This is a genomic window from Salinicola sp. LHM (assembly GCF_034479735.1).
GTDB classification, from domain to species: domain Bacteria; phylum Pseudomonadota; class Gammaproteobacteria; order Pseudomonadales; family Halomonadaceae; genus Salinicola; species Salinicola salarius.
This window is the reverse complement of sequence record NZ_CP140261.1, coordinates 3,895,790-3,952,390: the sequence shown is the minus strand read 5'-3', so window position 1 is coordinate 3,952,390 and position 56,601 is coordinate 3,895,790. Positions and strand designations below refer to the sequence as shown.

Sequence of the window (56,601 nt, the reverse complement as noted above, 5' to 3'; positions counted from 1 at the left end):
CGTCCTCTCGACACCGCGCCCTTTCGGTCTGAGCGCCGGGGCGCGGTGCCTCTCAACGCTCGAGTAGAGACAGCTCATGCTGCGTCCATCCACTGCCCTTCCGCGACGGGGTCGGGGCCCTTTGTGGCGAAATCCCGCCGTTCGTGCCTTGATCATCCAGGCCGTGCTGTTTCTGGCCCTGGCGATTTTTATCGGTTATCTGGTTCACAATACGCTGCTCAACCTCGAAGCCCGCGGTATCCACACCGGCTTCGGATTTCTGGACGGGCGCGCCGGCTTCTCGATCCCGCAGACGCTGATCGATTACACCAGCGATAGCACCTACGGCAGAACGTTCGTTATCGGGCTGCTCAATACGCTGCTGGTATCCGCGCTGGGGATCGTGGCGGCGACGATCATCGGCTTTCTGGTCGGTATCGCGCGGCTGTCACCCAACTGGCTGCTGGCGCGCCTGGCGACGATCTACGTCGAGGCTTTCCGCAACATCCCGCTGCTGGTCCAGATCCTGTTCTGGTACTACGCCGTGCTGCGGGCACTGCCATCGCCGCGACAGAGCCTGTCGCTGTTCGATGCCTTCTTCTTCAACGTGCGTGGCATGGTGATGCCCGACCCTCAGCCGCTGGACGGATTTGCTGCCACGCCGTGGGCGTTGCTGGTCGCCATCGTCGTCGCGATCGTGTTCGGGCTGTTCGCCAAGCGGCGTCAGGCGCGCACTGGGCAAGCGTTGCCCGTCTACTGGATCGGTGCGGCCATCATCATCGGCTTGCCGCTGATCGTATTCCTGGCCACCGGATCGCCGCTCAAGTGGATGCTGCCGGAAATGGCCGGCTTCAACTTCCGCGGTGGCATCAATATTCTGCCGGAGCTGCTAGCGCTGTGGCTGGCACTGTCGATCTACACGGCTGCCTTCATCGCCGAGATCGTGCGCTCGGGCATTCTGTCGGTTTCCCACGGCCAGACCGAAGCGGCACGCTCGCTGAGCCTGCCGGAGGCCATCACCCTGCGCAAGATCGTCATTCCGCAGGCGATGCGTGTCATCGTTCCGCAGATGACCAGCCAGTATCTCAACCTGATTAAGAACTCGTCGCTGGCCACGGCTATCGGCTATCCGGATCTGGTAGCCGTCTTCGCCGGCACCACGCTCAACCAGACCGGTCAGGCGATCGAGATCATCGCCATGACCATGGCTGTCTATCTGGTCATCAGTCTGACGGTGTCATTCTTGATGAACCTCTACAATGCGCGCACGCTGCTGAAGGAGCGTTGAGATGGCTGACTCTACCTTCCGCACCGAAATGATCGAGGCGCGCGATGCGCCGGACCAGAGCCGGGGCGTGATCGGCTGGTTTCGGGCCAATCTGTTCAACGGCCCGATCAACAGTATCATCTCGGTGGTGGTGATCGTGCTGTTGGCGCGACTGGCCTGGCCGTTCCTCGAATGGGCAGTGATCGACGCCGACTGGGTCGGTACCACGCGTGATGCCTGTACCGGCGAAGGCGCCTGCTGGGTCTTCATCTCGGCGCGCTTCGAATCCATCATCTATGGCTTCTATCCAGAAGCGGCGCGCTGGCGGGTCGATATCGTCTTTGCGCTGCTGGCGATCCTGGTCGCCTGGCTGGCGATCCCGAAAATGCCACGCAAGAAGTGGGTCGCGTTGTTCACGTTGATCGGCTTTCCCATCATTGCCTTCGTCCTGCTGGTAGGCGGCATGTTCGGCCTTGAGCACGTGCCGACCCGCGCCTGGGGCGGGCTGATGCTGACGCTGACGATCGCGGTCGTAGGCATAGTGGGGTCATTACCGCTGGGTATCATCCTGGCGCTGGGACGACGCTCGAAGATGCCTTTCGTCAAGGGCGTCTGCGTGATCTTCATCGAGTTCTGGCGTGGCGTGCCGTTGATCACGGTGCTGTTCATGGCTTCGGTGATGCTGCCGCTGTTCGTGCCGGGTAACATCGATTTCGACAAGCTGGTGCGAGCCTTGATCGGCATCATGTTCTTCTGGAGCGCCTATATGGCCGAGGTCATCCGCAGTGGCCTGCAGGCGATCGGCAAAGGGCAGAACGAGGCCGGGCAGGCGCTGGGGCTGAGCTATTGGCATCGGATGGGGCTGATCATTCTGCCGCAGGCGCTCAAGCTGGTCATTCCGGGCATCGTCAATACTTTCATTGCGCTGTTCAAGGATACCTCGCTGGTGCTGATCATCGGCCTGTTCGATCTGCTGGCGATCATCCGCGCGGGTCTGACCGATTCGAACTGGCTCGGCTTTTCCACCGAGGGCTACGTGTTCGCGGCGGCGGTCTACTGGGTCTTCTGTTTCAGCATGTCCCGTTACAGCCAGTACATCGAGCGTCGTCTGAATACCGGACATAAACGATGAGAGCGATGAACGTCTCCGAATTCATGCCCTCACACAACAAGATCGTGATCAGGAAATCATTGCCATGAGCGAAGTGACAGCGTCTCCGACAACCGCGCCCGGCAGCGACCGACCGATGATCGAGATCGATCATCTCAACAAGTGGTATGGCAACTTTCATGTGCTGCGCGATATCAACCTGACCGTGACCAAAGGCGAGCGTATCGTCATTTGCGGACCTTCGGGTTCCGGCAAGTCGACAATGATTCGCTGCATCAACCATCTGGAAGAGCATCAGCAGGGCTCGATCGTGGTCAACGGCGTGCCGATGACCCATGACGTCAAGCGGATCGAGCAGATTCGTCGCAATGTCGGCATGGTCTTCCAGCACTTCAATCTGTTCCCGCACCTGACCGTGCTGGAAAACTGCTGTCTGTCCCAGATCTGGGTGCAGAAGAAGCCGCGCGCCGAGGCGGAGAAGACCGCCATGGAGTATCTGGAGCGCGTGCAGATCGCCGATCAGGCGCTGAAGTATCCCGGCCAGCTGTCCGGTGGCCAGCAGCAGCGTGTGGCGATCGCCCGGGCGCTGTGCATGCGTCCCGAGGTGATGCTGTTCGACGAGCCGACATCCGCCCTCGACCCGGAGATGATCAAGGAAGTGCTCGATGTCATGATCGAATTGGCCCATGAAGGCATGACCATGCTTTGCGTGACCCACGAGATGGGCTTCGCCAAGACCGTGGCCGACCGAGTGATCTTCATGGACCAGGGCCAGATCATCGAGGAAGCGCCGCCCACCGAGTTCTTCAACAACCCGCGCTCGGAGCGCACACAGCTGTTTCTCAGCCAGATCCTGGGTCATTGATGAACCCTGGAGCCTAGCTGCCTGTTGGCGTCGAAGAAGGTCTCATCCTGCGCCCTGCCGAACGGCAGGGCGTATTCGTTCAACCTCTAGTTGAGCGCGGCGCGATTCTCTACCACGCTAGAGGAACGATCCACGGAACAGGAGAATCGATCATGGACAAGACTTATGTAGTGGCTGCCGACGCGTCACGCGCCCGTATCTTCGCCCGCGAAGCGAGGGTGTTGCGCGAAGTGCATACGCTGACGCATCCCGAGGGGCGTTTGCATGCCGGCGATCTTCGAACCGGTGGTCAAGGCGAGGCGTTCTCCGGCCCTGGCGCCAGCCAGCGTCATACCGGCAATGACCAGGCGACTTCGGAGAAGGAAGCCGAGTTTTTCGCCAAGGAAGTTGCCACCTATCTGCGTGACGCCCGGACCCAGGGCAAGGCGGACGAAATCGTACTGATCGCCGAGCCCAGGTTTCTCGGCCATCTGCGCGATAAGCTCGACAAGACGACGATGAAATGCGTGACTCAGACGATCGATAAGGATCTCTCGAAAGCCAGCGAAGAGGAGATTGCCCAGAAACTGGGCTGGTGAAGCGTATATTCGTGATGCCGTCGATTTCTCAGGGAATCGACGGTAGATCGATCTGATCGCTGCGCTGAATGCCGGCGGTCATCTCCCGACACAGCCGCAGAAATTCCCGCATGCCGGTCGTCAGGTACTTCTGACGGTGCCAGATGAACGCGAACCGACGCGTCAGGTCCAGCTCGGGCGTCGCGATCGGCACTAGGCTACCTCGGCGAAAGGCGTCCCTGAGCGCCAGGCGCGATACGCAGCCGATCCCCAGACCCGATTCCACGGCGCGTTTTATCCCTTCGGTATGTTCCAGTTCCAGCAGAATATTGAAGCGGCCCCGGCGGTGGCGCATGGCGTGCTCCAGCGTCCGGCGCGTGCCGGAGCCGACCTCGCGCATGATCCAGGCTTCACGCAGCAGCCTCTCGACATCGGCGGTGCCTTCGCTGGCCAGCGGATGGCGGGGCGAGCAGAACACGGTCAGGTCGTCCTCGATCCAGGGCTGGATGACGATATCGTCATGCTGGCAGTCACCCTCGATCAGACCCAGGTCCAGCTCATGCAAGGCGATGCGCTCGACGATGGAGGCGGTATTGCGAACCTGCAGCCTGACCCGGCTTTCCGGGTAGCGCTGCATGAAGTCGCTGATCAGCAGCGTCGCCAGATAGTTGCCGATCGTCAGCGTGGCGCCTACCTCCAGCGAGCCGATGCCGCTCTGACCCTGCAGCAGTTCTTCGATCTCCTCCCCTCGATCCAGTAAGGCGACCGCCTTGGGCAATAGCTGAAACCCGAGCGCGTTCAGCTTGAGGCGCTTGCCGAGGCGATCCAGCAATTGGCAGTCGAACTGACGCTCCAGCTCCGCCAGTGCCGTGCTCGTTGCCGATTGCGACATCGACAACACTCGGGCAGCCCGAGAAACGCTCTGGTGCTGGGCAATCGCCACGAAAACCTCGAGTTGACGCAGGGTATAGCGCATGAAGAGCGTCCGTTATCGATTTTATGGATATAGGTTATCCAAATAACCCGCTTAACAGAATACCCATCTTTTCTTATAGTTAAACTATCTATATTGGATTTGATTTATTCTCTTTAGTTATTAGCGTTCGTATTAGAGATAAGGAGCGGGTCATGAGCAAATTTGCCTTGGAAGAGGTACTGAGCGTCCACCATTGGAACGATACGCTGTTCAGCTTCCGGACGACGCGCGAGCGGAGCCTGCGGTTCAAGAATGGCCAGTTCGTCATGATCGGTCTGGAAGTCGACAGCAAGCCGCTGGTGCGTGCCTACTCCGTAGCCAGCCCCAATTACGAAGACCACCTCGAGTTCTTCAGCATCAAGGTACAGGACGGCCCTCTGACATCGCGCCTGCAGCATCTCAAGGTCGGTGATCAGATCATGGTCAGCCGCAAGCCGACCGGCACGCTGGTGTGTGACGATCTGCTGCCGGGGCGCAATCTCTACATGCTCTCCACCGGCACCGGCCTTGCCCCTTTCATGAGCCTGATCCAGGACCCCGAAGTCTACGAGCGCTTCGAGAAAGTCGTGTTGATCCACGGCGTGCGGACCGTCAGCGAGCTGGCCTATGCCGACTTCATCTCCAAGGAGCTGCCGGCGCACGAATACCTGGGTGACGAGATCCGCGAAAAACTGGTCTACTACCCGACAGTGACGCGCGAAGAGTTCCACACCATGGGGCGCCTGACCGACCATATCCGCAGCGGCAAGCTGGTCGCGGATACCGGGTTGCCGCCGCTGGATCCGAAGCAGGACCGGGCCATGATCTGCGGCAGCCCGGCGATGCTCGAGGAAACCAGCGGGCTGCTGGACGAACTCGGTTTCGCCATCTCGCCGCGCATGGGCGAGCCGGGCGACTACGTCATCGAGCGGGCGTTCGTCGAGAAATAACCCTAGCCACGAGTCGCGAGCTACGGGCTTCGAGCAAAACCAAAAGCCGGTTTCTAGTTCCGAACGGAAAGATGCCAGCGACGATATCGTCGCTGGCATCTGCTCGCTCAAGGGCGATATCCTGATTTTCGCAGCTCGCAGCTCGCAGCTCGCAGCTCGCAGCTCGCAGCTCGCAGCTCGCAGCTCGCAGCTCGCAGCTCGCAGCTCGCAGCTTTAGACGGCGTCCTTGCCGGTCTCGCCCGTCCGAATCCGGATCACCTGCTCCAGCGGAGAGACGAAGATCTTGCCATCGCCGATCTTGCCGGTGTTGGCCACCTTGGTGATGGCGTCGATCACCTGGTCGCTCATGTTGTCGTCGACGGCGACTTCGAGCTTGATCTTGGGGAGAAAATCGACCACGTACTCGGCACCACGGTAGAGCTCGGTGTGACCTTTCTGACGCCCGAAACCCTTGACCTCGGTCACGGTAACGCCCTGTACGCCGATCTCGGATAGAGACTCACGCACGTCGTCCAGCTTGAACGGCTTGATGATGGCGGTAACCAGTTTCATGGAAGTTCTCCTCGCATGCGATAGACGAATGATGTGCGCTCAAGTCTGTAAGTAGCCATTGTAAATGGCCCGGCAACTATTAGTTTAAGCATACACCGCTGATCGCGGGAATTAAAAAAGGCCCCCCGAAGGGGGCCAGGGGAGCACGCCAGCTCACTCGGTGTATCGGCTTACTTCTTGCCGACGTTGAATTCAGGATAGGCCTCCATACCGCATTCCGCGATGTCGACGCCTTCGTATTCTTCCTCTTCGGAGACCCGGATGCCCATGACCGCCTTGATGATGCCCCAGACGATAAGGCTGGCGATGAAGGTCCAGGCGAAGATGGTCACGATACCCAGCAGCTGTGCACCGAAGGTGGCGTCACCGTTGGAGAGGGGAACGGCGATCAGGCCCCAGATGCCAACCACACCGTGGACGGAGATCGCACCGACCGGGTCGTCGACCTTGACCTTGTCGAGGGTCACGATGGCGATGACCACGAGCAGGCCGCCCACTGCGCCGATCAGCGTGGCGCCAAGAGCGGTCGGGGCCAGCGGCTCGGCAGTGATGGCGACCAGGCCAGCCAGGGCGCCGTTCAATGCCATGGTCAGGTCCGCCTTGCGGAACCAGAGCTTGGCCAGGATGATCGCGGCGATGACACCGCCGGCTGCGGCTGCGTTGGTATTGACGAAGACCTGAGCGACGGCGTTGGCTTCATCGATATTGGAAACCATCAGCTCGGAGCCACCGTTGAAGCCGAACCAGCCCAGCCAGAGAATGAAGGTGCCCAGCGTGGCCAGCGGCAGGTTGGAGCCCGGAATGGCGTAGATCGCGCCGTTCTTGCCGTACTTGCCCTTGCGTGCGCCCAGCAGCAGAACCCCTGCCAGAGCGGCAGTCGCGCCACACAGGTGGACGACGCCGGAACCGGCGAAATCCTGGAAGCCTGCTGCGTCGAGGAAACCGCCGCCCCATTTCCAGTAGCCCTGGATCGGGTAGATGAAGCCGGTCATGACGACGGCAAAGAGCATGAACGCCCACAGCTTCATGCGCTCGGCAACGGCACCGGAAACGATCGACATGGCCGTAGCGACGAAGACGACCTGGAAGAAGAAATCGGAACGCGCAGAGTAGTAGACATCGCCACCGCTGGACATCACATCGTCGACGCTGTTTTCTGCACCGATCAGGAAGCCGAGGTTCGGGAAGAAACCGCCGCTCTCGCTGGAGTACATGATGTGGTAGCCGACCAGCAGATACATGGTGCAGGCAATGGCGTAGAGGACAACGTTCTTGGTCAGGATTTCGGTGGTGTTCTTGGCGCGTACCAGGCCCGCCTCGAGCATGGCGAAACCGGCCGCCATCCACATCACCAGCGCACCCGTCACCAGAAAGTAGAAGGTGTCGAGCGCATAGGAAAGTTGAACTACTTGATCATTCATTCTTTTGTCTCCTCGTTCCGCGCCGTCAAACGGCGTCGGCCCCGCGTTCCCCGGTGCGAATCCGGATCACATCTTCGAGTGGCGTGACGAACAACTTGCCGTCGCCGATCTTGCCGCTGTTGGCGGCATTGCGGATCGAATCCAGCACACCATCGACACGATCGTCTTCGACAGCGACTTCGACCTTCACCTTCGGCAGGAAGTCGACGACATACTCCGCGCCGCGGTACAGCTCGGTATGGCCTTTCTGACGACCAAACCCTTTCACTTCTGTGACGGTGATGCCCTGCACGCCGTTGTCGGCCAGTGCTTCACGCACATCGTCGAGCTTGAAGGGTTTAATGATGGCGGTGATGAGTTTCATCCCTTATCTCTCCCGTAGTCGGCTTGCGCCTTCAGGTTACAGGCAGAACACATGCCACTCGCGCAAGATTATTTAAAAATCAATGGTTTAAGGAAGTATTGGGCGGTTCGTCGTGCCAATTCGTCTCTGGCGTCCAAGGCAAATGCACCAAAGAAATGCATTCGGGTTTTGCGTCTGCACCTTTTGTGCGCAAGCGAGATGGCGCGACTTTGCGTATGCTGAATGGCCAGCCATCAAGGCACTATCATCAAGGCCCGGGTTATCAACGCACCAGGCAGCAAGGAGAGAACGTCATGTCGGCACAGGATCGATTCGAACGCTTGACCAGACAACTGGGTGACAGGTTGCATGGCGCGTCTCAGGCGCCGGGGGATATCCAGCGTAACGTGCAGGGCGTGTTGCGCGGAGCGCTGGAGCGCATGGAAATCGTCTCCCGGGAAGATTTCGACATCATGATGGAAGTCCTGCAGCGCACGCGGGAGCGCGTCGAGGCGCTGGAGGAGCAGGTCGCCGCGCTGGAAAACACGCTCCAGAGCGAGCAGGCGTCCCAGCCCAAGATCGAGCCCCATGCGCCGCCCGCCGATGACGTGGATGGCAGCGCGGATGGCACGAAGCCCTGATCGAAACGAGTCCCTATCGGGGCCTATCTTCCGGATGGCTGGCTCCCGTCGAACCCCGTATTGCGACATATCCGCTTCCTGTCGTTACCAACGGTTGCGATAACGCGTAACAGAATGTAGTTGTATAGGCTGAAGGGCATGCCGCTCTGGCATGCTATTGGCCTGCGGCGACAGCCCAGGTGCCGACCTGGGAGACGACATGACCCTTGCCATCGTGCGCGCCCGCGCCAGCCTCGGGCTCGAGGCCCCGGAAGTCCTGATCGAAGTGCATCTCAGTAACGGCCTGCCGGGGCTGACGCTGGTCGGGCTGCCGGAGACGGCGGTCAAGGAGAGTCGCGAGCGGGTTCGCAGTGCGCTCATCAATGCCGGGTTCGAATTCCCCTCCCGCCGTATCACGCTCAACCTGGCGCCTGCGGACTTGCCCAAGGATGGCGGGCGTTTCGACCTGCCCATTGCACTTGGCATCCTGATGGCATCGGGCCAGGTCCCTGTCGAAGCGGCCGAGAAACTCGAGGTCGTCGGCGAACTGGCGCTGGACGGGGCGCTACGTCCCGTTACCGGTGTTCTGCCCACGGCGCTGGCGGCGCGCCGGGCAGGACGCGGCCTTATCGTTCCGCTCGCCAATGCCGACGAAGCCGCGCTGGCCGATGGCGTCGAAGTCTTCGCGGCAGGGCACATTCTCGAGGTGGTGGGTCATTTGTTGGGTCGCGAGAAACTCACCCCGCACCAATTTGGCGCGCCAATTCGCGCTCGCGTGGCGCAGCCCGACATGGCGGACGTCAAAGGTCAGCATCAGGCGCGCCGAGCGCTGGAAGTCGCGGCAGCGGGTGGGCACAACCTGCTGCTGGCGGGGCCGCCCGGCACCGGCAAGACCATGCTGGCGAGCCGCCTGGCCGGGATCCTGCCGCCACTGACCCAGGACGAATCGCTCGAGGTCGCGGCCGTGCGCTCGGTCTGCGGTCTGCCGATCATGGAGCGCTGGGGGCAGCGGCCGTTTCGCAACCCGCACCACACCTCGAGCAGTGTCGCACTGGTGGGCGGGGGTTCACGGCCGCGGCCCGGCGAAATATCGCTGGCGCACCAGGGCGTGTTGTTCCTGGACGAACTGCCGGAGTTCGACCGTCATGTGCTGGAGGTCCTGCGGGAGCCGATGGAATCCGCCCAGATCCTGATCTCGCGGGCCAATCATCAGCGCCGCTTTCCGGCCCGATTCCAGCTCGTTGCCGCGATGAACCCGTGCCCCTGCGGCCATCTCGGGGATCCGCGTCAGCGCTGCCACTGCAGCCCGGCGCAGATCCAGCGCTACCAGTCGCGGCTATCCGGGCCGCTGCTGGATCGCATCGATCTGCAGGTCGAAGTGCCGGCGCTACCCGCGACGCAGCTCACCGACCAGACGCCCGGCGAGTCTTCCGCCAGCGTGATGGAGCGGGTGCTTGCCGCCCGCGAGCGCCAGCAGGCGCGAGGATCACTCAATGCCCATCTGCCGGGCCCCGAGCTGGAAGCGGCATGCGCGCTATCCTCGGATGAACGTCAGTGGTTCGCCAGCGTGCTGGACCGCCTCAACCTCTCGGCTCGGGCCTACCATCGCGTGCTGCGCGTGGCGCTGACGCTGGCGGATCTGGCCGAAGAGTCCCGGGTCGGCAAGGCGCAGCTGATGGAAGCGATTGGTTACCGTCAACTGGATCGAATGCTGGGCGGCGACAGGCCTTGAGCCGACCCGAAATGCGGGGCAGCGAGCATCGATGAACAACGCAGGGGATATCAAATGAAGCGCCAGATCCTCGACACGCTGGGAGAACTCAGCTTCGTCAGCCGTGGTCGGCTGCAGGAAATGGCTCGCCGGGAGGGGATGACGCTGCAGCCGTTTCAGCAACGCGTGCTGTCGTTCGTAGGGCGCTTTCCCGATCAGAAGCAGCAGCAGTTGATGCAGCAGTTCGGGCGCGACAAGGGGCAGGTGGCCCGTGCCTTCAAGGCGTTGGAACAGCAGGGACTCATTCGACGCTGTGGCCGCTCGACGCCCAAACGCATCGTCCAGGCGGAAATGACGCCGGAAGGGGAAGCTTACTTTCAGCGGCTCGAGCAGGTGCGTCTGACGCTGGCCGAGGCGGCGCTGGAAGGGTTCAGCGAGCAGGAGGCCCATCAGCTCGAAGCCTTCCTGAGGCGAATCATCCATAACGTCGGCCGGACCGAAGAAACGCCATCTGGCCAAGAACCCCGCGAATAGCGCGCCGCACCTCGGGCGTCACCGAGATTCCAGGCATTGATACCACGGCTTAAAGTTGACAAGATCAACTTCACGCCGTAGGTTTCCCACCTTCCAAGGCCCGAGCCGCACTGCATGCTCTCGAAGGTCTGATCACCAATATCTACGCGGTCAGAGAGTTTTATGTCCCTGCGATTGATCCTAGGCCTGGTGGGCATGCTGCTGGCCTGCATTGGCGCGGATATCAACCAGGAGGCGACATCGCTTGCCCTTGCGGACATCCGCGGTGCGCTCGGTTTCAGTGTCGATCAGGGCAGCTGGTTCACGACGCTCTATGCGACCGGCGCCGCCATGGGCATGCTCGTGGCGCCATGGCTGGCGATCACCTACTCGATGCGCCGGTTCGCGACGGCAGCAGTGCTTGCGCTGGCATTCCTCGGACTGGCCTGTACGTTGACCGAATCACGCGCGCTGCTGCTCGGCCTGCGTTGGCTCCAGGGACTGACCAATGGCTTTCTGATTCCGCTGCTGATGGCTGTGGCCCTTCGCTTCCTGACCGCGCCGATCAAACTGTTCGGTCTTGCGGCTTACGGGCTGACGGCGACCTTCGCGCCGAATATCGCCACGCCGGTGGTGGTCTGGGCCAACCATGGCCTCGGTATCACGTTCGTGTTCTGGGCAGTGATACCGGTTTGCGCGGTCGCCGCCGCCCTGATTCTCTATGGTCTTCCCCAGGATCCGGTTCGCCAGGAGCGATGGCGGCATTTCGACTGGCTGGGCTGGCTACTGGGATGGGGGCTATGCGCTTCCGTCGTCATCCTGTTCACTCAGGGAGAGCGGCTTGACTGGTTCAATTCATCCCTGATCCGCGCTCTGGGGTTGGCGTCTCTTCTATTGCTGCCCCTGTTTCTGGTGCGCTGCAGCTTCGGCGCGAATCCGCTGATTCGGCCGCAGCTGGTACTACGCGTCAACTTCGGCTTCGGCGTCTTCATGCTGATGGGCGTGATCGCCCTCGGCGCCTCCAGCGCATCGCTGCCCGTGGAGTTTCTGGCCGACGTGCAGGGTTATCGTCCGCTTCAGAGCCTGCCGGTGACGCTTGCGCTCGCCTTGCCTTCGCTGCTGATGCTGCCGCTGACCGCCTATGTGCTGAACTTCGAACGCGTCGATGGTCGCTGGATCATGGCGCTGGGGCTCGTGCTGATGGCCGCGGCGAGCTGGTCGAACAGTTACGTCACCACCGACTGGATACGCGATCAGTTCTATCTCTCCCAGGTGATGGCGGCAGTGGGGCAATCGATGGTCGTGGTCGGCCTGCTGATGACCGCGACTGCCGTCGTCGATCCGATGGAAGGGCCGTTCGCCTCGGCCACGATCAACACCTCACGAGCGCTGGCGGGACCCATGGCCAGTGGCCTCATCGGCCACTACCTGGCGCTGGCGATCGATCGCCACGTGCATGGCCTCATGGAGCGCATCGGCGCCATGCGGTTCGCTCTGGCGAACTCGGCATCATTGACCGGGCATAGCCGCGAAGCCTTGAGCTGGTCTGGTGCCACGCCATCCAGTGATGCCCTGCTGCAACTCTATGAGCAGGTCGAAACCAAGGCGGCGGCGCTCGCCTACGCCGACACCTGGCGTCTGCTGGCGCTGATAGCGCTACTGCTGTTGCCGTTCTGCCTGCTGCCCAAGCGCACCTTTGCGCCGCGATTCAACCGACCCAAGCCGATATGACCGCCATGAACCCCAATCCCGATGAAGTTCAACCCCGCTCCCGTAAACCGAAGGTCGTTGCCGGCGTTCTGCTGTCATGCGCCGTGCTGGCGGTAGCGTATCTGGCGTGGATCAGCTGGGGTGACGATGCCGTGGCCTGGACCAACGACGCCAAGCTGGATGCCGACTACACGGTGATCGCGCCGCGTGTCTCCGGGAATCTGGTTGCCGTGCATGTCGAAGATCATGACTACGTTCAGCGCGGCGACACACTGGTCGATGTCGATCCGCGCGACTATCAGGCGGCCGTCGATGCAGCCGAGGCGCAGGTGGCATCCGCCCAGGCGTCGCTGGCGGAGATCGAGGCCGAGATCGCCAGGCAGCCGGCGCTGGTGCGCAATGCTCAGGCCGTGGTTGCCGGTGACGTCGCCAACGCCAACTATGCCCGGCTCGATGCCGAGCGCTACCGGCAGCTGCGTCGCAACGGCAACGGTTCCGAGCAGAGCGCGCAACAGGCGGCCTCGAAAGCGGAGGCGCTGAACGCTCAGCGTGACGCGGATCAGGCCAATCTCGATAGCGTGCGACAGCAAACAGAGGTGCTGAAGGCGCAAAGAGAGAGCATCGAAGCACAGCTTGCGCAGGCCAAGGCGCAACGGGAGCAAGCTCGATTGGCGCTCTCCTACGCTCAGTTGAAGGCACCGGTCGATGGCGTGGTAGCCGAGCAGTCGGCGCGTGTCGGCGCCTGGGTGGATGCCGGCACCGCGCTGATGGCGATCGTGCCGGTGCAGGCGATCTACGTCACGGCCTATTACCGGGAAGTCGACATCACCCAGGTGCGCGTCGGCCAGCCGGTGACCGTCTCGGTCGATGCCTATCCCGAACTGACGCTGAAGGGGCATGTCAGGAGCTTGTCGCCGGCTACCGGTATGACTTTCTCGCCGGTGTCGAGCAACGACGCCGCCGGTAATTTCACCAAGATCGTTCAGCGCCTGCCGATCAAGATCGCGCTCGACCCCGGTCAGCCCGGACTCGACCGCCTCAAGGTCGGGCTCTCGGTGGAAACCGAAATCCACACCGTGGCCGACTGAGCTCGCGGACTGTCGAAGTCTGGCACCATCGCCGCCAGCCGTCTCAACGCCCCAGCGCCGCGGCGAGCGCATCCAGCCGTCCCGGCACCAGCGCGTCGTCGAGCGCGCTGATACGCAGCACGTGGCCCAGCGCCGGGTGTGCCGGCCGATGAATCAGCGTGCCCTCCGCCAGCAACCGCTGGTGGACCGCCTGGGCCTGTTCGGCGTCGTTCAGTCGCAGCGCGACGAAATTGGTCGTGCTGGGCAGCGCCTCGGCGCCGCGCTCGCGCAGCCACTGGCTTAGCGCCTTGCGCCGGTTCACCACCGCCGCCACGTGTTCGCGAGTTTCGTCAGGATGCAGCAGCACGGTTTCCGCGGCCGCCAGCGCCAGCGAGGATACGGCGTAGTGAATCCTCACCTTCGACAGCATGGCGTGGGTTTCCGGCGTGGCGATGGCATAACCCACGCGCAGACCGGCGAGCCCGTGAGCCTTGGAAAAGGTACGGAGCCGGATCACGCCGGGCCATACCGCGTTGGCGGCCGGCGACCACGCATCGTCGCGGAAGTCATGGTAGGCCTCGTCCAGCACCAGCGTGCAGTCGTCGGGAAGGCTCTCGCGCAGCGTCATCACGTCGGCGTCGCTGTGGAGGTGGCCGCTCGGGTTGTCCGGGTTGGCGAGATAGACGACGCGGGCGTTCTCGCGATTGGCCGCGGCTGCCAGCGCGCCGAGATCCGGCGCCAGATACCCCGGGCCGGTCGCGTACTCGATTTCCACCTGACGACAGTCCTGTCCGTGTACGAAGTAGCTCCAGGTCGGATAGGTGCCCGCGCTGGTGATGACCGTGTCGCCCGGTTCGCACAGGGCGCGCAGCGTCAGCGCCATCAGGCTGTCCGCGCCCGCATCCACCAGCAGAGCGTCTTCCGGCAGCGCCAGGCTTTCGGCCAGCAGCCGGCGAACCTGCCACGCTTCGGCGTCGCCGTAGGTGCGGGCGAGATCGGCGAACTCGCTGCCGAATCGCGCCGTCAGTGCGCGGTGGGGCATATCGAGCCCCTCGTTGGAGCCGATGCGGTGGGGGAGGGAATGACCCAGGCGGCGTTCCAGCGCCTGCAGCCCGGGGAACGGGTTGTGGGGACCGTCCTGGTCGACGAGGTGACGAGCAAAGCGTGACATGGGCATCTCGGTCATGAACGTTGGCGATGTGAAGGGTGGTCGTGGTCGAGCGTAACAGTTGGCGATGGCGGACAAGGATAGCGGGTGATTGCCGGCGAGGCTCACGGCGCCGGCGTGGATTCGGTCGCCGGCAGCGCATCGAGATCCACCGCACCGCTGGCTTGCCACTGCCAGTGGGAGCGCTCTTTCCCCGGCCGGGAGAGGTCGAACCGCAGCCGATAGGGCTGCAGGACGCGATCGCTCAAGCGCAGTGGCGGCGCCTCGGCGCTCAGGCGAGCCTGCAGCAGCCACTGTTCGCTGCTGCTCCGCGACATCGAGGCGGGCATCCAGTCCAGGACATGGGGGGAATTTTCCTGGCTCAGCAGCCCGCGTGCCAACGCTTCGTTGAGCGCATCGGGCGTGATCGGCAAGGTGGCGTCGACCTCCGCCGGCTGCAGCAGAATGGTGACGGCAGCAGGGTCGGCGGGCGCCCAGGGCGGGTCTTCGAGCAGCCCGTGCGCCGCGTTGTCCGCCAGCCCCCGCAGCGCTTCGCGAGCGTCCGGCGGGCCCGGGGCCAGCCCCGCGCAGCCGCCGAGCATGACCAGCAGCGCACCGAGCAGGATCGTGTCGAACAGCGACTTCATGGCACCGACTTGGTCAGGGGAGCGGGCGGGTGCGTCGCGGCGAAGCGCATCAGGAAATCGTCGAGCGCCGCGAACAGGACGTGGCGAATCGGCTCCGCCTCGTTGACCAGGTGGTGCCGTGCCTCGGGGTGGCGCACCACCTGGGCCTGCGGAAACTTCCTGCGCAGTGCCTTCAGGTTCCAGCTCCAGTCGACGGTCAGATCCTGCTCCCCCTGCAGAATCAGCACGGGCAGCTCGCTGGGCGGGCGCTTGAGCAATGTCGGCATCCAGCGGCGCATCGCGGTGACCCAGGTCAAGGCCAGGTGATCGTCCTGCAGCGGGTCGTGAAGACGCAGGAAATCGGCGAAATCGAGGTTGGTGGTATTGGCGCGATACTTGCGGGGGATGGTATCCACGAAGGGGCTGGCGATACGGTGGAGCCAGCGCGACTGGTTCCAGCCCCAGGGGCGGACCAGCGGCGCCAGCAGTACCAGGCCTTGCCAGGGCGCCTGTTCACCGCGAGCCAGCGCATCGGTGGCCACGATCGAGGCGCCGGTACTCTGGCCGATCGCCAGCCACGGCCCCGGGGCGAGAGAGAGATCCGCTATCTGCCGTTCGATATGGTTGAAGCACTTCACGTAATCGGTAAAGTCATCAATGGTCGCGCGGGCGCCGCTGGAGAGCCCGTGTCCGGGCAGATCCCACATCACGACCTGCCAGTCCTGTGCCAGCAGGCGCTCGAGCAGATGGCCATAAAGGCCGAGATGATCGAAGTAACCGTGAACCACGAAGATCGTTCCGCGAGGCGCGGGCGGGGCCCATACCTGAGTCCACAGTTCGAAGGTTCTGCCTCCCTCTCCCTCGGCCTGCAGAAAGCCGGCATGAAGCCGGATGTCTTCGTTGGCCTGCAGTAACGCTGCCAGCTGGTAGTGATCGAGATAGCTCGCCAGCGGCGAATCGGTGGGCGCTTCGATATGGCGGACGGTGCCAACGGTCTTCAGTGGCGAAAAGTCGAGCATGCGTGTGTCTCCTGGTCCGCCTATGCTACTCGCCGTGCGCTGTCGAGGCCATGATGCAGGCCTGAACGGATAGTGGTAACGAAGGTCGAAGGAGACAACGCCCGCCGGGCTGATTATGATGTCGAACGGTTATGGAAATATTTTCCACAAACGGTCTTTCGGGCTCGATGGCGTCGCGGAGCGACGGCCATGGCTCGGGCGACTGCCGATCTGGAGGCTGACATGACATCCGATACGACAAAACGTACCACTCATCACCGGCTACAGGTAGCCGCCGAGCTCGAGCGCTTCATCATCGACGAAGTCCTGCCGGGCACCGGTGTCGAGGCCGAGTCGTTCTGGGCCGGCTTCGATGCGCTGGTTCACGACCTGGCTCCCCGCAATCGGGAACTACTGGCCGAGCGGGATCGTCTTCAGGCCAGGCTCGATGAATGGCACCGGGCCAACCCGGGCGAGATCAAGGACATGTCGGCCTACCGCGCCTTTTTGAAGGAGATCGGTTATCTGGTCGAGGCGCCGGCCAACGTGCAGGCCACCACGACCAACGTCGACGCCGAGATCGCGCGTCAGGCCGGGCCGCAGCTGGTGGTTCCGGTCAACAACGCGCGTTATGCACTCAACGCGGCCAATGCGCGTTGGGGCAGCCTCTACGATGCGCTCTACGGGACCGATGCGATCGACGAGGCCGATGGCGCCGAGAAGGGGAGCGGCTACAACCCCAAGCGGGGCGCCAAGGTGATCGACTATGCGCGCAACGTGCTCGATATGGCGGCACCGCTGGCCACCGGGTCGCATCGGGAAGCGGTTCGCTATGCCGTTCGCGACAACCGGCTGTCGGTCACGCTCGAAGGCGGGCGCGACACCGGCCTGAAGAATCCCGGCCAGTTCGTCGGCTTCCGCGGCGACGCGGCATCGCCCGAGGCGATCCTGCTCTCCAACCATGGCCTGCATCTCGAGATCCAGATCGATACCGAGCATCCGATCGGCAAGACGGATCCGGCGCACGTCAAGGATCTGCTGGTCGAAGCGGCAGTCACCACGATCATGGATTGCGAGGACTCCGTCGCCGCCGTCGATGCCGAAGACAAGACGCTGGTCTATCGCAACTGGCTCGGCCTGATGAAGGGCGATCTCGAGGAGCGCTTCGAGAAGGGCGGCAAGACCGTCACCCGGCGCCTCAATCCGGATCGCGACTACACTCTGCCGGACGGTGGCTCGCTGACGCTGCCGGGCCGCTCGCTGATGTTCGTGCGCAACGTCGGCCACCTGATGACCACGCCGGCCATTCTCGACGGCGAGGGCAACGAGATTCCCGAGGGCATTCTGGATGCGGTGATGACCTCGCTGATCGGCCTGCATGATCTGAAGCAGGAGCGCGGCAACTCGCGTGCCGGATCGCTCTATATCGTCAAGCCCAAGATGCACGGCCCCAAGGAAGTCGCCTTTGCCGACGAGCTGTTCGGGCGTGTCGAGCAACTGCTCGGGCTGCCTGCGGACACGTTGAAGATGGGTATCATGGACGAGGAGCGCCGCACCTCGGTCAACCTCAAGGCCTGCATCGACGCGGCCTCCTCGCGGGTCGCCTTCATCAATACTGGCTTCCTCGATCGCACCGGCGACGAGATGCATACCGCCATGAACGCGGGACCGATGCTGCGCAAGGGCGACATGAAAGGCAGCAAGTGGATCGCCGCCTACGAGCGCAGCAATGTGCAGATCGGGCTGGCCTGCGGCCTGCGCGGAAGGGCGCAGATCGGCAAGGGCATGTGGGCAATGCCGGATCTGATGGCGGCGATGCTCGAGCAGAAAGTGGGGCACCCCAAGGCCGGCGCCAATACCGCCTGGGTGCCGTCACCGACGGCGGCGGTACTGCACGCGCTGCACTATCACCAGATCGATGTGGGGGCGATTCAGCGCGACCTGGAGGCACAGGGTGAAACCGACCTGCTCGATGACCTGCTGACCGTGCCGGTCGATCCCAAGGCCGCCTGGAGCGCCGACGAGATCCAGCAGGAGCTCGACAACAACTGTCAGGGCATTCTCGGCTACGTGGTGCGCTGGGTCGAACATGGCGTCGGCTGTTCCAAGGTGCCGGATATCCACGACGTCGGACTGATGGAAGACCGCGCCACGCTGCGTATCTCCAGCCAGCACATCGCCAACTGGCTGCACCACGGCATCGTCGATGAAGCGCAGGTGCGCGAGACGCTGGAGCGCATGGCCAAGGTGGTGGACGAACAAAACGCCGGCGACCCGGGCTACACGCCGATGACTTCGCATCTGGCCGACTCCACCGCCTTCCAGGCCGCTTCGGACCTGATCTTCAAGGGACGCGAGCAGCCCTCCGGCTACACCGAGCCGTTGCTGCACCACTGGCGCGCCGTGGATAAGGCGAAACACTAGACTTCGAGCTACGAGCTACGAGCTACGAGCTACGAGCTACGAGCTACGAGCTACGAGCTACGAGCTACGGGTTACGAGCTACGGGTTACGACTGCGCCGGCTTCGGGGCGTTAAACAGCAACTGGGCCAGCGACTGATGTCGCTGGTCCTTTCCTTCGCTACAAGCACATGCTGACTTTCGCGGCTCGCGGCTCGCGGCTCGCGGCTCGCGGCTCGCGGCTCGCGGCTCGCGGCTCGCAGTTTTCCCTCTGTGACTCGCTGGTGGCTTGCGCTATCTTGACGGCAGCGCTGTTTCCCCGTCGAATCCTGTGCCGCCTGTCGCGCCGCCGTCCAGGGAGAGTCCGATGACCGTAATGACCGCCGCCGAAATCGAGGATTTCCTCGATGACGTCTTTCCCCAGCGTCAGGGCACTATCGAGGCCGTGGATCACATGCGGGCGACCATGAGCCTGGCGATCGAGGACGAGCATCTGCGCCCCGGCGCCTGTGTTTCCGGTCCGTCGATGGTCAATCTGGCCGATGTCTGTCTCTATGTGGCGATTCTGGCCCAGATCGGGCCGGAGGCGATGGCGGTGACCAGCAATCTCAACTGCCATTTTCTGCGGCGTGCGCGCAGCGACCGGGATCTGATCGCCAACGCACGCATTCTCAAGCTCGGCCAGCGCCTCGCGGTAGGCGAGGTCCAGCTCTTTTCCACCGGCGACGACGAGCCCGTGGCGCTGGTCACCGCGACCTACGTGCTGCCGGATCGGGATGATTGAAGCGCTGGCCCATGGAAGACGCCTCGATCTACGCCGTAGCCGGTCGCTGACGCCAGGCGCTCCACGCCAGCACCAGCCAGCCCGCCATCAATAGCAAACCGCCGAAGGGCGTGACGATTCCCAGCGGTTTCGTGCCGCTGAGCACGAGCGCATAGAGCGAGCCGCTGAACAGCACCATTCCCGCGAACCAGAGTCCGACGGCCAGCATCTGCCCTCGCAGGGCGCGTTGCCCCTGCCAGGCGAGAACGGCCATGACGGCCAGCGTGTGCCAGGCCTGGTAGCGTACGGCGGTATGGAAGACTTCGAGATTGCGCGGAGAGAGCGTATTGCTCAGCGCATGTGCGCCAAAGGCGCCAGCGGCGACGACGATGAAGCCGCTCAAGGCAGCGAAACTCCATGCCCACTTTTGATGCATGTTGCGACTCCTTGGTGGCGACTATGCTTTAGGGATGTTGGCGTCCGGCGCGGCCGTGCGTGAAGCGTCAGCCATCCCTAGGGGCCTCAGCCGCAGAATTGACGCCCGCTAGTCTAGCGCGTAAAAAGCCGCCTCGGCAGCCGCCCTGCAGCGCTTGCGACATCATCGTTATCCATAAGGATCTCCGAAATGGAATTCATCAACACGCTTCACGACGCGGTCTACGCGATCATGACTCCGATCAGCGAATTCGTCTGGACCTATATTCTGCTTTATCTGCTGCTGGGTGCCGGGCTTCTGTTCACTGTGCTCACGCGCTTCATGCAGTTCCGGCTGTTCGGTCACATGGCTCGCGTCACCTTCAACAGCCGCGGTTCCGGCAGTGGCGTCAGCGGCTTTCAGGCCTTCGCGACCTCGCTGGCGGCCCGGGTCGGCACCGGTAATCTGGCAGGCGTGGCGATCGCACTGTGGGTTGGCGGTCCCGGGGCGATCTTCTGGATGTGGATGACGGCACTGGTCGGCTTCGCGACCTCGTTCATCGAGTCGACGCTGGCCCAGACCTACAAGAAGCGCAACGAGGACGGCGTCTTCCGCGGCGGCCCCGCTTACTACATCGAACGGGCGCTGGGGCAGCGCTGGATGAGCGTGCTGTTCGCGATCTTCCTGCTGATCGCCTATGGCCTGGCCTTCAACGGCGCGCAGTCCAACACCATCGCGCAGGGCCTGTCCCAGGCATTCTCGATCCCCAACTGGGTGACCGGCGTCGCGCTGGTGATCATCACTGCGCTGGTGATCTACGGCGGGCTCAAGTCCGTGGCGCGCACCGCCGAGAAGATCGTGCCGATCATGGCCATCGGGTACTTCCTGGTGGCGCTGTACGTGCTGGTGGTGAACATCGGCGAAGTGCCCGCCATGCTGGAACTGATCGTCAAGAGCGCCTTCGGCTATGGCCCGGCAGTGGGCGGCGCTGTCGGCTACACCATCAAGATCGCGATGGAAAACGGCATCAAGCGTGGCCTGTTCTCCAACGAGGCGGGCATGGGCTCGGCGCCCAACGCCGCCGCCCAGGCCGACGTCAAGCATCCGGCGGCGCAGGGGCTGGTGCAGTCCTTCGGCGTATTCATCGATACCCTGGTGATCTGCAGCTGCACGGCGGTGGTGATTCTGCTCTCCGGCGTCTACGAGCGCCTGATGAGCACCTCGCCGGGCCAGGACATCGTCGGCATCCAGTTGACCCAGGACGCGATGGTCGATCACCTTGGCAGCTTCGGCGAGATCTTCATCGCGATCGCCATCTTCCTGTTCGCGTTCACCTCGATCATCGCCAACTTTTCCTACTCGCAGATCAATATCGAATATCTGTTCCGGGGCCGTGCCAAGGCCGCCGTCTCGGTCCTGCGAATTGCGGTGCTGGCGATGGTGATGATCGGTTCCGTGGCGCAGCTGCAGTTCGTGTGGGATTTCGCCGATCTCGCCATGGGGCTGATGGCCACGACCAACCTCATCGCGATTCTGCTGCTGTGCCCGATCGCGCTGCGCGTGCTCAAGGATTACGAGCGTCAGCGCAAGGCGGGCGTGCATGAGCCGACGTTCGATCCCAAGCAGGTGCTGAAGCGCCCCGAACAGGTCGACGCCGACGTCTGGCCTGCACGCGAAAGCACCGACCGAGTCGCGCGCGACGCCTGACCGGGATGCCTGCTTCTCCTCGAGGCGCTACAATGCGCCTCCTCGAGATCTGCTTCAGGGAGGCCGCCATGCAGATTCAGCTCAACGGTGAACCCCGCCAGCTCGATGGCGAGCAGACGCTGGCCCAGCTGGTCGATACGCTCGGCCTGACGGGGCGGCGCATCGCCATCGAAGTCAACGAAGAGATCGTGCCACGCAGCCTGCACGCGCAGACACGCCTGAACGACGGCGACAGCGTGGAGATCGTGCATGCCATCGGCGGGGGTTGATCCCTGCCAGATCCATGACCAGGAGTCATTCATGTCTCAGCTGATCCAGGACACCCCGCTGATCGTGGCCGGACGCCGCTTTGCGTCTCGATTGCTGGTCGGTACCGGTAAATACCGCGACTTCGACGAAACCGCCGCGGCCATCGAGGCCAGCGCTGCCGATGTGGTGACGTTCGCGGTCCGCCGGACCAACCTGGGCCAGAACCCGGACGAGCCCAACCTGCTCGATGCGATATCGCCTTCGCGCTACACGCTGCTGCCCAACACCGCCGGCTGCTACACCGCCAAGGACGCCGTGCGGACCTGCAAGCTCGCCCGCGAACTGCTCGACGGCCACAACCTGGTCAAGCTCGAAGTGCTGGGCGACGAGAAGACGCTCTATCCCAACGTGGTCGAGACGCTGGCTGCCGCCGAGACCCTGGTCAACGACGGCTTCGACGTGATGGTCTACACCAGCGACGATCCGATCGTGGCCAAGGAACTGGAGAAGCGCGGCTGCTGCGCGGTGATGCCGCTGGGGTCGCTGATCGGCTCCGGCAACGGCCTGCTCAATCCGGCGACGCTGGCACTCATCATCGAGCACGCTGAGGTGCCGGTGCTGGTCGATGCCGGCATCGGCACGGCTTCCGACGCGGCGCTGGCGATGGAGATGGGCTGCGATGGCGTGCTGATGAACTCCGCCATCGCCCACGCCAAACATCCGGTGATGATGGCTCACGCCATGCGCAAGGCGATCGAAGCCGGGCGCGAAGCGTTTCTCGCCGAACGCATGCCGCGCCGCCAGAGCGCCAGCCCTTCTTCGCCGTTCGCCGGGCGGATCAACGCCTGAGCCTTCCGGTCGACTCCCGTAGGGCCGCTGCCAGCCAGCGGCCATTCCCTTTACTTGCCCTGTTGACTCCTCCGCATGACTGACAAGACGACGCCCGATACCCAATCCCCCGCCGAAGAGGCGCCCGTGCGCCGTGGCATCAAGAGTTACGTGCTGCGCGCCGGACGCATGACGGCGGCGCAGGAGCGTGGCCTGAAGGAGATCTGGCCCAAGTGGGGGCTGACGCTGGCCGACGGCCGCCAGAATCTCGAGCAGCTGTTCGGCCGCAAGGCGCCCTGCGTGGTGGAGATCGGCTTCGGCATGGGCAAGTCGCTGGTCGAGCAGGCCGAGACGCATCCCGAGACGGACTTCATCGGCATCGAGGTCCACGCGCCCGGCGTGGGCAAGCTGCTCGACGAGGCCGACAAGCGCGGGCTCACCAACCTCCGCGTCTATCGCGAGGACGCGCTCGCTGTGCTGGCGGACTGCCTGCCGGAAGCGAGCATCGACACGCTGCAGCTCTTCTTCCCCGACCCGTGGCCCAAGAAGAAACATCACAAGCGGCGTATCGTGCAGTTGCCGTTCGTCGAGCTGGTGCGTTCCCGCCTCGAGCCGGGCGGCAAGCTGCACATGGCGACCGACTGGCAGGCCTACGCCGAGTTCATGGCGGAGGTGATAGCCGAGGCGCCGGGATTCGTCAACACCGCGCCGGCCGAGACGGCGCCGTTCGTCGAACGCCCCGATTTCCGCCCGCTGACCAAGTTCGAACAGCGCGGCGAGCGCCTGGGTCACGGCGTCTGGGATCTCATCTACCGGCGCGTTTGAGAGGCGGCAGTTGCTCGCGAACGGACTCCGTTTCGGTCATGTCGATGCAACGTTTCTTCATACCGAGGCGTCAAGGCTTGATACCGAGGCGTCAAGGCTTGCCTGCGTGCGGACCTGATCGAGTTGACACCCCTGCGTTTCGGCAAGGGTGTTGAGTGCTTCGAGATCGAGAATATGTATCTCGCGGCCCTGGATCGCCATCAGTTGCTGCTGCTGGAAGCGACCCAGGATGCGGCTGACGGTTTCCACGGCAAGACCGAGGTAGTTGCCGATATCGGTACGCGTCATCGGCAGGCGGAAGCTGTACGGTGAATAGCCGCAGCGTTGAAAGCGCATGGCGAGATTGATGAAGAAGCTTGCCAGGCGTTCATCGGCGATTTTGCGCGATAAAAGACGCATCATGCGGCGATCATCGCTCATCTCCTTGCTCATGCTGCGTAACAGCTGCAGGCGAAGCTGCGGGATGTGTTCGGCAAGGCTATCGAGATGATCGAAGGGGATCTCGCACACCGATGTTCTCTCGAGCGCGATAACATAGCCCGGATGCCGCTGTTCATTGATGCTGTCGAGGCCGACCAACTCACTGGGCAGGTAGAAATGGGTGACCTGCTCTTCGCCATTCTGATCGAGCGTCACCTGCTTGAGGCTACCGGAGCGAACGGCAAACACGCTGGAAAAGGAACTGCCTTGGCAGAATAGCGCTTCGCCCTTCTTGAGCGGCGCGCGGCGGCGAATGATGGCGTTGAACTGGTCCATGTCCTGGACATCCAGCGCCAGCGGTAAACACAGTGCGCTCAAGCTGCAGGTCTGGCAGCAGGTACGATGGAAGCGGGTGTATTTCGATCCGATGCTGGGAATGGGCATGACATGACTCCCGGAGACGATTCGCGGATCAGCATGGCGTGGCGGCAGTAAGGAAACGCAGCATAACATGCCTGCTTCTGCGGCCGATATGACGAGGCCTGCCAGCGTAGCGTGTCAACCGCTTTACTGACCGTCGCTGTTCGTCGGTATCTTCTAGATCTTATGGCTAGCCCTGGCCCTACGTTTACCAACGTAAAGTATTTTTACAAAAATTGACCTGAGTCAAAAAGGCCGCCGTCCTCAGACGAGAAAGTAGTCCCTGTCAGCCTCGCTTGGCATAAGGGGAACTATCGTGATGACTTCCGTGGCATTGCCCCACCGTGACCGACAGCGCGCGCTGGGGCTCTCGACCCTGGCCTTCACGCTGTGCTTCGCGGTGTGGACAATCTTCTCGATCATTGGCCTGCGTATCAAGCAGGAGCTGGGGTTGTCCGACACGCAACTGGGCCTGTTGATGGCAACGCCGGTGCTGACCGGTTCGATCAGCCGGTTGCTGCTCGGTATCTGGACCGACCGCTTCGGCGGGCGCTGGGTGTTTGGACTGGTGATGCTGACCTCCGCCGCCTGCGTCTACCTGCTTACCTTTACTTCCAGCTACGCCATGCTGTTGCTGGCAGCGCTGGGGGTGGGGCTGGCCGGCGGTTCGTTCATCGTCGGCGTGGCCTATGTATCGGCGTGGTTTCCCGCCGCGCAGCAAGGCACGGCACTGGGTATCTTCGGCGCCGGCAACGTCGGTGCGGCGGTGACCAACTTCGTCGCACCGTTTTTGCTCGTCGCGCTGGGCTGGCAGACGACGGCACTGATCTACGCCACGGTGCTGGCCGCCATGGGCGTGGCCTTCATCATGCTGGCCAAGAACGATCCGCTGCGCGACGAACGGGCACGGCAGCGGGTGCCGCTGTGCGATCAGCTTGCGCCCCTGGCCGAGCTGCGCGTATGGCGCTTCTCGCTGTACTACTTCTGCACCTTCGGCGGCTTTGTCGCGCTGGCATTGTGGCTGCCGCTGTATCTGATGAACGTCTACGGCCTGAGCCTGACCACGGCGGGGGTCGTTGCCGCGCTGTTCTCGGTGCCGGCCTCGCTGTTTCGCATCCTCGGCGGCTGGCTGGCCGATCGGATCGGTGCGCGGCGGGTGATGTACTGGACGTTCGGCGTGGCCGTGGCCTGCCTGTTTCTGCTCAGCTATCCGTCCGCCCACTATGCGATCGAAGGCGTGCGCGGCGAGGTCGATTTCTCGCTGTCGGTAGGGTTGCCGGCCTTCATTGCGCTGATCTTCGTGCTGGGCTTTTTCATGTCGCTGGGCATGGCGGCGGTCTTCAAGCACATCCCCGTCTACTATCCGCAGCATGTCGGCGCGGTGGGCGGTGTGGTTGGCATGGTTGGCGGGCTGGGCGGTTTCTTCCTGCCGCTGACCTTCGGCATGCTCAACGACGTGGTCGGCATCTGGCAGAGCTGCTTCATGCTGATGTTCATCATCGTGGCCGGTGCGCTGGGCTGGATGCACTACGCCATCCGCCGGGCCGAGCGCGACGAATGGGCTGCGCACCGGCCGAGCACCGACCTGCCCGAACTGGCGGCACCGAAAGGCTTCGTGCTCAACGAGTGGCACCCGGAGGATGCTGGCTTCTGGGCGCGCACCGGGCGCCGCATTGCCCGGCGCAACCTGTGGATCTCGATTCCCAACCTGCTGCTGGCCTTTGCCGTGTGGTCGGTCTGGTCGATCCTGGTGGTCAAGCTGCCGACATTTGGCTTTCCCTACACGCCCAATCAGCTGTTCTGGCTAGCGGCATTGCCGTCGCTGTCCGGCGCGACGCTGCGCATTTTCTATAGCTTCATGGTGCCGATCTTCGGCGGCCGGCGCTGGACGGCGATTTCCACCGCATCACTACTGCTGCCGTGCCTGTGGATCGGCGTGGCGCTGCAGCACGTTGAAACGCCCTACAGCGTGATGCTGATTCTCGCCCTGCTGTGCGGCTTCGGCGGCGGTAACTTCGCGTCGAGCATGGCCAATATCAGCTTTTTCTTCCCCCAGACCCAGAAGGGCACTGCCATGGGATTGAACGCGGGGCTGGGCAATCTGGGCGTTTCGGTACTGCAACTGGTTGGCCCGCTGGTGATCGCCGGCAGCGTGCTGGGGCCGATGGCCGGCGCGCCGCAGACGGCGATGACAGGCGCTGCCGAGGGCCAGGAGATCTGGCTGCAGAATGCCGCCTTCATCTGGGTGCCGTTCATCGTCATCGCGGCGCTGGCGGCCTGGTTCGGCATGAACGATATCGCTGCCGCCAAGTCCTCGTTCCGCGATCAGGCGGTGATCTTCAAGCGCAAGCACAACTGGCTGATGTGCTGGCTCTATCTGGGCACCTTCGGCAGCTTCATGGGCTTTGCCGCCGGTTTTCCGTTGCTGTCCGGCATGCAGTTTCCCGCGGTCGACCCAACCCGCTACGCCTTTCTCGGCCCGCTGGTCGGTGCGCTGGCCCGGCCGCTGGGCGGCTGGCTTTCCGATCGCCTGGGCGGTGCGCGGGTCACGCTCTGGAACTTCGCCCTGATGATCGTCGGCGTCCTCGGGGTGCTGACCTTCTTGCCCGGCGAGCACGGCGGGGGCAGCTTCTTCGGCTTCTTCGTCATGTTCCTGGTGCTGTTCATTGCCACCGGCATCGGCAACGGTTCCACCTATCGCATGGTACCGGTGATCTTTCTCAACCAGCGCCGACAGGCGCTCGGCGAAGCGCATGCCGAACAGGCACAGGTCGAAGCCAGCCGCGAGACCGCCGCCGTGCTCGGCTTCATTTCGGCCATCGCCGCCTACGGCGGATTCTTCATCCCCAAGGCCTACGGTACCTCCATCGGCCTGACCGGTGGTGTGGGCGCGGCGCTGATCGGCTTCATCGTCTTTTACCTGAGCTGCATGGCGCTGACCTGGTGGTACTACGCCCGCCGCAATGCACCGGCACCGTGCTGATACGCTCATTCAGGAGGAACCTTTCATGAGCCATTTTCTCGACCGTCTGAATTATCTGCGCAAGCCCCGCACGCCGTTTGCCGGCGGCCATGGCGAAACCCGTGACGAAACCCGCGACTGGGAAGACGGCTACCGCGCCCGCTGGCAGCACGACAAGGTCGTGCGCTCGACCCATGGCGTCAACTGCACCGGCTCGTGCAGCTGGCAGATCTACGTCAAGAACGGGCTGGTGACCTGGGAAACCCAGCAGACCGACTACCCGCGTACCCGCCCGGACCTGCCCAACCATGAGCCGCGCGGCTGCCCGCGCGGGGCGAGCTATTCGTGGTATCTGTATAGCGCCAACCGCCTCAAGTATCCGACGGTGCGCAAGGCGTTGATCCAGCTATGGCGTGAGGCACTGGCCGTACATGACGACCCGGTCGATGCCTGGGCCTCCATCGTCGAGGACCCGGCCAAGACCGCGCAGTACAAGAAGGTGCGCGGCATGGGCGGCTTCGTGCGCGCCAGTTGGGAAGAGCTCGAAACCCTGGTCGCTGCCGCCAACGTCTATACCGCCAAGCAGTACGGCCCGGACCGTATCATCGGCTTCTCGCCGATTCCGGCGATGTCGATGATTTCCTATGCCTCGGGGGCGCGCTATCTGTCGCTGATCGGCGGGGTGTGCCTGTCGTTCTACGACTGGTACTGCGACCTGCCGCCGGCCTCGCCGATGACCTGGGGCGAGCAGACCGACGTGCCCGAATCGGCGGACTGGTACAACTCGAACTACATCATCGCCTGGGGCTCCAACGTGCCGCAGACACGGACCCCCGACGCGCACTTCTTCACCGAAGTGCGCTACAAGGGCACCAAGACGGTCGCGATCACTCCCGATTACGCCGAGGTCGCCAAGCTGTGCGACGAATGGCTGAGCCCCAAGCAGGGCACCGACGCGGCGCTGAGCATGGCGATGGGTCATGTCATCCTCAAGGAGTTTCACCTCGACAAGCCCAGCGCCTACTTCACCGACTACGTGCGCCGCTACACCGACATGCCGATGCTGGTCGAGCTGGAAGCACGCGAGGATGGCAGTTTCGTGCCCGGCAAGCAGCTGCGTGCCAGCGATTTCGACGCCAGCCTGGGCCAGGACAACAATCCCGAGTGGAAGACCGTTGCCTGGGATGAAACCAGCAACCGTCTGGTGGTGCCGCGCGGCTCCATCGGCTTCCGCTGGGGTGAAAAGAGTGGCGAGCAGGACGGCAGCGAAGGCCGCTGGAACCTTGAGCCGCTCGATGCCGACGGCAACGAGGTCTCGCTGCAACTGTCGCTGGCCGGCAGCCACGACTGCGTCGCCAAGGTTGCCTTCCCCTATTTCGGCGGGGTTCCCCATGAGTATTTCAGCCATGTGGCCGGCAACGACGTGCTCTACCACAGCCTGCCGGCCAGGTGCCTGACCCTGGCGGACGGCCGCGAGGTACTGGCGGTGACCGTGTTCGACCTGATGGTCGCCAACTACGGCATCGACCGCGGCCTGGGCGGAGAAGGGGAGGATGACGGCGCCACCGCCTTCGATCAGTTGCGCCCCTATACGCCGGCGTGGCAGGAGGCGATCACCGGCGTGCCGGCGGCGCAGGTGATCCGGTTGGCGCGGGAGTTTGCCGACAATGCCGACAAGACCCATGGCCGTTCGATGATCATCGTCGGGGCGGGCCTGAACCACTGGTATCACATGGACATGCAGTACCGCGGCCTGATCAACATGCTGATCCTGTGCGGCTGCATCGGCCAGAGCGGCGGCGGCTGGGCCCACTATGTCGGCCAGGAGAAGCTGCGCCCGCAGACCGGCTGGCTGCCGCTCGCCTTCGGCCTCGACTGGAACCGTCCGCCGCGGCAGATGAACGGCACCTCGTTCTTCTACAACCACTCCAGCCAATGGCGTTTCGAGAAGGTCGAGGTCAAGGAACTGCTGTCGCCGCTGGCGCGGCGCGAGGACTACAGCGGCAGCCTGATCGACTTCAATGTCCGTGCCGAACGCATGGGCTGGCTGCCGTCGGCGCCGCAGCTCGACCGCAATCCGCTGCGCCTGGCCGCTGCCGCCGCAGAAGCGGGCCAGCCGCTCAACGATTACGTCGTCGACCAGCTCAAGGCCGGTACGTTGCGCTTTGCGGCCGAGGACCCGGACAGCCCGCAGAACTTCCCGCGCAACATGTTCGTATGGCGCTCCAATCTGCTGGGCAGCTCCGGCAAGGGCCATGAATACATGCTCAAGTACCTGCTCGGCACCCGCAACGGCGTGCAGGGCAAGGATCTCGGCGAAATGGACGGCGTGCTGCCCGAGGAAGTGGTGTGGCGCGATGAGGCACCGGAAGGCAAGCTCGACCTGCTGGTCACCCTCGACTTCCGCATGTCGACCACCTGCCTGTATTCCGACATCGTGCTGCCGACGGCGACCTGGTACGAAAAGGACGACCTCAACACCTCGGACATGCATCCCTTCATTCACCCGCTGACCGCGGCCACCGACCCGGCCTGGGAGTCGCGCAGCGACTGGGAGATCTACAAGGGCATCGCCAAGGCGTTTTCACGGGTGTGCGTGGGGCATCTCGGCGAAGAGACCGATCTGGTCACGCTGCCGCTGCAGCACGATTCGCCCGGGGAGCTGGCCCAGCCCGAGGTGCGCGACTGGAAGAAAGGCGAATGTGCGCCGATCCCCGGCAAGACCATGCCGAGCCTGGTGGCGGTCAAGCGCGACTACCCGGCGACCTATGAACGCTTCACCTCGGTCGGGCCGCTGCTCGATACGCTTGGCAATGGCGGCAAGGGCATCAACTGGCAGACCGAGTCCGAGATCGAGCTGCTCGGTAAGCTCAACCAGCGCAAGCATGACGGCGCGGCCCGCGGGCGGCCGCGCATCGAGACGGCGATCGATGCCGCCGAGATGATCCTGACGCTGGCGCCGGAGACCAACGGCAAGGTGGCGGTCAAGGCATGGGAGGCGCTGTCGAAGATCACCGGCCGCGAGCATGCCCACCTGGCGCTGCCCAAGCATGAGGAGAAGATCCGTTTCCGCGACGTGGTCGCCCAGCCGCGCAAGATCATCTCCAGCCCGACCTGGTCGGGGCTGGAAGACGAGCATGTGTCCTACAACGCCGGCTACACCAACGTCCACGAGTTGATCCCGTGGCGCACCGTGAGCGGCCGCCAGCAGTTCTATCAGGATCACGCCTGGATGCGCGCCTTCGGCGAGAGCCTGCTGGTCTACCGCCCGCCCATCGATACCAAGGCGATCAGCAGCCTCAAGGCGCCGCGCGGCAATGGCAATCCGGAAATCGCGCTGAACTGGATCACCCCGCACCAGAAGTGGGGCATCCATTCCACCTACTCGGACAACCTGCTGATGCTGACGCTGTCACGCGGCGGCCCGATCGTGTGGCTATCCGAGGACGATGCGCGCGCCATCGGCGTCGAGGACAACGACTGGATCGAGCTTTATAACGCCAACGGTGCGGTGGCGGCCCGGGCGGTGGTCAGTCAGCGGGTCAAGAACGGCATGGCGATGATGTACCACGCCCAGGAGCGCATCGTGAACATTCCCGGCTCCGAAGTGACCGGCACCCGCGGCGGCATTCACAACTCGGTGACCCGCGTCTGTCCCAAGCCGACCCACATGATCGGCGGCTACGCCCAGCTCTCCTACAGCTTCAATTACTACGGCACCGTCGGCTCCAACCGCGACGAGTTCGTCATCGTGCGCAAGATGCACCACGTCGACTGGCTGGATGGCGAAGGCAACGATTATGAGCAGGAGACTGTGAAATGAAAATCCGTTCGCAAGTGGGCATGGTGCTCAATCTCGATAAGTGCATCGGCTGTCATACCTGCTCGGTGACCTGTAAGAACGTGTGGACCAGCCGTGAAGGCGTGGAATACGCCTGGTTCAACAACGTCGAAACCAAGCCGGGTGTCGGTTATCCCAAGCAGTGGGAGAACCAGAGCAAGTGGAAGGGCGGCTGGCTGCGGCGCGCCGATGGTTCCATCGAGCCGCGCATCGGCGGCAAGTGGCGGGTGCTGGCAAACATCTTCGCCAACCCCGACCTGCCCGAGATCGACGACTACTACGAGCCGTTCGACTTCGATTACCAGCATCTGCACAAGGCCGGCGAGAGCAAGCATCAGCCGGTGGCGCGGCCACGTTCACTGATCAGCGGCCAGCGCATGAACAAGATCGAATGGGGCCCGAACTGGGAAGAAATCCTCGGCACCGAGTTTGCCAAGCGGCGCCGCGACAAGAATTTCGACCAGGTCCAGGCTGACATCTACGGCCAGTTCGAAAACACCTTCATGATGTACCTGCCCAGGCTGTGCGAGCACTGCCTCAACCCGGCCTGCGTGGCGTCCTGTCCGAGTGGGGCGATCTACAAGCGCGAGGAAGACGGCATCGTGCTGATCGACCAGGACAAGTGCCGTGGCTGGCGGATGTGTGTTTCCGGCTGCCCGTACAAGAAGATCTATTACAACTGGAAGAGCGGCAAGTCCGAGAAGTGCATCTTCTGCTATCCGCGCATCGAATCGGGCATGCCGACAGTATGCTCGGAGACCTGTGTCGGCCGTATCCGCTACCTCGGCGTGCTGCTATATGACGCCGACCGCATCGAGGAAGTCGCCGCTTCCGCCGATGAGCGCGACCTCTACCATCGCCAGTGCGAGATATTCCTCGACCCCCATGACCCGGAGGTGATCGCCCAGGCACGGCGCGACGGCATTCCCGACAACGTGATCAAGGCCGCCCAGGCGTCGCCGGTCTACAAGCTGGCGATCGATTGGCAACTGGCACTGCCGCTGCACCCCGAATACCGCACCCTGCCGATGGTGTGGTACGTGCCGCCGCTGTCACCGATCCAGTCGGCGGCCGAAGCGGGCCACGTCGAAAGCGACGGTGTGCTGCCGCAGATCGAGTCGCTGCGCATTCCCGTCAAGTATCTCGCCAACCTGCTCACCGCCGGCGAAGAGGCACCGGTGGTCATGGCACTCAAGCGGCTGATGGCGATGCGGGTCTACAAGCGTGCCCAGCAGGTCGAGGGTCGCGAGGCCAGCGAGGTACTCGATGCGGTAGGGCTGAGCGTGGCGCAGGTCGAGGAGATGTACCGCTATCTGGCGATTGCCAACTACGAAGACCGTTTCGTGATCCCTGCCAGCCACCGCGAGCTGGCCCGCGAGGCGTTCCCCGAGCGCGGCGGTTGCGGTTTCTCGTTCGGCAGCGGCTGCAACGGTGGCGACAATACCGTCAGCCTGTTCGGCGGTCGCAAGCAGACCGCGACGCTGGTCAAGCCGCTGACCGATCATGACGAGGCGGTGGGCTATTACTCGCCTGACGAGACCAGACAGTCGCGGGAGGCCAACGATGCGTAGTCTGATCGTACTGGCGCGCCTGCTCGATTATCCGACCGCTGAGTTGCAGCAGGCCGCAGCGGAAATGCTTGAGGTCATCGATGGCGAGGCACACCTGAGCCGTCAGCGCCGTTTCGAGATTAAGACATGGATCACCGCCATCGCCAATGCTGACCTGCTCGACCTGCAGGCCGATTACGTGGCGTTGTTCGACCGCGGTCGCGCCACGTCGCTTCTGCTGTTCGAACATGTCCACGGCGAATCGCGTGACCGTGGCCAGGCGATGGTCGATCTGCTCGCCCACTACCATGCCGCGGGTTTCGAGCTGTTGGCCCGCGAACTGCCGGACTATCTGCCGCTGTTCCTGGAGTTTCTGTCCACCCGCGATGACGAGGAGATCGCCCGCCAGCTCGGCGAGGTGGCGCATATCCTGGCACGGCTGGCGGCACGGTTGATCGAGCGTGACAGCGATCATGCCCTGGTGCCGGCGTCGCTGCTGGCGATGATCGGCATGGAGGACACCATCGACGACCATCTCGAACACGCGCGTGAGGAACCCCGCGACGATACGCCCGCCGCGCTGGATGCGGTCTGGGAGGAGGAGGCGGTGCGCTTTTCCGCCGCCTCCGATCAGGACTGTGCGCTGCAATCGGCCACCGGGCGGCGCCAGGCACAGCTCAAGCGCGATTTCCGGAGCGATGTGCCGCTGCGCATCGTCGAATCCCCGGCGTCTGACGCTAATCCCGATCGTCCGGTTTCCTGATGCAAGGAGTCCCGCCATGAGTTATCTCAATACACTGCTGTTCGGCTTCTACCCCTATCTGGCTGGCACGGTCTTTCTGGTCGGCAGCCTGCTGCGCTTCGATCACGGCCAGTACACTTGGAAAACCGGCTCCAGCCAGTTGCTGAGCCACCGCCGCCTGCGGCTGGGCAGCAACCTGTTCCATATCGGCATTATCGTCATCTTCTTCGGCCATCTGGTCGGGCTGCTGACGCCGCACTGGGTCTATGCGCCCTTCATCGCCGCGGGAAACAAGCAGCTTCTCGCCATCGTTGTCGGCGGCATCGCCGGCATCATGTGTCTGGTCGGCGGGCTGATCCTGCTCCATCGCCGCCTGACCGATCCGCGGGTGCGCGCCACGTCGAGCACCGCCGATATCCTGATTCTTGCCCTGCTGGTCGCGCAGGTGTCGCTGGGGCTGTTGACGATCTTCTCTGCCGTCCATCACCTCGACGGCAGCGTGATGCTGCAGCTGGCGGACTGGGCCCAGGGCATCATCTTCTTCCGCGGCGGTGCGGCGGATCACCTCGTCGCAGTGGGACTGATCTATAAGCTGCATATCCTGATCGGCCTGACGATCATCCTGCTCTTTCCCTTCACGCGGCTGGTGCATATATGGAGCGCGCCGCTGGGCTATATCGGACGGCGTTACCAACTGGTGCGTCGCCGGGCATAAGAGCGGCTGCCCGCACTCTGCGCGCTCCATTTCATCAGGTTCACCAAGGGGATCGAGATGCAAGAAATCGCCATCGAACAACTGCCGGCCGACAGTGACCATCCGGTCATTCGGGTCGGCGCCACGGTCATCGCGGAGGAGACCGTCGCCCGCGAGATGCAGTATTACAGCGCGGCCACCCCTGAGGAGGCGTTCAGGCAGGCCGCCCGAGCGCTGGCGATCCGCGAGTTGCTCACCCTGCGCGCTGATGAGCTGGGGCTGGCGCACGATCCTGACAATGAGCAAGCGCGCCTGACCCAACTGCTGGAGCATGAACTGGATACTCCCGAGCCGGACGAGGCGGCCTGCCGCCGCTTCTTTGCCGCTCATCCCGAGCGTTTCAGGACTCCGACGCGGCTCGATGTACGTCATATCCTGCTCGCTGCCGCGCCTGACGACAGTGCGGCACGCGATGCCCAGCGGCGGCTGGGCGAGACGCTGCTGGTCGAGCTGGCTGACCATCCCGAGCGCTTCGATGAGCTGGCGATGCGCCATTCGGCCTGCCCATCGCGGGAGGACGGCGGCCGGCTGGGCTGGTTGGCACCGGGGCAGACCGTCGAGGAGCTGGACAATGCGCTGCGCCATCTGCCGGAGGGGCTGCACAATCGTCCGCTGGCTTCACGCTACGGCTGGCATATCGTGGCGATCGACCGGCGCATCGACGGGCAGCCGCTGCCCTTCGAGCGGGTCGCCGGCCGGGTGCATCATACGCTGCGCGAGCAGGCGTCGCGCCGCGCGCTGCGCCATTATCTGCTCGCCCTGGCCAATCAGTATGGCGTCGAAGGCGTGGCGCTCGAAACGGACGGTGCGCTGATGCAGTAGGCTGCAACGATGCTTCGGTTGCATCACGCTTTCGAGCAGACTCCAGGAGAGCCGATATCGCAGCGTTCGAAATTGTCCTCGAAGAGGGGCCTGATGCCTCGCAGCAGAGGCTGAGAAGAGATGAGAACAAAAAAGCCGCCCTGGGCAGGGCGGCACTAAGGACCGTGACTAGCATGATGAGGAGATAACCATGGCAGGAACCTGACATTCGCTGCTGTGGTCAGTGGCGTTTGGCGACGCCACGATGTAAAGGTTAATCATTCTCATTCATCGTTGCAAGCGTAACGAGAATCTTTTTTATTTGGGGCAGTCGGCGCATTCCGAATCCGTGTGCTCAGTTCACGCCAAAAGCGTTCAAGAGCAGCGGCAATGTCGCCATCGCCAGCAGCGTCTGACCGGTAATCACGGCGGCCATCAGTTCTGCGTCACCGCCCAGCTGGCGGGCCAGGATATACGCCGATGTGGCGGTCGGCAGCGCGGCGAACAGCAGCGCGATGTCACGGTCCGCGCCGTGAAGGCCGACCATCCAGGCCAGCGTCAATACGATCAACGGGGTGACGAGCAGCTTGAGTGCGCTCGACAGCCAGAACGCCTTGCCGCTGTGCCACAGTGCCTGCGGGCGCAATGCCACGCCGACGGCGACCAGCCCCAGCGGCAGGGCCGCATCGCCGAGCAGTTCGATGGCCTCGAAGCTCCAGCCGGGCAGGCCGATACCGCCGAGATTCAGCGCGATACCCAATAGACAGGCGAGAATCAGCGGGTTGCGCAGCAACGCCACGGCGCTGCGACGCAGGCTGGCGCTACCCAGCGTGCCGGAGGCGATGAAGGCCAGCACACAGAGGATATTGGCGGTCGGCACCATTAGCGCGACTGCCACGGCCGCCACCGTGGTGCCGGCCGCGCCATGCAGCGCCGTGGCGCCGGCGACGCCGACATAGGTGTTGAAGCGCACCACGCCCTGAAAGGTCGAGGTGAAGGCGGGTGGCGCCAGCGCCAGGCGATGTCGCGCCAGCCAGAGACCCAGGCCCAGCAGTGTCATGGTGCCGAGCAGCGTCACGCCGAGCCGAAGCACCGGGACCTGGCGGACGTCGGCGGTCGCCAGCGTCGCCACCAGCATGGCCGGGAACAGCAGGTAATAGATGAAGCGCTCGAGTCGGGGCCAGAAATCGCCGCCCGGGAAACGTGCCCAACCCAATGCGGCACCGAGTAGAATCAATAGAAATAGCGGGCCAAGGGCGTTAGCGATGTCGCTCATGTGTCATCCTTGTCGAGCGCTTCGATGAGGTTCGGGGCGCCGGTGCCGGCCAGTTTATCGATTAATACCCAACGCTTGGAGTCTTCGAAAGTCCATGGCTGCCTACGAAGAGGAAACCACCAGACCGCGGATGCTCAACCTGCTGATCGGTGTCACCTTGATGACGATCGTCATCGCGCTCTGGTATTTGCTCGATTACTACTATCTGCGCGAGTCGACCCGTGACGTGACCTGGTATCCGCCGGCACAAGGCTGCGTGCTGCTGGAGGGAGGGTGCCACGCCAACCTGGGGATCGATTCCTCATTGGCGTTTGCGCTGCAGGAGACACGCGATGGCGAAGACACGTTGACGTTCGAGGTTCGTGTTCACGGTCGCGCGCCGCAATCGGTGACGGTGCAGTTCATCGGCCGCGACATGAACGTGCAATCGCGACGGCTGTCGCTTCAGTCGCAAGGGGGTGGCTTGTTCGTCGGGGAGGGGACGCTGGGGCTGTGCAGCGCTCACGTGGATGCCTGGCGCGCGCAGGTGGTAGTGCTGAGCGATCATGGCCTGAAGGGAAGCTGGTTCGACTTCGACAGCCAGGAGCTGGGCGGTCCATCGGCGGGGCGAGGCGACAAGCGCTGCCTCTGAACGCCGACGCCGGCCTCGATGGGCCGGCGTCGGTTGAAACGGTAAGTGAACGTGGCGAGCGAGACGAAAGCCACGCCGTCGGCGTTTAGCTGTCGCCGTCGTCACCCGCGTCGCTGCTGCTGTCGTCAGCGCTGTCGTCGGGGTTGACGGCAAGCAGCTCGACCTTGAACTTCAGCGCCTGATTGGGGCCGATGGGGCCGCCGGTGCCGGCCGGGCCGTAAGCGAGGTCGGAGGGAACGGCGATTTCCCAGGTATCGCCGACGTGCATCATCTTCAGCGCTTCCTGCCAGCCGGGAATGACCTGATCGACCTTGAACGAGATCGGCTCGCCACGCTTGTAGGAGCTGTCGAAGACGGTGCCGTCCGGCAGAGTGCCTTCGTAGTTGACGCGAACGGTATCGTCGGCGCTCGGGGATTCGCCGTCACCGGATTCCAGGACCTTGTACTGCAAGCCGGAATCGGTGGTCTCGACGCCGTCTTTCTTGGCGTTTTCGGCCAGGAAGGCTTCGCTCTTCTTGCGATTCTCGTCGGCGACCTTCTTCTGCTCGGCCTTCTGCTCGGCGATCTTCTGCTGCTGATACTGGGTCAGCGTGCTGCTGATCTCGTCCTGGCTCATCTGCAGGTCGGCGTCGCCGTAGACGTCCTTGATGGCCGCCGCGAAGGCGTCGACGTCGAGATCCTTGATGTCCTTGGACAGACCCTGACCCAGCGTGGCGCCGATGCTGTAGCTGAGCTTCGCCTGGTCGCTGTCGAGGTCGATCTTGTCCTGGGCGAAGGCTGTCAGCGGCAGCGTCATGATGCTGCCGAGCGCGACGGCGGTTACCAAACGTTTCATGCAAACTCCTTGGGTCACGAATGAAACCGATGTTGGCCAGAGTGTGAAGAAGCCTCGAACATCGGCCGGATAGTCGTGTTGTGACTCTAACAGGTGGGTTTTGGTTCCGCATCCGGGGCATCGATTGTCCAGCACGCCAGCAATCGGCGTAACGGCGGGTAATCGTCGGCCGTCATGTCGCGCAATGTTTGGCAGGAAACCAGTGCCTGCTCGAGCGGGGAATTCACCTCGGCGACAAACGTGGGGAGCGCTTCCAGGCGCGCCAGCATCTCGCGCTCGGCCTGCAGCTCGGCCTGCTTGAGCAGCTGTCGTAACGGCTCCAACTGCGGTCGCCGGTGCGCCTCGGCCTTTAGCGCGCGGCGGCGCTCGCGCAGCGGCACGGTCATCTCGCGTTGCCAGCGTCTCGCCTCGGCCAGGGCATCGGCTGCCGCGGGATCGGGGCGTTGGTGGCGTTCGCTCAGCCAGGCGACCCACAGCAGTTCGCAGATGTCCCAGCCGTGTTCATCCTGCAGCGCCAGGCATTCGGCCTCCACATTGGGGCGAGCGTAGCGGTCCAGGGCATAGGACCAGAGTGAATCGGACCAGAGTGAATCGGTCGCGGCGGAGGCGGACATGGCATTCCATACCGATGGCGGATGGCTGGTAGAATGAGCGCCCATTCGATGCGCCCTGGAGCCCGGCATGATCGCATTCCGCCAACTCGCCCTGCAACGCGGCACCCGGCGACTGTTCGAGGGCGCCGACCTGATGCTGCACGAGGGGCAGAAGGTCGGCATCGTCGGCGCCAACGGTGCCGGCAAGTCGAGCCTGTTCGCCCTGATTCGCGGTGAGCTCGGCGCCGATGCCGGCAGCGTGGAGATCGCCGGTGGCAAGCGGATCGCCCACATGGCGCAGGAGGTTTCCGCCATCGAGCGCCCGCTAGTGGAGTATGTGCTCGACGGTGACGCCGCCTTGCGCGAGACGGAGACCGCGCTGGCCGAGGCACAGGCCAACGGCGACATGCAGCGCGAGGCCGTGCTGCACGGCCAGATCGAGGCGCTCGATGGCTATACCGCCCGGGCCCGCGCCGAACAGCTGCTCGCCGGGCTGGGATTCGCCCAGGACGATCTCTACCGCCCGCTGGCGGCCTTCTCCGGCGGCTGGCGGATGCGCGTGGGCCTGGCCCGGACGCTGTTCACGCCGTCGGAGATCCTGTTGCTCGACGAGCCGACCAACCACCTGGATCTGGATGCGCTGCTGTGGCTCGAGCAGTGGCTGACGCGCTATCCCGGCACGCTGATGCTGATCTCCCACGATCGCGATTTCCTCGACGCGGTCTGCGATCACATCCTGCACATCGACCAGGGCCAGTTGATGCTCTATCGCGGCCACTACAGTGCCTTCGAACGTGCCCGTGCCGAGCGTCAGCTCCAGCAGCAGGCAGCGTTCGAGAAACAGCAGGCGCGGCGGGCCGAGATCGAAAGCTTCGTCGAGCGCTTCCGCGCCAAGGCGACCAAGGCGCGCCAGGCCCAGAGCCGGTTGAAGATGCTCGAGCGCATGGAGACCATCGCCGCGGCGCGGGTCGATTCGCCATTCCGCTTTCAACTGCCGTGTGCCGACAAGACCTCGACGCCGCTGCTATCGCTGGATCGGGCCTCGCTGGGGTATTCCGAGCGCACGATCCTCGAAGGCGTGAAAGCGTCGATCCTGCCCGGTGAGCGTATCGGCTTGCTGGGGCCCAACGGCGCGGGTAAATCGACGCTGATCAAGACCCTGATCGGCGATCTGCCGCCGCTCGCCGGCGCTCGCGTACCGGGCGAGAACCTGGTGGTGGGCTACTACGCCCAGCATCAGTTGGAACATCTGGATCTCGGCGCGACGCCATTCACCCACGTGCAGCGGCTTTCGCCCACGGCCAGCGATCTGGCGATTCGCAACTTCCTCGGGGGCTTCGGCTTCCGTGGCGATGACGTGTTCGGCGACGTGTCGCGGTTCTCCGGCGGCGAGAAGGCGCGTCTGGCGCTGTCGCTGGTAGCTTGGGAAAAGCCCAACCTGCTGCTGCTGGACGAGCCGACCAACCACCTCGATCTGGACATGCGCGAGGCGCTGGCCGAAGCGCTGGCGGAATACGAAGGCGCGGTGATCATCGTTTCCCACGACCGTCACCTGTTACGGGCCAGCGTCGATACGTTCTGGCGCGTTGCCGACGGGCGGGTCGAACCCTTCGATGGCGATCTCGACGATTACCATCAGTGGCTGAAGTCCCGGGAAACGGAGCGGCGGCGCGATCTGAAGCAGGAGGCGCGCCAGGAGAAAGGGCCGGCGGATGGCGGCGATCGCAAGGCGGCGCGGCGGGCGGCCGCCGAACGTCGCGAGCAGATGAAACCGCTGCGCAAGCAGCGCGACGCGGCAGAAAAGAAGCTCGACAAGGCGCAGGCTGCCCTTTCGGCCCTGGAGGCGCGGCTGGCGGATCCGGACATCTACGACGTCGCCCGCAAGGACGAGTTAGCGCGCCTGGTTCGCGAACAGGGCGAGCTTCAGGCCGAGGTGGAGCAGCTCGAGAGTGACTGGATGGCGGCGGAAGAGGCCTTGGAGGCGTTGGAGGCGGAGCTAACGCAGGCGGAATCCTGACGCCATCGACGCTGGCCGCTAGCGTCTGTGCTGGCTACGAGCTACGAGCTACGAGCTACGAGCTACGAGCTTCGAGCTTCGAGCTTCGAGCTTCGAGCTTCGAGCTTCGAGCTTCGAGCTTCGAGCTTCGAGAAAGGGATTGCGAACTGTCAGCGTGATCGAATCCTGAATTCCGCGGCTCGCGGCTCGCGGCTCGCGGCTCGCGGCTCGCGGCTCGCGGCTCGCGGCTAATCGGCGTAGATCATCTTCCTGGTCATCCCTCCATCCACGCTGATGTGCTGGCCGGTAATGAACCCCGCCTTGTCGCTGGCGAGAAAGGCTATCGTCGCGGCGACATCGGCGGGCTGGCCGACGCGTCCTGCCGGATGCTGGTTGCGATCGATATCGCGATGTTCAGGCTCGCTACGCTGGCTAGTCTTTTGCCACGGTCCGGTTTCGATCCAGCCCGGGCAGATGGCATTGACGCGAATCTCCGGTCCCAGGCTGACGGCGAGCGCGTGGGTCATAGAGAGCAGCCCGCCCTTGGCCGCCGCATAGGACTCGCAGTGGGGCTCCGATTGCAGGGCGCGCGTGGAGGCAATGTTGACGATGGCGCCACCACGGTGGCGCAGGCCGGGCACGGCGGCGCGGGTGCACAGGAAGGCTCCGGTCAGGTGGCTCTCCTGCCATCGTCTCCAGTCTGCCAGCGCCAGGTCCTCGATCGGGCCACACATCGGGTCGGCGAGGCCGGCGTTATTGACCAGCAGATCCACGCCCGTGGACTGATCGTTTTCCTGCTGCCAATCCGTCAGATGCTGAAAGGCTTCCTTGACCTGCAGTTCGTCGCTGACGTCGACCACCACGGCCAGCAGCGTTGCCTCGGGGTAGTCGGCATCGAGTTCGGCCACCGCTTCCGGATCGCGATCCAGCGCCGCGACACGCCAGCCTTCGTCCAGCAGGAGCTCCACCGTGGCGCGCCCGATGCCCTGGGCGCCGCCGGTAATGATGGCGAGGGGGTGAGTCATGATCGAGAATCCTTTCATCGCGGCTCGAATGGCCGCTGTTCCCTGTTTATGCACCGCCGAATCCGGCGGGCATCGTTATTACCCGAGCCGTCGGTCAGCTCAAGTTTCCAGCATGAAAGTCACCGGCCCGTCGTTGATCAGCTCGACCTGCATATCCGCGCCGAACCGGCCGGTTGCCACTTTGGGCCACGCCGTTTGGGCCTGCTCCACCAGATAGTCGAACATGGCCTGGCCGTGGGCCGGCGGCGCGGCGCTGGAAAAACTCGGGCGCAGGCCCTTGTCGGTCGACGCCACCAGCGTGAACTGGGAGACCAGCAGCAACCCGCCCTCGATCTGTTGCAGGTTGCAATTCATGCGTCCCTCGCCATCCGCGAACACCCGGTAGTGCAGCAGCTTGTGCAGCAAGCGGTCGGCGTTGGTCCGGTCGTCTTCCGCGGCGATGCCGATGAGCGCCAGCAATCCTTGATCGATACGGCCGACGGTCTCGCCGTCGATGTCGACCGAGGCCCGGCTGACTCGCTGGATCAGAGCTCGCATGGCGGTTTGGCATCTCTCTCGGTTGGAATGGGCGGTGAGCGAAAGGTTAGCACGCTGAGGCGCCGATGAAATGATCGAGATTAGTAGCAAGCAAAGCGTTATTGAAAACAGGCGGTACTAGAACGTATGTTTATGTTACCCATGCCTCAAGGGTTGGGTGACTGCTGGAAACGGCGCCACACGCTGCCTGCTCACGTCGCGATGGCCGAACCGCCTTGCGAATAGCGGGTTTCGACGGCGCCAGGGCGCAATTGTCATGGGTCAATAAAGGCTTTGACGCCCGCCGCTTGGGTGGTGCTACTATCCAGACGGATCGAGCTGCCACGAATTGTCCTGGTTTGTACAGGATGAATCATGACAATTTGGCAAGGCCACGCCAAGCTGGGCGAGATGAAAATGATAAATGCGCCCGTCACCGAAAACTTGAGTTAATCGTGATCCGCCGCTGCGGATCCGAACCTTGCAGACGGAGATTTGAACGATGCGACACAACATTAATAAAGGCGTTATCAATAAAGGCGTCACGACACTGATTGCCGGTTCCGTCCTTTCCTGCCTGGCCGTGGGCGTCGCGCAGGCCGCGTCTCTCCAGGAGATCAAGGACTCCGGCTCGGTCCGGATCGCGGTAGCCAACGAAATTCCCTATGGCTACATGGACATGAGCGGCGAGGCCAAAGGTGCCGGCCCCGATGTCATCCGCCACATCATGAACGAGATGGGCGTCGACGATATCGAATGGGTCACCACCAACTTCAGTTCGCTGATTCCCGGCTTGCAGGCGGACCGTTTCGATATCGCCGCGGCCGAGATGGCGGTGCTGCCGGATCGTTGTCAGCAAGTGATCTACTCCGAGCCCAACTCCTCCTACGGCGAGGGGCTGCTGGTCAAGGAAGGCAATCCCAAGGATCTGCACGCGTTCAGCGACTTCGTCGAGGGTGATGCCAAGATCGCCATCATGGCGGGCGCGGATCAGCTCGACATGCTGCAGGCGCTCGGCGTACCGCAGGAAAACATGGTCACCATCGCCAGCAATGCCGATGCGATCTCCACGGTGTCGACCGGCCGCGCCGACGCCTATGCCGCGACCAGCCTGACGGTCAGCGAGCTGGCGGGAAAGAGCGATGACGTCGAGCCGGCAGCGGAATTCGTCGACCCGGTCATCGATGGTGAAGAAGTACGTAGCTGGGGCGCGTTCGCGTTCAATAGCGACAACACCGAACTGCGTGACGCGGTCAACGAAGCGCTTAAAGAGTACAAGCAGACCGATGACTGGAGCGAGACGCTGATGAGCTACGGCTTCAGTCAGGCCGATGTCGACGGCTCCAGTCACCGCACCACGGAAGAGCTCTGCACCGCGGATTCTTGAGTTTGGCAATCGAACTTCTGAACCCGATGTGACAGCGAACGCTCGCTCGAGACCACGGTTCTCGGGCGAGCATTCGGTTCGTCCTTGAACGGTGCCGGTACTGCCGGGGCCGTTCGTTAGCGAATGCGGAGTCTCCCCGATGGAATGGACGAGCTATCTCGCCCCCTTGTCCCAGGGTGCGTGGGTGACCGTGCAGCTCACGGTCTACTCGACGATTCTGGGTGGTATCTGTGCCTTCCTCTTCGGTCTCGGCAAGCTGTCTCACAATCCCCTCCTCAAGGGGATCAGCGTTGCCTACATCGAAATCTTCCGCGGCACCTCGCTGCTGGTGCAACTGTTCTGGATCTACTTTGCGCTGCCCATCATGGGGCAGGCGATCGGTCTCGACCTGCGTTTTCCGCCGGTGGTGGCAGGGGTCGTCGCGCTGGCGCTGAACATTGGTGCCTACGGTGCCGAGGTCGTGCGTGGCGCCGTGCAGGCCGTGCCCAAGGAGCAGTACGAGGCGGCGACGGCGCTCAATTTCACCTCGCGCAAGCGGCTGTGGCGCATCACGTTGCCCCAGGCGATTCCGGAGATGATGCCGACCTTCGGCAATCTCGCGGTCCAGAATCTGAAGGATACCGCGCTGGTGTCGCTGATCTCGCTCGGCGACATGGCTTTCCGCGCCGAACAGATCCGCAATTTCACTCAGGACAGCGTGACCGTCTACACCCTGGTCCTGTTCATGTATTTCGGCATGGCACTGGTTCTGACCGCGTGCATGAAGCTGCTGGAACGCTACGTTGGCCGCTGGCGCGCGGCGGGGAGATAACGCATGTTTTTCGGCATCGAATGGGATACCAGCAGCCAGTGGGCCTTCGCGGTCTCGATCTTTCCGATTCTGCTGCATGGCCTGGTAGTGACCCTGCAGGCCACCGTGGTCGGCTTCTTCATCGCCCTGATCCTGGGGCTGGTGCTGGCGGCGCTGAAGAGCGCGCCGACCCGCTTCATCCGCTGGCCGGCCAAGCTGATCACGGAATTCATCCGCGATACGCCGCTGCTGATCCAGCTGTTCTTTCTGTTCTACGTCCTGCCCGAGTTCGGACTGACGCTGCCGGCGTTCCTGACCGGTGCGCTGGCGCTGGGTGTGCAGTACAGCGCCTACACTTCGGAAGTCTATCGCGCGGGCCTGGAAGCCGTGGCCAAGGGGCAGCGCGAAGCGGCGCGGGCGCTCAATCTGGCGTCTTCGCGAACCTTTACCCATATCATTCTGCCACAGGCGATTCCACGCATCATTCCCGCACTGGGCAACTACCTGGTCTCGATCATGAAGGACGTGCCCGTGCTGTCGGTCGTGACCGTGCTGGAAATGCTCGGTGTGGCAAAGATCATCGGCGACCGCACCGGCGGCTACCTGATCCCGCTTTCCATGGTGGGTGGCCTCTATCTGGTCATGACGATCATCGCGTCCTTCGGTGTGCGCTACCTGGATACCCATTTGCCCAAGCGAGGCCTTTCTCTCAAATGAACGACGCCACGAAAACTCGCGATCCGATCATCAAGTTCGACAAGGTCGTCAAACGCTTCGGCGATCACGTGGTTCTCGACGAGCTCAACTTCGAAGTCCAGCGCGGCGAGAAGGTCACCATCATCGGTCCGTCCGGCTCCGGCAAATCGACAGTGCTGCGCATTCTGATGACGCTGGAAGAGATCAACGATGGTGTCGTCTACGTCGGCGATCAGCCGCTGTGGCACCAGTGGCGGGGAGATCGGTTGATTCCGGCCAGCGAGCAGCATCTACGCCAGATGCGCAGCCAACTGGGCATGGTCTTCCAGCAGTTCAACCTGTTCCCGCACATGACGGTGCTGCGCAATCTCACCGAAGCGCCGGTGCAGGTGCTGGGTGTCAAGAAGGCCGAAGCCCGACAGCGGGGTCTGGAACTGCTGGAGATGGTGGGGCTCGCCGATCAGACCGACAAGTATCCCCATCAGCTCTCCGGCGGCCAGCAGCAGCGGGTGGGCATTGCCCGTGCGCTGGCGATGCGGCCCAAGGTCATGCTCTTCGATGAGCCGACGTCGGCGCTGGATCCCGAACTGGTGGGAGAAGTATTGAACGTCATTCGGACTCTGGCGGACGAGCACGATCTGACCATGCTGCTGGTGACCCACGAGATGCACTTCGCGCGCCAGGTCTCCGACCGTATCTGCTTCTTCGACCAGGGTCGGATCAAGGAGCAGGGCAAGCCGGAGGATATCTTCACGGCGCCGAAGGAGGAACGGACCAAGGCGTTTCTCAAGGCAGTCCTCGATCCGGACGATTGAACACGAGCCACGAGCCACGAGCCACGAGCCACGAGCCACGAGCCACGAGCCACGAGCCACGAGCCACGAGCCACGAGCCACGAGCCACGAGCTACGAGCTACGAGCTACGAGCTACGAGCTACGAGCTACGAGCTACGAGCGTTGCCGTGCTGCCTCCCGGCGCCGGTCCAGCCAGAGCATGATCGACCCGGCGGTCATGCCGTGGAAGAGGATGGAGGCCAGTACCAGGAAGCTGACCAGCGTCCATGCGCTGTCGAGCTCGCCGAATTCCGCCTTGCTGCTGGCGTAGGCGAGATAGTAGAACGAGCCGACGCCACGGATCCCGAACAGGCTGACCACCGCCTTTTCCCTCGGTTTCATCTTGGAACCGATCAGCCCGATCATGCCGGCCAATGGCCGGATGACGAACAGGATCACCAGCCCTGCCACCGCCATTGGCCAGGTCAGGCCATCGAGCAGCGGCCCGGCCAGGCTGCCGCCGAACAGCACCAGCAGGAACATCATCAGCAGCCGTTCGATCTCTTCGGTGAAATCGTGCAGGCGCACGTGATAGTCGTGGGCTTCCTCCTGGGTACTGCGCAGGGCCAGCGCGCCGACGAACACGGCGATGAAGCCGTAGCCGTGGATCGCTTCTGCGCCGGCATAGGTGACGAAAGTGCCGCCCAGGGCGACGAAGCCCTGTCCGGTGCTGGCGAGAGACATTCGACCCGATCGAAACATCAGCAGCCCCAGCAGCCAGCCAAAGAACCAGCCTGCCGCGACGCCTGCCGTGATCCGCCACAATACATCCATGGTGAACCAGTCCCACGTCCACGCGCCGGGCGAGGTGCCGTTGATGGCCACGGCAATCGCCAGATAGGTGAACGGAAACGCCAGGCCGTCGTTGAGGCCGGCTTCCGAGGTCAGGCTGGCGCGCACCTTGTCGCCGGGCCCGGAGCTCGGCGGGCCGACCTGAACATCGGCGGCCAGCACCGGGTCGGTCGGTGCGATCACGGCGCCGATCAGCAGCGCGGTCTCCCACGGCAGGCCCAGGTAGTAGGCGCCCAGCGCGGCAATGCCGCCAATGGTCAGCGGCATGGTGATGCCCAGAAGACGCTGCGTGTCCGTCCAATGGCGCCATTTCAGCGGGTCGTCGATCTTCAGCCCGGCGCCGGCCAGCGAAATGATCACTGTCAGTTCCGTGAGTATCTCGAGCGTCCTGACGTGTGCCGTGGGCTGCAATTCCTCCGCGCCGAGCTGCGAAAACAGGGCGAACCCGATACCGATGCAGATGATCGGCAGCGACAGCGGCAGTTTCGGTGTCAACGTCGGCACCCAGGCGACCAGCAGTATCAATGTACCCAGGCCACCCAGAACAATGATATGGGGGTCCATCCAGACTCGATCTCCCTATCTCTCCATCTCACTATGCGAGAGCCGGGATCCTTCCCGGCAGATGGTGAAGCAGTCACATACTATGGACCACAAACGACAAGTTCACGACTGCCGCAGGAGATGGCGAAAGCTCGCGTTTAATGCAGATCACCACCAGGCATGGAAATGGTGCGGTGGCCCTTTGCCCTGTCCGACATCGAGGCGCTCGCTGGCTATCAAGGCCTGATGCAGCCATTGCTTGGCCGCTTCGATGGCGCCGGCGACATCGGCCTTCTCGGGTGGCAGGTGGGCAAGGCTGGCGGCAATCGCCGATGAGAGGGCACAACCGGCCCCATGGAGGTTGCGTGTCGGCAGGCGTGGCGCATCCAGCCAGCGTTTGTCATTCGGCATCCACAACAGGTCAGGGCAGCTTTCCAGCGGCAGATGACCGCCTTTCAGCAGGCCATAGGGTGCTCCCAGCGCGGCGAGATCGCCGACCATCGACTCCATGCCGGCGAGGGTGCGGGGTGTCTCGGTGCCGAGCAGCGCGGCGGCTTCCGGCAGGTTGGGGGTGATCACGTCGGCCAGGGGGACCAGAATATCCCGCACGGCGCGTAGCCCTTCGTCGTCTACCAGGCGGTCGCCGCTCTTGGCGATCATTACCGGATCGAGCACGATCCAGCGCGGCCGGCGTCGCGTCAGCGCTTCGGCAATCGTTCCCGCTACCTCGCGGCTGGCGACCATGCCGATCTTGACCGCGTCGATCTCGACGTCGTCGAGCAGGTTGTCCAACTGGGTGCGAATCAGCGTCACCGATACCGGCTCGACGGCTGCCACGCCACGCGTGTTCTGCGCGATCACTGCCGTGATTACGTTGGTGGCGTACACGCCGAGCGCCGAAAACGTCTTGATGTCGGCCTGCAGGCCAGCGCCGCCGGAAGGGTCGGAGCCGGCGATCGTCAGGGCGTTGGGAATCGAGCGAGAAACCATGGGCGGATATTGCAAGCGACGGGAAAGCGTCTAGCCTAAGACAAGTTACCGCCATTGCCTAATGGCTAATGGCAAAGTCATTTCACGGGGCAGTAATTTTCGCAGGGTAGGGTGATCCTCGATAAGCCCGCCAGATTTGGCTACAAGCTGCAATAGGACTAATTAGCAGACTTGTTACTACGTTGCCATCGTGTAAAATCGTAAACTTACGAACCTGTCAGTTTCGGTTCTCAGTTTACTACCTCAGGTTTCATAACGTCTGCGAGGGAAGGCATGTCCGATCCGGTGTCAGCATGGATTGCCAACTACTGGGCTACCGGGTTGTTCGTGGTGGCCGTCGTTGGGCTCTGTGGATTGATGATCGGCGCTGCCAGCCTGCTGGGTGGCCGCAGCCAAGGACGCAGTAAATCCCTCCCTTTCGAATCCGGCATCGTTGGCACCGGCTCGGCGCGCCAACGGTTCTCGGTCAAGTTCTACCTCGTTGCGATGCTGTTCGTCATCTTCGACATCGAAGCCGTCTACCTGTTCGGTTGGGCCGTCTCCGTGCGTGAAGTGGGCTGGACAGGGTTTCTGGCAGCAGCAGTATTCATCCTCATTCTACTGGCCGGTCTGGTATATGACGCCCGCGTCGGCGCTCTCGACTGGGCGCCACGCAAGCGAGGACGCGAAGACGCGTCGAGAGCGCGTGAGCTGGCCGCCGTGCCGGGCGTCGACCGCCATGCACGCTGAAGGAAAAGGGCGCTTCGCCTCCGGCATATGGGATCGCGATGGCGATCGCCAAAAAGATAATGATGGAAGTCTGGCCTCCGTGACTGACCAGTGCTTCCTCGACCGTTTTTCTATCTGGTTTGTTGAGGCTCACTATGCAGTACACCCTGACCCGTGCGGAGGGAGGCGATTCCGCGGCTGATCGTTATCCTCTCGGCCAACGCGAGCTTGTCGACGATCCGATGAAGCAGCAGGTTCATCGCAACGTGTTCATGGGCAAGCTCGAGGACGTGCTTCATTCGGCAGTGAACTGGGGGCGCAAGAATTCATTGTGGCCCTACAACTTCGGCCTTTCCTGCTGCTACGTGGAAATGACCACGGCGTTTACCGCGCCTCATGACGTTGCCCGTTTCGGGGCGGAAGTGATTCGTGCCTCCCCGCGCCAGGCCGACTTCATGGTCATCGCCGGTACCTGCTTCATCAAGATGGCGCCCGTCATCCAGCAGCTCTACGACCAGATGCTCGAGCCCAAATGGGTGATCTCGATGGGTTCGTGTGCCAATTCCGGCGGCATGTACGATATCTATTCCGTCGTTCAGGGCGTCGACAAGTTCCTGCCGGTGGACGTCTACGTGCCCGGTTGTCCACCGCGTCCGGAAGCGTTCCTGCAAGGCCTTCAGCTGCTGCAGGATTCCATCCAGGAAGAGCGGCGTCCGCTTTCATGGGTGGTCGGGGATCAGGGTGTCTATCGCGCCGAAATGCCGTCTCAGCGTGAAAAGCACCGCGATCGTCGTATTGCGGTCAAGGAGCTGCGCACCCCGGATGGCATCTAGGGCGGTCGACCGTATCGATCGTCCTTGCCATTGATTCTTGTGGTCGTTCTCGACCATTGATTTTCGCACCGGGGGCCGCCAGCCATGACTGCAGCCGATGATTCTCAAAACGGCGCTTTTCAAAACGAGAGCACGATGACTTCCAGCGCTTCCCATGCCGCCGGCTCGGCCGACGTCGTGGCCGAACTGGCGCAACATTTCGGGGAAGCCGCCTTTACCCCGCAGGATACCCTGACCGGCATGCCGGTGATCTGGGTGGCGCGAGAGCATCTACGCGATGTCCTCGCGTATCTGCGCCGCGTGACCGGGCCCTTCTCGATGCTGTTTGACCTGAGCGCGGTCGACGAACGCTTGCGGACCCATCGTCGTGGCCTGCCGCCCGCGGACTTCACCGTCTTCTACCAGTTGCTGTCGGTCGAACGGAACGCTGACCTGATGATCAAGGTCGCGCTGCACGAACGGGATCTGACGCTGCCCTCGATCAGTGACATTTTCGTCAATGCCAACTGGTACGAGCGCGAGGTGTTCGACCTGTTCGGCATCGACTTTGCCGGCCACCCGCACCTGACCCGGATCATGATGCCGCCGACCTGGACCGGCCATCCGCTGCGCAAGGACTACTCCGCCCGCGCCACCGAGTTCGACCCCTATACGCTGACGGTGAAAGGGCAGGAGGTCGAGCAGGAGGCGCTGCGCTTCGACCCGGCCCAGTGGGGCATGAAGCGCGAAGGCGAAGAGACCGAGTTCATGTTCCTCAACCTCGGTCCCAACCACCCCTCGGCGCATGGCGCTTTCCGCATCGTGCTCCAGCTCGACGGCGAAGAGGTCGTCGATTGCGTGCCGGACATCGGCTATCACCACCGTGGCGCCGAGAAGATGGCCGAGCGCCAGTCCTGGCACAGCTTCATTCCTTACACGGATCGCATCGACTACACCGGCGGGGTGATGAACAACCTGCCCTACGTACTGGCGGTGGAGAAGCTGGCCGGCATCACCGTAACGGACCGGGCCAGGACGATCCGGGTCATGATGGCCGAGATGTTCCGTATCAACAGCCACCTGCTGTTCCTGGGTACCTACCTGCAGGATCTGGGGGCGATGACGCCGGTGTTCTTCACCTTCACCGACCGCCAGAAAGCCTATGAGGTGATCGAGGCGATTACCGGCTTCCGCATGCACCCGGCGTGGTATCGCATCGGCGGCACCGCCCATGACCTGCCCAATGGCTGGGACAAGCTGGTCCAGGGTTTCGTCAACTGGATGCCCAAGCGTCTGGCCGAATACGAGAAGGCGATGATGGAAAACGCCATCGTGCGGGACCGCACCAAGCACGTCGCCGCCTTCGATACTCAGCAGGCGCTCGACTGGGGCGTTACCGGCCCCAACCTGCGCGCCACCGGGCTCGATTTCGACCTGCGCAAGAAGCGCCCTTACTCCGGCTACGAGAACTTCGACTTCGAGGTGCCGACGGCCGTCAATGGCGATGCCTTCGATCGCGGCATGCTGCGTATCGAGGAGATGCGTCAGAGCGTGCGCATCCTTCAGCAGTGCATCGACCATATGCCGGCGGGCGACTACAAGGCCGATCATCCGCTGACCACGCCGCCGCCGCGGGAAAAGATGCTCCAGCACATCGAGACGCTGATCACGCACTTCCTGCAGGTTTCCTGGGGGCCGGTGCTGCCGGCCGCCGAGTCGATGCAGATGATCGAGGCGACCAAGGGCATCAACAGTTATTACCTGACCAGCGACGGCAGCACCATGAGCTATCGCACGCGTATTCGTACGCCCAGCTTCCCGCATCTCCAGCAGATTCCTGCCGTGATGCGCGGCGGCTTCGTGCCGGACCTGATCGCTCATCTGGGCAGTATCGATTTCGTCATGGCTGACGTGGATCGTTGAATGAGGCCGTTGGAGACGAACATGAACCAGACAACCGCCAGTTCCATCGCCGCGACGATCGCCAGCGATGCGTTTGCGCTCGATCCTGCCGATCGCGAGGCCATTCTGGAGGAGCGGGCACATTATCCCTATCCGCAGGCGGCGAGTATCGAAGCACTCAAGATCGTGCAGAAGCGTCATGGCTACGTGCCGGACGGTGCAATTCCGGCCATTGCCGAGACGCTGGGAATCCGTATCGCCGACGTCGAGGGCGTGGCGACCTTCTACAGCCTGATCTTCCGCCAGCCGGTCGGCCGTCACGTCATCCTGATCTGCGACAGCAGCTCCTGCTTCCTGACCGATTACGAGGAGCTGCGTGACGCCTTTGTCGCGCATCTGGGCATCCAGATGGGCCAGACCACGGCGGACGGACGCTTCACGCTGCTGCCGGTGTGCTGTCTCGGCGCCTGCGATCGTGGTCCCACGATTCTGATCGGCGAGGATCTGCATGGCCCGGTGACGCCGGACCAGATCCCCCGACTGCTGGAGGCCTACTCATGACCTTGATGCGCACGACGCAGGAGACAGAGACATGAGCCGCATTCTGCAATCCGCCAGCGAGCGTCGCGCCGAGACCCACCCGCTGACTTGGCGCCTGCACGACGACCAGTCACCCGTGCTGCTCGACGAGTACCGCAGCACCCAGGGCTACGAGGCGGTCACCAAGGCGCTCGAACAGCACACCTACGAGTCGCTGACCGAAGAGGTCAAGACCGCCAACCTGCGCGGTCGCGGCGGCGCCGGCTTCTCGGCGGGCTTCAAGTGGAGCCTGACGATGAAAGGCGAGGACGTTCCGCGCGGCTACATCGTCTGCAACGCCGACGAGATGGAGCCGGGCACGTTCAAGGATCGCCTGCTGATGGAGCAGCAGCCCCACCTGCTGATCGAGGGCATGATCCTGGCCGGCTTCGCCAACCGTTCGAAGCAGGGCTACATCTTCCTGCGCGGCGAATACCACCGCGCCGCCGCCTCGATTCAGCGCGCCCTGCGTGAGGCCCGCGCCGACGGCTGGCTGGGTGCGGACGTGCGCGGCAGTGGCTGGGATTTCGACATCGCCCTTCATACCGGGGCCGGCCGCTATATCTGCGGTGAAGAGACTGCCCTGATCAACTCGCTCGAAGGCAAGCGCGCCAATCCGCGGGCCAAGCCACCGTTTCCTGGTCAGTCCGGTGCCTGGGGGCTGCCGACGGTGGTCAACAACGTCGAGACGCTGTGCAACGTGCCGGGCATCGTCAATCACGGCGCCGACTGGTTCCAGGCGCTCTCCGACGATCTCAGCAGCGATGGCGGCACCAAGCTCTACGGGGTTTCCGGCAAGGTCAAGACCCCTGGCCTGTGGGAGTTGCCGATGGGCACCACTGGCAACCGGATCCTCGAGCTCGCCGGGGGCATGCGCGATGGGCTGACGCTCAAGAGCTGGCTGCCCGGCGGGGGCAGTACCGGCTTCCTGCTGCCGGAACACCTCGAGCTGGCGCTCGATTTCGATACCATCGGCAAGACCGGCAGCCGCATGGGCACCGGGCTTTTGACCGTCGTCGCCGACAACCAGAGCATGGTGTCGTTGACCCGCAATCTCGAAGAGTTCTTCGCCCGCGAGTCCTGCGGCTGGTGTACGCCATGCCGCGATGGCCTGCCGTGGAGCGTCAAGCTGCTGCGGGCGCTGGAGGCGGGCGAGGGCGAGCCCGGCGACATCGAGCTGCTGGAGCAGATGGCCCGCGACCTTGGGCCCGGCAAGACCTTCTGCGCCCACGCGCCGGGGGCGGCGATGCCGCTGGCATCCGCGATTCATTATTTCCGTGACGAGTTCGAGCGTGGCATCACCCGACCCAAGGGTGAAGCGCACGCGGACCCGATCCCGGTCGGCAGCGTGTAGGAGGAGTTCGACGCCATGGCCACCATTCACGTCGACGGCAACGACTACGAAGTCGAAGACAGCGACAACCTGCTCCACGCCTGCCTTTCGCTGGGGCTGGATATCCCCTATTTCTGCTGGCATCCGGCGATGGGCAGCGTCGGTGCCTGCCGCCAGTGCGCGGTGAAGCAGTACAAGGACGCCGACGACGACCGCGGCATGCTGGTGATGTCCTGCATGGCACCGGTCAAGGACGATGCCTACATCTCCATCGCCGACGAGGAGGCCAAAGCCTTCCGCCAGACAGTGATCGAGTGGCTGATGGTCAATCATCCGCACGACTGCCCGGTGTGCGAAGAGGGCGGCCACTGCCATCTGCAGGACATGACGGTGATGACGGGCCACGATCGCCGTCGTTATCGCTTCCGCAAGCGGACCCATCGCAACCAGAACCTGGGGCCGTTCATCGCCCACGAGATGAATCGCTGCATCACCTGCTATCGCTGCACGCGCTTCTACCAGGATTATGCCGGTGGCGAGGATCTGGGCGCTTTCGGCGCGCACGACAACGTCTACTTCGGCCGCGTCACCGACGGCACGCTGGAGAGCGAGTTCTCCGGCAACCTGACCGAAGTCTGCCCCACCGGCGTGTTCACCGATCAGACGCACTCCGACCACTACACCCGCAAATGGGACCTGCAGTTCGCGCCGAGCGTCTGCCACCAGTGCGCCAGCGGCTGCAACATCAGCCCCGGCGAGCGCTACGGCGACATTCGCCGGATCGAGAATCGCTACAACGGCGACGTCAACGGCTACTTCCTCTGTGATCGCGGCCGCTTCGGCTATGGCTACGTCAACCGCAAGGATCGGCCGACACGCCCCGAATACCGGGAGACCGATGGTGAAGCTCGCTCCATGGAAGTCGACGAGGCGCTGGACCGTGCCGCCGACGCGCTGCGCGGCGCCAGGCGGATCATCGGCATCGGTTCGCCCCGGGCCAGCCTCGAGAGCAACCATCGCCTGCGCCAGCTGGTTGGCGCGGACAACTTCTCCACCGGTATCGAAGCCGGCGAGCTGGCTCGAATCCGCCGGATGGAAGCGCTCAATCGCGAGACGGGGCTGGCGACGCCCAGCCTGCGCGAGATCGAACAGTGCGATGCGATTCTGGTACTCGGCGAGGATCTGATCCAGAGCGCCGCCCGCGTCGCGCTCTCGGTCCGTCAGGCGGTACGTGGCAAGGGCGCCGAGCTGGGTGCGGCCCGGGGCATTCCCGAATGGAACGCCGAAGCGGTGAAGACCATTGCTCAGGACGCCGGTCACCCGCTGTTTCTGGCGACGCCCGATGTCACCAAGCTCGACGGCATCGCGACCCGCGCCGAGCGCGCCGGACCCGACGACATCGCCCGTCTCGGGTTCGCCGTGGCGCATGCGCTCGACCCCACCGCGCCGGTCGTCGACGGGCTCGACGACGCGACATCGAAACTGGCCGAAGGTATCGCCGATGCGCTGATGGCGGCGAAGAAGCCGTTGGTCATCGCCGGCGAATCGCTGGGCTCGATGGCGATTCTCGAAGCGGCCGGCAATGTCGCCCGCGCCCTGGCACGGCGTCAGAAGGCAGACGCCGGCCTGACCCTCGTTCGTCGCGAAGCCAATAGCGTCGGGCTCGGGCTGCTCGGCGGCGAGTCTCTCGATTGGGCGCTGGAGCAGCTCGACACGGGCAGCGCCGACGGTGTGGTGATCCTCGAGAACGATCTCTATACCCGGCTGCCGGCGACGCGCGTGGACAGCGCACTCGCGCGGGCGGCAGCGGTCATTACGATCGATCATCAGCGTACGCCGATCTGGGAGCGCGCCGATATCGGCCTGCCGGCCGGGACCTTCGCCGAAAGCGACGGTACGCTGGTCAGCCTGGAAGGACGCGCGCAGCGCTTCTATCAGGTCTTCGATCCCAGCTACATGCGCCCCGATACCCGCATCCGCGAAAGCTGGCGCTGGTTGCATGCCCTGCATGCGACGCTGGATTGTCAGCCGGTGGAGACGGTTCTGCTCGACGACCTGACCCAGGCCGTCGCCGAGGACGCGCCGGCGTTGGCGCCGTTGCACCAGAACACGCCGGAAGCGATGTTCCGTATCCACGGCCTGAAGCTCGCCCGTGAGCCGCACCGCTACAGCGGCCGTACCGCGATGCGCGCCAACCTCAACGTCAACGAACCGCGCGCGCCGGTGGATCTCGACACACCCTTCGCCTTCTCGATGGAGGGCTATGCCGGCTATCAGGAACCGCGCCGCGATGTCGCCTTTGCCTGGGCGCCTGGCTGGAACTCGCCTCAGGCCTGGAACAAGTTCCAGGACGAGGTCGGTGGCCACCTGCGCGCCGGCGATCCGGGCAAGCGGCTGTTCACGGCGCCAGTGGCCGATGGCGACTACTGCACCGAGATTCCCGCCGCCTTCACGCCGCGCGCGGATGAATGGCAGGTGATCGATCTGCCGCAGCTGTTCGGCGGCGACGAGATGTCGCGTCGTGCCGAACCGATCCGCGAGCGGATGGCGGCTCCGCAGGTGGCGTTGAGCGAAGCCGATGCGGCGCGACTCGGCGTTGCCGCGGGCGACGTGGTCTCGATTTCGCTGGACGGTGCCGCCTTCGAGCTGCCGGCGCGGCTCAGTGCGGGAATGCCGAAAGGCATGATCGGGTTGCCAGGCGGCACGATTCAGGAGATCACCGGCGCGCTGACGCCGGGTGTCACGCGGTGGGGGCGCATCATGCGAGCCGGTGGGGAGCGTCAGGCTTCGGCCGAGGAGGTGCGTCCATGAGCTGGTGGACACCGCAAGTCGAAGCGACATTGATCGCGATGCTGCAGGCCGTGGTGATTCTGCTGGTCGTGGTCGTTTCCGGTGCGCTGCTGAGCATGATCGAGCGCCGCCTGCTGGCCCTGTGGCAGGACCGCTACGGCCCCAACCGGGTAGGGCCGTTCGGGCTTTTGCAGATCGCGGCGGACATGCTCAAGATCTTCTTCAAGGAAGACTGGATCCCGCCTTTCGCCGACCGCACCTTCTTCGTGCTGGCGCCGGCGATCGCCATGGCTTCGCTGCTGCTGTCGTTCATGGTCATTCCGATCACCCCCGGCTGGGGCGTGGCGGATCTCAACATCGGTATCCTGTTCTTCTTCGCGATGGCGGGCATCAACGTCTACGCCGTGCTGTTTGCCGGCTGGGCCAGCGGCAACAAGTACGCGCTGCTCGGTGCGCTGCGCGCCTCTGCCCAGACCCTTTCCTACGAAGTGTTCATGGGCCTG

Annotated in this window: 51 protein-coding genes (1 of these 51 running past the window's edge); 35 read left to right on the top strand and 16 right to left on the bottom strand. The window is 63.6% G+C overall.

All coding sequences use genetic code 11. The features are described 5' to 3' along the window. The first annotated feature begins 76 nt into the window (after window positions 1-76). The 4 genes from R5R73_RS18000 to R5R73_RS17985 all read left to right on the top strand — a co-directional run bounded on the left by R5R73_RS18000 (window position 77) and on the right by R5R73_RS17985 (window position 3,800). Complete coding sequence (locus R5R73_RS18000; RefSeq protein ID WP_071231043.1) at window positions 77-1,267, top strand: amino acid ABC transporter permease; 1,191 nt, start codon at window positions 77-79, stop codon at window positions 1,265-1,267. 1 nt (window position 1,268) lies between these two features. Further along, window positions 1,269-2,378 carry an amino acid ABC transporter permease gene (locus R5R73_RS17995; RefSeq protein ID WP_071231042.1) on the top strand — a complete coding sequence of 370 codons (1,110 nt, stop codon included), beginning with the start codon at window positions 1,269-1,271 and terminating at the stop codon, window positions 2,376-2,378. A 115-nt stretch (window positions 2,379-2,493) separates the two neighbouring features. After that, on the top strand, window positions 2,494-3,222 hold the full coding sequence (locus R5R73_RS17990) for an amino acid ABC transporter ATP-binding protein (RefSeq protein ID WP_071231170.1): 729 nt from the start codon (window positions 2,494-2,496) through the stop codon (window positions 3,220-3,222). Between the two features lie 152 nt (window positions 3,223-3,374). Beyond that, window positions 3,375-3,800, top strand: a complete 426-nt coding sequence (locus R5R73_RS17985; RefSeq protein WP_071231041.1) for a host attachment protein — start codon at window positions 3,375-3,377, stop codon at window positions 3,798-3,800. Window positions 3,801-3,828: 28 nt separating this feature from the next. Here the strand turns inward: R5R73_RS17985 and R5R73_RS17980 are convergent, their stop codons facing one another. Next, window positions 3,829-4,755 (bottom strand): LysR family transcriptional regulator, encoded by a 927-nt coding sequence (locus tag R5R73_RS17980; protein ID WP_071231040.1) that lies wholly within the window; start codon window positions 4,753-4,755, stop codon window positions 3,829-3,831. 152 nt (window positions 4,756-4,907) lie between these two features. Here R5R73_RS17980 and R5R73_RS17975 point away from each other — a divergent pair, with 152 nt between their 5' ends. Beyond that, entirely contained in the window at window positions 4,908-5,684 is a 777-nt protein-coding gene (locus tag R5R73_RS17975; RefSeq protein WP_071231039.1) for a ferredoxin--NADP reductase, read from the top strand. A 213-nt stretch (window positions 5,685-5,897) separates the two neighbouring features. Here R5R73_RS17975 and glnK read toward each other — a convergent pair whose 3' ends face one another. The 3 genes from glnK to R5R73_RS17960 all read right to left on the bottom strand — a co-directional run bounded on the left by glnK (window position 5,898) and on the right by R5R73_RS17960 (window position 8,021). Beyond that, the gene (gene glnK / locus R5R73_RS17970; protein ID WP_087719656.1) at window positions 5,898-6,236 is read right to left on the bottom strand and encodes a P-II family nitrogen regulator; all 339 of its coding nucleotides are present in this window, start codon (window positions 6,234-6,236) and stop codon (window positions 5,898-5,900) included. A 170-nt stretch (window positions 6,237-6,406) separates the two neighbouring features. Further along, entirely contained in the window at window positions 6,407-7,657 is a 1,251-nt protein-coding gene (locus R5R73_RS17965) for an ammonium transporter (protein ID WP_322528234.1), read from the bottom strand. A 25-nt stretch (window positions 7,658-7,682) separates the two neighbouring features. Continuing rightward, a complete protein-coding gene (locus R5R73_RS17960; protein WP_071231037.1) occupies window positions 7,683-8,021 on the bottom strand; it encodes a P-II family nitrogen regulator in 339 nt (112 codons plus the stop codon). Between the two features lie 293 nt (window positions 8,022-8,314). Here R5R73_RS17960 and R5R73_RS17955 point away from each other — a divergent pair, with 293 nt between their 5' ends. The 5 genes from R5R73_RS17955 (at window position 8,315) to R5R73_RS17935 (ending at window position 13,642) form a co-directional block, all read left to right on the top strand. Continuing rightward, entirely contained in the window at window positions 8,315-8,641 is a 327-nt protein-coding gene (locus R5R73_RS17955; RefSeq protein WP_087719658.1) for an accessory factor UbiK family protein, read from the top strand. A 199-nt stretch (window positions 8,642-8,840) separates the two neighbouring features. After that, complete coding sequence (locus R5R73_RS17950) at window positions 8,841-10,352, top strand: YifB family Mg chelatase-like AAA ATPase (protein WP_322528233.1); 1,512 nt, start codon at window positions 8,841-8,843, stop codon at window positions 10,350-10,352. Window positions 10,353-10,406: 54 nt separating this feature from the next. Further along, entirely contained in the window at window positions 10,407-10,865 is a 459-nt protein-coding gene (locus tag R5R73_RS17945; RefSeq protein WP_071231034.1) for a MarR family winged helix-turn-helix transcriptional regulator, read from the top strand. A gap of 162 nt (window positions 10,866-11,027) precedes the next feature. Next, window positions 11,028-12,575: an MFS transporter gene (locus R5R73_RS17940; protein WP_322528232.1), complete on the top strand. Its 1,548-nt coding sequence runs from the start codon at window positions 11,028-11,030 to the stop codon at window positions 12,573-12,575. Between the two features lie 5 nt (window positions 12,576-12,580). Next, window positions 12,581-13,642, top strand: coding sequence for an HlyD family secretion protein (locus R5R73_RS17935; protein WP_322528231.1), 1,062 nt, complete (start codon window positions 12,581-12,583; stop codon window positions 13,640-13,642). A 43-nt stretch (window positions 13,643-13,685) separates the two neighbouring features. Here the strand turns inward: R5R73_RS17935 and R5R73_RS17930 are convergent, their stop codons facing one another. The 3 genes from R5R73_RS17930 to R5R73_RS17920 form a co-directional block, all read right to left on the bottom strand. Further along, window positions 13,686-14,792 (bottom strand): aminotransferase class I/II-fold pyridoxal phosphate-dependent enzyme, encoded by a 1,107-nt coding sequence (locus tag R5R73_RS17930; protein ID WP_322528230.1) that lies wholly within the window; start codon window positions 14,790-14,792, stop codon window positions 13,686-13,688. A gap of 101 nt (window positions 14,793-14,893) precedes the next feature. Next, window positions 14,894-15,415, bottom strand: a complete 522-nt coding sequence (locus R5R73_RS17925) for a hypothetical protein (protein ID WP_071231031.1) — start codon at window positions 15,413-15,415, stop codon at window positions 14,894-14,896. Beyond that, a complete protein-coding gene (locus R5R73_RS17920) occupies window positions 15,412-16,413 on the bottom strand; it encodes an alpha/beta hydrolase (protein WP_071231030.1) in 1,002 nt (333 codons plus the stop codon). Before R5R73_RS17920 ends, R5R73_RS17925 begins: the two co-directional genes overlap by 4 nt. A 222-nt stretch (window positions 16,414-16,635) precedes the next feature. Between R5R73_RS17920 and R5R73_RS17915 the strand changes: the two genes are divergently transcribed. Both R5R73_RS17915 and R5R73_RS17910 read left to right on the top strand, forming a co-directional pair. Then, a complete protein-coding gene (locus tag R5R73_RS17915) occupies window positions 16,636-18,816 on the top strand; it encodes a malate synthase G (protein WP_322528229.1) in 2,181 nt (726 codons plus the stop codon). A 344-nt stretch (window positions 18,817-19,160) separates the two neighbouring features. Beyond that, window positions 19,161-19,577, top strand: a complete 417-nt coding sequence (locus R5R73_RS17910) for a PaaI family thioesterase (protein WP_071231028.1) — start codon at window positions 19,161-19,163, stop codon at window positions 19,575-19,577. 28 nt (window positions 19,578-19,605) lie between these two features. Here R5R73_RS17910 and R5R73_RS17905 read toward each other — a convergent pair whose 3' ends face one another. Beyond that, window positions 19,606-19,992 carry a DUF423 domain-containing protein gene (locus R5R73_RS17905; RefSeq protein WP_322528228.1) on the bottom strand — a complete coding sequence of 129 codons (387 nt, stop codon included), beginning with the start codon at window positions 19,990-19,992 and terminating at the stop codon, window positions 19,606-19,608. 189 nt (window positions 19,993-20,181) lie between these two features. On the opposite strand from R5R73_RS17905, the gene R5R73_RS17900 reads away from it, so the two are divergent. The 4 genes from R5R73_RS17900 (at window position 20,182) to trmB (ending at window position 23,580) form a co-directional block, all read left to right on the top strand. Further along, window positions 20,182-21,678, top strand: a complete 1,497-nt coding sequence (locus tag R5R73_RS17900) for an alanine/glycine:cation symporter family protein (protein WP_071231026.1) — start codon at window positions 20,182-20,184, stop codon at window positions 21,676-21,678. Window positions 21,679-21,746: 68 nt separating this feature from the next. After that, window positions 21,747-21,947 carry a sulfur carrier protein ThiS gene (gene thiS / locus R5R73_RS17895; protein WP_083387268.1) on the top strand — a complete coding sequence of 67 codons (201 nt, stop codon included), beginning with the start codon at window positions 21,747-21,749 and terminating at the stop codon, window positions 21,945-21,947. 31 nt (window positions 21,948-21,978) lie between these two features. Continuing rightward, window positions 21,979-22,776: a thiazole synthase gene (locus tag R5R73_RS17890; RefSeq protein WP_322528227.1), complete on the top strand. Its 798-nt coding sequence runs from the start codon at window positions 21,979-21,981 to the stop codon at window positions 22,774-22,776. A gap of 75 nt (window positions 22,777-22,851) precedes the next feature. Continuing rightward, window positions 22,852-23,580, top strand: coding sequence for a tRNA (guanosine(46)-N7)-methyltransferase TrmB (gene trmB, locus R5R73_RS17885; protein WP_322528226.1), 729 nt, complete (start codon window positions 22,852-22,854; stop codon window positions 23,578-23,580). A 57-nt stretch (window positions 23,581-23,637) separates the two neighbouring features. Here the strand turns inward: trmB and fnr are convergent, their stop codons facing one another. Beyond that, window positions 23,638-24,444, bottom strand: a complete 807-nt coding sequence (gene fnr, locus R5R73_RS17880) for a fumarate/nitrate reduction transcriptional regulator Fnr (protein ID WP_303856811.1) — start codon at window positions 24,442-24,444, stop codon at window positions 23,638-23,640. 295 nt (window positions 24,445-24,739) lie between these two features. On the opposite strand from fnr, the gene R5R73_RS17875 reads away from it, so the two are divergent. From R5R73_RS17875 to R5R73_RS17850, 6 genes are read left to right on the top strand one after another with little or no spacing between them, the layout of a single operon-like run. Next, complete coding sequence (locus tag R5R73_RS17875) at window positions 24,740-27,403, top strand: MFS transporter (protein ID WP_322529619.1); 2,664 nt, start codon at window positions 24,740-24,742, stop codon at window positions 27,401-27,403. A gap of 25 nt (window positions 27,404-27,428) precedes the next feature. After that, the gene (locus R5R73_RS17870) at window positions 27,429-31,205 is read left to right on the top strand and encodes a nitrate reductase subunit alpha (protein WP_322528225.1); all 3,777 of its coding nucleotides are present in this window, start codon (window positions 27,429-27,431) and stop codon (window positions 31,203-31,205) included. Continuing rightward, window positions 31,202-32,794: a nitrate reductase subunit beta gene (gene narH, locus R5R73_RS17865; protein ID WP_322528224.1), complete on the top strand. Its 1,593-nt coding sequence runs from the start codon at window positions 31,202-31,204 to the stop codon at window positions 32,792-32,794. Before R5R73_RS17870 ends, narH begins: the two co-directional genes overlap by 4 nt. Continuing rightward, window positions 32,787-33,536, top strand: a complete 750-nt coding sequence (gene narJ, locus R5R73_RS17860) for a nitrate reductase molybdenum cofactor assembly chaperone (RefSeq protein WP_322528223.1) — start codon at window positions 32,787-32,789, stop codon at window positions 33,534-33,536. The genes narH and narJ overlap by 8 nt, the downstream gene beginning before the upstream one ends. A gap of 16 nt (window positions 33,537-33,552) precedes the next feature. After that, a complete protein-coding gene (gene narI / locus R5R73_RS17855) occupies window positions 33,553-34,230 on the top strand; it encodes a respiratory nitrate reductase subunit gamma (RefSeq protein ID WP_071231018.1) in 678 nt (225 codons plus the stop codon). A 57-nt stretch (window positions 34,231-34,287) separates the two neighbouring features. Further along, entirely contained in the window at window positions 34,288-35,091 is an 804-nt protein-coding gene (locus R5R73_RS17850; RefSeq protein WP_071231017.1) for a peptidylprolyl isomerase, read from the top strand. 334 nt (window positions 35,092-35,425) lie between these two features. Here R5R73_RS17850 and R5R73_RS17845 read toward each other — a convergent pair whose 3' ends face one another. Then, the gene (locus tag R5R73_RS17845; RefSeq protein WP_322528222.1) at window positions 35,426-36,346 is read right to left on the bottom strand and encodes an AEC family transporter; all 921 of its coding nucleotides are present in this window, start codon (window positions 36,344-36,346) and stop codon (window positions 35,426-35,428) included. Window positions 36,347-36,440: 94 nt separating this feature from the next. On the opposite strand from R5R73_RS17845, the gene R5R73_RS17840 reads away from it, so the two are divergent. Continuing rightward, the gene (locus R5R73_RS17840) at window positions 36,441-36,977 is read left to right on the top strand and encodes a hypothetical protein (protein WP_322528221.1); all 537 of its coding nucleotides are present in this window, start codon (window positions 36,441-36,443) and stop codon (window positions 36,975-36,977) included. An 85-nt stretch (window positions 36,978-37,062) separates the two neighbouring features. On the opposite strand, the gene R5R73_RS17835 is transcribed toward R5R73_RS17840, so the two are convergent. Together R5R73_RS17835 and R5R73_RS17830 are read right to left on the bottom strand one after the other, a co-directional pair. Continuing rightward, entirely contained in the window at window positions 37,063-37,812 is a 750-nt protein-coding gene (locus tag R5R73_RS17835) for an FKBP-type peptidyl-prolyl cis-trans isomerase (protein ID WP_071231014.1), read from the bottom strand. A gap of 86 nt (window positions 37,813-37,898) precedes the next feature. Beyond that, window positions 37,899-38,426 (bottom strand): TIGR02444 family protein, encoded by a 528-nt coding sequence (locus R5R73_RS17830; protein ID WP_322528220.1) that lies wholly within the window; start codon window positions 38,424-38,426, stop codon window positions 37,899-37,901. 67 nt (window positions 38,427-38,493) lie between these two features. Between R5R73_RS17830 and R5R73_RS17825 the strand changes: the two genes are divergently transcribed. Beyond that, on the top strand, window positions 38,494-40,422 hold the full coding sequence (locus tag R5R73_RS17825) for an ABC-F family ATP-binding cassette domain-containing protein (protein WP_322528219.1): 1,929 nt from the start codon (window positions 38,494-38,496) through the stop codon (window positions 40,420-40,422). Window positions 40,423-40,649: 227 nt separating this feature from the next. Here the strand turns inward: R5R73_RS17825 and R5R73_RS17820 are convergent, their stop codons facing one another. After that, on the bottom strand, window positions 40,650-41,426 hold the full coding sequence (locus R5R73_RS17820; RefSeq protein WP_322528218.1) for an SDR family NAD(P)-dependent oxidoreductase: 777 nt from the start codon (window positions 41,424-41,426) through the stop codon (window positions 40,650-40,652). 99 nt (window positions 41,427-41,525) lie between these two features. After that, the gene (gene dtd, locus R5R73_RS17815; RefSeq protein WP_071231010.1) at window positions 41,526-41,963 is read right to left on the bottom strand and encodes a D-aminoacyl-tRNA deacylase; all 438 of its coding nucleotides are present in this window, start codon (window positions 41,961-41,963) and stop codon (window positions 41,526-41,528) included. A 481-nt stretch (window positions 41,964-42,444) separates the two neighbouring features. Between dtd and ehuB the strand changes: the two genes are divergently transcribed. The 4 genes from ehuB (at window position 42,445) to ehuA (ending at window position 45,630) form a co-directional block, all read left to right on the top strand. Beyond that, window positions 42,445-43,329, top strand: a complete 885-nt coding sequence (gene ehuB / locus R5R73_RS17810) for an ectoine/hydroxyectoine ABC transporter substrate-binding protein EhuB (RefSeq protein ID WP_071231009.1) — start codon at window positions 42,445-42,447, stop codon at window positions 43,327-43,329. A gap of 139 nt (window positions 43,330-43,468) precedes the next feature. Continuing rightward, window positions 43,469-44,140: an ectoine/hydroxyectoine ABC transporter permease subunit EhuC gene (gene ehuC / locus R5R73_RS17805; RefSeq protein WP_071231008.1), complete on the top strand. Its 672-nt coding sequence runs from the start codon at window positions 43,469-43,471 to the stop codon at window positions 44,138-44,140. A gap of 3 nt (window positions 44,141-44,143) precedes the next feature. Continuing rightward, entirely contained in the window at window positions 44,144-44,836 is a 693-nt protein-coding gene (gene ehuD, locus R5R73_RS17800) for an ectoine/hydroxyectoine ABC transporter permease subunit EhuD (protein ID WP_110633835.1), read from the top strand. Continuing rightward, a complete protein-coding gene (ehuA, locus tag R5R73_RS17795) occupies window positions 44,833-45,630 on the top strand; it encodes an ectoine/hydroxyectoine ABC transporter ATP-binding protein EhuA (RefSeq protein WP_322528217.1) in 798 nt (265 codons plus the stop codon). Before ehuD ends, ehuA begins: the two co-directional genes overlap by 4 nt. A gap of 133 nt (window positions 45,631-45,763) precedes the next feature. Here the strand turns inward: ehuA and R5R73_RS17790 are convergent, their stop codons facing one another. Both R5R73_RS17790 and thiD read right to left on the bottom strand, forming a co-directional pair. Further along, entirely contained in the window at window positions 45,764-47,005 is a 1,242-nt protein-coding gene (locus R5R73_RS17790) for a sodium:proton antiporter (protein WP_322528216.1), read from the bottom strand. Between the two features lie 147 nt (window positions 47,006-47,152). Next, window positions 47,153-47,974, bottom strand: coding sequence for a bifunctional hydroxymethylpyrimidine kinase/phosphomethylpyrimidine kinase (gene thiD, locus R5R73_RS17785; RefSeq protein ID WP_110633841.1), 822 nt, complete (start codon window positions 47,972-47,974; stop codon window positions 47,153-47,155). 273 nt (window positions 47,975-48,247) lie between these two features. Here thiD and R5R73_RS17780 point away from each other — a divergent pair, with 273 nt between their 5' ends. The 7 genes from R5R73_RS17780 to nuoH form a co-directional block, all read left to right on the top strand. Continuing rightward, window positions 48,248-48,703 carry an NADH-quinone oxidoreductase subunit A gene (locus tag R5R73_RS17780; RefSeq protein WP_071231003.1) on the top strand — a complete coding sequence of 152 codons (456 nt, stop codon included), beginning with the start codon at window positions 48,248-48,250 and terminating at the stop codon, window positions 48,701-48,703. A 134-nt stretch (window positions 48,704-48,837) separates the two neighbouring features. After that, the gene (locus R5R73_RS17775) at window positions 48,838-49,515 is read left to right on the top strand and encodes a NuoB/complex I 20 kDa subunit family protein (protein ID WP_071231002.1); all 678 of its coding nucleotides are present in this window, start codon (window positions 48,838-48,840) and stop codon (window positions 49,513-49,515) included. A gap of 135 nt (window positions 49,516-49,650) precedes the next feature. Continuing rightward, window positions 49,651-51,417: an NADH-quinone oxidoreductase subunit C/D gene (gene nuoC, locus R5R73_RS17770; protein ID WP_322528215.1), complete on the top strand. Its 1,767-nt coding sequence runs from the start codon at window positions 49,651-49,653 to the stop codon at window positions 51,415-51,417. Between the two features lie 21 nt (window positions 51,418-51,438). Further along, window positions 51,439-51,957 (top strand): NADH-quinone oxidoreductase subunit NuoE, encoded by a 519-nt coding sequence (gene nuoE / locus R5R73_RS17765; protein WP_276231762.1) that lies wholly within the window; start codon window positions 51,439-51,441, stop codon window positions 51,955-51,957. A gap of 31 nt (window positions 51,958-51,988) precedes the next feature. Then, a complete protein-coding gene (gene nuoF, locus R5R73_RS17760) occupies window positions 51,989-53,329 on the top strand; it encodes an NADH-quinone oxidoreductase subunit NuoF (protein ID WP_322528214.1) in 1,341 nt (446 codons plus the stop codon). Window positions 53,330-53,344: 15 nt separating this feature from the next. Then, the gene (gene nuoG, locus R5R73_RS17755) at window positions 53,345-56,119 is read left to right on the top strand and encodes an NADH-quinone oxidoreductase subunit NuoG (protein WP_322528213.1); all 2,775 of its coding nucleotides are present in this window, start codon (window positions 53,345-53,347) and stop codon (window positions 56,117-56,119) included. Further along, a protein-coding gene (gene nuoH / locus R5R73_RS17750; protein ID WP_071230997.1) for an NADH-quinone oxidoreductase subunit NuoH crosses the window boundary here: on the top strand, window positions 56,116-56,601 show its start. 498 nt of this gene lie beyond the right edge of the window; 486 of the gene's 984 nt are visible here — the first part of the coding sequence; its start codon is at window positions 56,116-56,118; the stop codon falls past the right edge of the window. Before nuoG ends, nuoH begins: the two co-directional genes overlap by 4 nt.

Coding starts and splice junctions, on each gene's coding strand:
- R5R73_RS17845 (WP_322528222.1), bottom strand. CDS start 36,346: ATGAGCGACATCGCTAACGCCCTTGGCCCGCTATTTCTATTGATTCTA.
- trmB (WP_322528226.1), top strand. CDS start 22,852: ATGACTGACAAGACGACGCCCGATACCCAATCCCCCGCCGAAGAGGCG.
- thiS (WP_083387268.1), top strand. CDS start 21,747: ATGCAGATTCAGCTCAACGGTGAACCCCGCCAGCTCGATGGCGAGCAG.
- R5R73_RS17825 (WP_322528219.1), top strand. CDS start 38,494: ATGATCGCATTCCGCCAACTCGCCCTGCAACGCGGCACCCGGCGACTG.
- R5R73_RS18000 (WP_071231043.1), top strand. CDS start 77: ATGCTGCGTCCATCCACTGCCCTTCCGCGACGGGGTCGGGGCCCTTTG.
- R5R73_RS17990 (WP_071231170.1), top strand. CDS start 2,494: ATGATCGAGATCGATCATCTCAACAAGTGGTATGGCAACTTTCATGTG.
- ehuA (WP_322528217.1), top strand. CDS start 44,833: ATGAACGACGCCACGAAAACTCGCGATCCGATCATCAAGTTCGACAAG.
- nuoE (WP_276231762.1), top strand. CDS start 51,439: ATGAACCAGACAACCGCCAGTTCCATCGCCGCGACGATCGCCAGCGAT.
- R5R73_RS17850 (WP_071231017.1), top strand. CDS start 34,288: ATGCAAGAAATCGCCATCGAACAACTGCCGGCCGACAGTGACCATCCG.
- R5R73_RS17995 (WP_071231042.1), top strand. CDS start 1,269: ATGGCTGACTCTACCTTCCGCACCGAAATGATCGAGGCGCGCGATGCG.
- R5R73_RS17870 (WP_322528225.1), top strand. CDS start 27,429: ATGAGCCATTTTCTCGACCGTCTGAATTATCTGCGCAAGCCCCGCACG.
- R5R73_RS17890 (WP_322528227.1), top strand. CDS start 21,979: ATGTCTCAGCTGATCCAGGACACCCCGCTGATCGTGGCCGGACGCCGC.
- ehuB (WP_071231009.1), top strand. CDS start 42,445: ATGCGACACAACATTAATAAAGGCGTTATCAATAAAGGCGTCACGACA.
- R5R73_RS17955 (WP_087719658.1), top strand. CDS start 8,315: ATGTCGGCACAGGATCGATTCGAACGCTTGACCAGACAACTGGGTGAC.
- fnr (WP_303856811.1), bottom strand. CDS start 24,444: ATGCCCATTCCCAGCATCGGATCGAAATACACCCGCTTCCATCGTACC.
- nuoG (WP_322528213.1), top strand. CDS start 53,345: ATGGCCACCATTCACGTCGACGGCAACGACTACGAAGTCGAAGACAGC.
- R5R73_RS17925 (WP_071231031.1), bottom strand. CDS start 15,415: ATGAAGTCGCTGTTCGACACGATCCTGCTCGGTGCGCTGCTGGTCATG.
- nuoC (WP_322528215.1), top strand. CDS start 49,651: ATGACTTCCAGCGCTTCCCATGCCGCCGGCTCGGCCGACGTCGTGGCC.
- R5R73_RS17875 (WP_322529619.1), top strand. CDS start 24,740: ATGACTTCCGTGGCATTGCCCCACCGTGACCGACAGCGCGCGCTGGGG.
- R5R73_RS17945 (WP_071231034.1), top strand. CDS start 10,407: ATGAAGCGCCAGATCCTCGACACGCTGGGAGAACTCAGCTTCGTCAGC.
- R5R73_RS17900 (WP_071231026.1), top strand. CDS start 20,182: ATGGAATTCATCAACACGCTTCACGACGCGGTCTACGCGATCATGACT.
- dtd (WP_071231010.1), bottom strand. CDS start 41,963: ATGCGAGCTCTGATCCAGCGAGTCAGCCGGGCCTCGGTCGACATCGAC.
- R5R73_RS17775 (WP_071231002.1), top strand. CDS start 48,838: ATGCAGTACACCCTGACCCGTGCGGAGGGAGGCGATTCCGCGGCTGAT.
- thiD (WP_110633841.1), bottom strand. CDS start 47,974: ATGGTTTCTCGCTCGATTCCCAACGCCCTGACGATCGCCGGCTCCGAC.
- R5R73_RS17905 (WP_322528228.1), bottom strand. CDS start 19,992: ATGCATCAAAAGTGGGCATGGAGTTTCGCTGCCTTGAGCGGCTTCATC.
- R5R73_RS17910 (WP_071231028.1), top strand. CDS start 19,161: ATGACCGTAATGACCGCCGCCGAAATCGAGGATTTCCTCGATGACGTC.
- R5R73_RS17915 (WP_322528229.1), top strand. CDS start 16,636: ATGACATCCGATACGACAAAACGTACCACTCATCACCGGCTACAGGTA.
- nuoF (WP_322528214.1), top strand. CDS start 51,989: ATGAGCCGCATTCTGCAATCCGCCAGCGAGCGTCGCGCCGAGACCCAC.
- R5R73_RS17930 (WP_322528230.1), bottom strand. CDS start 14,792: ATGTCACGCTTTGCTCGTCACCTCGTCGACCAGGACGGTCCCCACAAC.
- R5R73_RS17940 (WP_322528232.1), top strand. CDS start 11,028: ATGTCCCTGCGATTGATCCTAGGCCTGGTGGGCATGCTGCTGGCCTGC.
- R5R73_RS17835 (WP_071231014.1), bottom strand. CDS start 37,812: ATGAAACGTTTGGTAACCGCCGTCGCGCTCGGCAGCATCATGACGCTG.
- R5R73_RS17950 (WP_322528233.1), top strand. CDS start 8,841: ATGACCCTTGCCATCGTGCGCGCCCGCGCCAGCCTCGGGCTCGAGGCC.
- narH (WP_322528224.1), top strand. CDS start 31,202: ATGAAAATCCGTTCGCAAGTGGGCATGGTGCTCAATCTCGATAAGTGC.
- R5R73_RS17960 (WP_071231037.1), bottom strand. CDS start 8,021: ATGAAACTCATCACCGCCATCATTAAACCCTTCAAGCTCGACGATGTG.
- R5R73_RS17830 (WP_322528220.1), bottom strand. CDS start 38,426: ATGTCCGCCTCCGCCGCGACCGATTCACTCTGGTCCGATTCACTCTGG.
- R5R73_RS17820 (WP_322528218.1), bottom strand. CDS start 41,426: ATGACTCACCCCCTCGCCATCATTACCGGCGGCGCCCAGGGCATCGGG.
- R5R73_RS17965 (WP_322528234.1), bottom strand. CDS start 7,657: ATGAATGATCAAGTAGTTCAACTTTCCTATGCGCTCGACACCTTCTAC.
- glnK (WP_087719656.1), bottom strand. CDS start 6,236: ATGAAACTGGTTACCGCCATCATCAAGCCGTTCAAGCTGGACGACGTG.
- ehuC (WP_071231008.1), top strand. CDS start 43,469: ATGGAATGGACGAGCTATCTCGCCCCCTTGTCCCAGGGTGCGTGGGTG.
- R5R73_RS17975 (WP_071231039.1), top strand. CDS start 4,908: ATGAGCAAATTTGCCTTGGAAGAGGTACTGAGCGTCCACCATTGGAAC.
- R5R73_RS17985 (WP_071231041.1), top strand. CDS start 3,375: ATGGACAAGACTTATGTAGTGGCTGCCGACGCGTCACGCGCCCGTATC.
- R5R73_RS17980 (WP_071231040.1), bottom strand. CDS start 4,755: ATGCGCTATACCCTGCGTCAACTCGAGGTTTTCGTGGCGATTGCCCAG.
- R5R73_RS17780 (WP_071231003.1), top strand. CDS start 48,248: ATGTCCGATCCGGTGTCAGCATGGATTGCCAACTACTGGGCTACCGGG.
- ehuD (WP_110633835.1), top strand. CDS start 44,144: ATGTTTTTCGGCATCGAATGGGATACCAGCAGCCAGTGGGCCTTCGCG.
- narJ (WP_322528223.1), top strand. CDS start 32,787: ATGCGTAGTCTGATCGTACTGGCGCGCCTGCTCGATTATCCGACCGCT.
- R5R73_RS17920 (WP_071231030.1), bottom strand. CDS start 16,413: ATGCTCGACTTTTCGCCACTGAAGACCGTTGGCACCGTCCGCCATATC.
- R5R73_RS17790 (WP_322528216.1), bottom strand. CDS start 47,005: ATGGACCCCCATATCATTGTTCTGGGTGGCCTGGGTACATTGATACTG.
- R5R73_RS17840 (WP_322528221.1), top strand. CDS start 36,441: ATGGCTGCCTACGAAGAGGAAACCACCAGACCGCGGATGCTCAACCTG.
- R5R73_RS17935 (WP_322528231.1), top strand. CDS start 12,581: ATGAACCCCAATCCCGATGAAGTTCAACCCCGCTCCCGTAAACCGAAG.
- narI (WP_071231018.1), top strand. CDS start 33,553: ATGAGTTATCTCAATACACTGCTGTTCGGCTTCTACCCCTATCTGGCT.